Raw genomic sequence first — 43525 nt, 5'->3', positions numbered from 1 at the left:
GCTGTTAGAAGCAACTGTTGTTGGCACTGTAAATAGTGGTGCTTCAGAAACCATTACAGTCAATGATGGAAGCTCTGTTAGCTTTGACGGTAATTTTATAAAAGAAGATGGTTCTTCATACTCTGGTGCTGTTGATGTTATTATGCATCACTTAGACCCAGCAGATGAAGATATGCCAATGCAAATGCCAGGTATGTTGTATGCCGAAAATGAAGATGGTGCTGAGCGTATGCTGCAAACATTAGGAATGCTTGCCGTAGAGCTTAGAGGCTCTGGAGGTGAAGAATTAAACTTAGCTGTAGGTTCTACTTCCGAAATTAAAATGCCTGTAGATCCTAGCCTAATGAGTATTGCACCTGCCACTATTCCACTTTGGCATTTCGATGAAGCTAGAGGTTATTGGAAAGAAGAAGGCTTCGCTACTTTACAAGGTAATATGTATGTTGGTACGGTTTCGCATTTTAGCTTTTGGAACTGTGATATACCAGCAGAAGCTATTACGCTTTGTGTTACTGCAACAGATGAAGAAGGAAATGAACTTAATAATTTATTAGTAACAATTACAAGTTCAACTTATGGAACAAGTGAAGGTCAGACCAATGAAAAAGGTGAAGTATGTGGATTAGTTCCAAGTAATGAAGCACTAAGTCTTAATATATACCTTCATAATAATTGCAACAATTCACCTATATATACTAGCACTATAGGATCATTTTCTTCAGACTCAAATATTACAATCATTATACCTGATATCCCAAGTTTCATTGGAGAAACTGTAATTGGCACATTTAACACTTGTGATGGTGATGCCGTTACAAATGGTTATGTTAAACTAGTTTATGGTGACTTATCATATATAGATAGTGTAATTAATGGTGAATTTGAAATTAGTTTACTTCGATGCCCTGAAAATAATACGTTCAGCATCAAAGGAGTTGATTTCAATAACCTTCAACTTACCACTGAAATAAATTACACCTTTACATCTCCAACTACTAATATTGGTGTAATTAATGCTTGTAATTCATCAGTTGAATTTATTCAATATTCAATTAATGGGGTTGATAGCTACTTGGCAATAGATGATATCTCTTGTATCTTTTATGTTAATTGGGATGGGAGCCATACATTATCCATTAATGATAGTACTAATGGAAATTCATGCTTAAATATACTTGGAACCTTGAATCAAGAATCTTACATAGGATCTTACAGCTTAAATTTGCCAGTATCAGATATTTCTGAACCACATTTTTCAATGTGGGGAGAATGTATAGGTCTTTATTGGACATCTACTCCCAACAACGAATCAACCCTCACATTTAATCTAACTTCATTTGGTGAGATTGGTGAATATGTTGACATTAACTTTTCTGGAACTATAATAAGAGATGGAGATAACATTGATACAATTTCAGGTATAGTTCATGTGTTAAGGGATTATTAGATTTTGAATATTTAGTATAAAAAAGCCTTCTCAATTGAGAAGGCTTTTTTATTACAATGTATATGTCAACCTAAAGGTGACAAATCGTGGTTGTATAAATGTTTCTGAGCTAAATACAGAAATATTTCCTGCACCATTACTAACATTAGAATCTATATTTAATAAGTTGGAAGCTCTTAGAGAATACTCCCATTTAGCATCACTATTTTTTCTGTAGCTTAAAGAAGCATTCCATGTTTTAAAAATATCTTTTTGCCCTTCACCATTATCTTGTTCATTATAAGTAAAGTCTGTTAAGAATGTTACAGAATCCCAGATGTATGCATCAAACTCAATAGAAGGTGCATTAGTTGTAAACTTTGTAGTATTTGTACCTTGATCGTTTTGAGAAATACTATATCTATAGCTAAAACTTACGTTTGGTGCTTCTCTAAAGTTTGTTCTAATCGATGGTGTATAGGTTTGCGAAAAGCTTTCATTAACAGATTGTGTGCCTTGAACAAACTGATTAATCTTACTGTAATTAAAGTTTGCTCTTAAACTCGCTCTTACTTTACCAAATGTACGTTGCACTCTACCAAATAATGATGCACTCTCATCTGCAAAACCTGAGTTAAAATAACTGCTTGTTCTAATAACGTTTTCAAAATTAGTAAGGGAACGGATTTGGTCTATATTTTTACTATAATTTGCTCCTGCAAATACATTAGTATAATTAAACAGGTTGAAACTAGAATAAAATAAACTCAAATTATGTGATAGCGAATTCTGCAATTCTGGGTTACCATAGTTAAAACTATTGTAGTTATTCATCACTAGGCCTTCAGCAATATTTGTAACATCTGTGAAAGATGTGTTCATTCTATAGTTAAATGTTAAACTCTCACTCTTTTTAAACTGAATTCTTGTTTCAAAATCTGGTAATACCATAAAGAAATTATCATCAAACAAGGTTTCACCATATTGTGTGTTTTTGTTGCTATAGGCATGTAAAGATAAACCTGGTGTAATAGTAAATTTACCTGTTTTAAACCTATAATGAACACCAAGATAGATGTCACTAAAATTATACTCCACATCATTTTCTGTAGTCAACAAATTACCATCAGCATCCATTATACTTGGTGTTGGCTCTATTGTTGTACCATCATCTAAAAACTGAAAAATACTAGAATTAAAGGATTGACGACTTAAAATCGTACCAAGAGTGAAGTTAATATTACTCTTTGCGTTTAAAATATTATAGTAATCTAATTTTGCATCTAATTGATTAGACTTTACACGACGATCTTGATTTAAATCATAAGAAAATTGATCTCTATCTAGCCCTAATCCTTCAGCTGTATTATCAAAAGCATCATTGTCTGGATCATCGTTATTTGTTGGATCGTTTACCAATAACGCATTATAAAATGGGTCTTCATCTTTTATTAAATGTTGTGCTTCAAAAGCAAAGATGTTGTTTTCATTTAATGTGTAGTAATAATTCAAATTCTGATTAATACTAAACGGAGATGCTGTATCTACTTGATTGGTATTACCTACAATAGTAGAAAATAAATTTTGCTTCTCTTCGTCCTTTGAAAAACGACCAAGTAAATCATAATTTAATTGATTATTTACATTGGGTTTGTAAGATGCACTTAGCTTTGCTAAAAACTGATTTGTAGCTTCTCTACCTGTCTGTTCTGTTTTTTCGTCTGGTGGAATATTTGCAGACTCATCTATTGGTGTGTTTGGGTCGTCCTCAAATTCAATATAATCTATATAGCTATCTTCTCTAGTACGCATTCTAGAACTATTGTAAATCAAAAATCCACTTAAGTCTAAAGCTTCGTTAGGTGAATAGCTAAAGTTTGTTGCAGCCAACTTGGTAATTACCTCTTGCGAATTAGCAATGTTTGTTAATCCACCAAGACCATTATCACCTAAGTTAATACTAGTACCACTTGTTCTACTTGGCATTCTAAAGCCACCACCAAAGTTTCTTAGGTCTCTATTGGTTAATGCCACTTCACCAATGTTATTCATATCTCCAATAAGGTTAATGCTATATTTTGGGCTATAATAAAATAGTTTTGGTTGTACTAAATAGAGTTCATCGTTTGGTGAAGGTGCCGTTCCACCACCAGCAGTGATATCACCAAACCAAAAGTTTTCTTTTCCTTCTTTTAGCTTAATGTTTATAGCAACATTATCTTGATTGTTTTGCACACCACTTAACTGACCTACCTCAGCATAATTACGTAAGACCTGTACCTTATCTACAGCATTAGAAGGAATATTTTTAGTAGCTAATTTGGTATCTCCATCAAAGAAATCTTTTCCGTTAACCATTAACTTAGAGACTTCTTTTCCTTCAACTTCTATTTTACCTTCTGCTGTAATTTCAACACCAGGTAATTTTTTTAGGACATCTTCTAATTTTCTTTCAGAACCGTTTTTAAAAGAATCTGCATTGTAGATTAAAGTATCTCCCTTAACCGTTACAGGCATTTCATAGGTAAGTTCAACCGCATCTAATGAGTTATCTGGAGACATAATAAAATCTCTATTGATATCTGCTTCTTGAGTAGTTAAAGCTTCATCAATTGTTTTAAAACCAATATAACTTACTTGTATTTTGTATTTACCATTTTTTCCTAAAGAAAGAACGTATTTACCTTGATCATTAGTAATGGCATAAGATTCTAATGTGTTAGTTTCTTGGTTAATAGCAATAATATTGGCAAGTTCCAAAGTTTCGCCTATACTATCTTTTACAACACCTTGCATTTTAACTTGAGCAAAGGAACTTCCTGCTACTATTAAGCATAGTAGTGCTAATAATTTTTTCATTCGTTAAAGTTTGTTTGATTGGCAAATGAAATGACTTTATTTATGTAATAGCCATTTTAGTTATTTAGTTTTTTTATGTGAATTAGTTTCTACGACCTCCGCCTCGGCCACCACGACCTCCGCGACCACCATACATTTCTCGCATTTCTTCCATCTTCTTAGTGATGATTTCATTGTACTCGGCTTGAGTAACTTCGTCCCCTTTTGTTGGCTTATCGATATCTTCTTTTTCTTCAGGATTCAAAACAATTTTAGTACATAAAATTGTAGTTCTGTCCGCATTAATTTCTAATATTAATCCTGGTAAACCCCAATAATCACCTGGACCTTGGTTAATTGGTATTTGTGGAGTGTACCATGCTACAACTTCAATGGTTTTAGGCACTTCAATTTCGTCCATAGGATTGTCACTCTTGCTTGTTTCATCACCAGACTTTGTAGAATCTTTAGCTTTTTCTTCATCTTTCTTTTCATCATTACCTCTACCTCTTGGTCTAAAACTTCTAAAATCGAATTCATCTACGGTTTTTGTAGCAGTGGCTTTAAAGCACGTATAATTACCAATCTGCTTGGTTTCTGTACCCATTTTCCATTCAAGATTTTTTAATTCATCTTTAATTAAAAACTGCTTCCCAAAAAACTCTTGGTCTTGTATTAGTTCTTTTGTTTTTACGTTCTTGTATTTTGGACCTCCCGTTAAGCTAGAACCAAATCCACCAAAACCTCTACCACCTCCACCTGGAGCTTCAAGCTTTTCATCTTCTTTGTATATTGACTCTTCTTTGTTAAACGTAAGTATGTAAACTTTTTCCAAAAAGCTTTTCATTCGCTCTTGAATTTGTTTCTTACGCTCAGGACTCATATCTCTACCTCCAAATTCATCTAAATCCATTGTAGTTTTAGACATGTAATAGGCTTTGCCCTGAAAATCTTGCGCAAAAGCGTTAGAGCCAACTAGCAATACTGTAAATACTAAAGCAATTTTTAATAATGATTTCTTCATCTTTAATGGTTATTGTTGGATAACAAATGTAAAGCATTACAGCCAATGTTTTAATATTAAAAAACTTACAAATGTTAAAACGCAACATGTGTTAATATTCCATTAGACTCTATAGGATGAAGAAAGTAAAACCCGTATAAGTTAAACTTATGTTAAGAATTTAGCCACCAATTGTAATTGAGATGCTCTCACCATCTTTTCGTCCTCTTTTGGGACTAAAACGTTCCTGCATTTCTTTGGCTTTTTTCTCCATTATTTTTTCATACTCGGCTTGAGTTACCTCTTTCCCTTTTTCTGGCTCACTTATTTCCACTTTATCCTCAGGATTTAGTACTATTCTACTACAAATAATGGTTAATTTACCGTCGTGCACTTCTAATATTAAGCCTGGTAAACCTTGATAATCATCAGGTCCATTACTTATAGGAATCTGTGGTGTATACCATGCCGTTACTATACGTTCTTCCATTTCTGGTTCTTTGTCTAAATCCTCTTCCGTTTCTTCATCATCTGTATTAATAACAATTCTAGGTTTTTCTACCATTTTAGTATAGGTAGCCTTAAAACATTGATACTCTCCTATATACTTGGTTTCGGACTCTAGTTTCCACTCTATATCTTCAATATTATCTTTTACTAAAAATAATTTCCCAAAAGTATCCATCTGATTGGTATAACGCTTATCCTTAGTGTTTTTATAGTACACATCAGATCCTCCGCCACCTACCATAACAAAATCCATGTTTCCTCCCATGGCTACTTGTGGCTTATCTAAACTTTCGTCTTCCTTGTATAAAGATTCTTCCTTATTAAAGGTGAGTATAAATGTCTTCTGAAATTGCTTTTTCATCATCTCCATCATACGCTTGTGCATATCAGAGTTCATTTGTGTGCTATCCATTTTAATGTCAAAAGCACGATGCGTCTTATAGGTTGCTACACCTTGAAAATCTTGGGCTTGTAAACCTGTTACAGTTAGCACTAATGCCACGACTGCTATTTTAATTACTGTTGTCATTTGATTGTGTTTTTAATTTATTTGATTTCTTATTATGTTAGTACCCATATTTTTCTTTGATTAAATTATCTCTTTTTTCTTGTAACCACAAAGGTGGTAAACCTATAGATATTCTATTTTCATCTACTTTATCCAAATCATCAATCATATTAGAATAACTGCCATCTGGTTTGGTATATGTTCCATTAATTTGTGGCTGATTATTGTACAGATAGTATTGATCAATTATAGGTCCTAAAACACTTGGTGAACATTCACCATTTTCAATATACTCCTTTAATTTAGGTATAAAATAGTTGATTCTTATAGAGTCTGATGTATGTAATAAAATACCATTTATAGACACTGGTGTTTTATCAATATTAAAACCACCAATAACATTTTCGTTAGGATACCCATACTCATCAAATATTTCAATGAGTCGTTTAGTATTATAGTTATCAATTTCTTCTTGTTTTTGTTTCATTTCAGTACTTTCCATAAAGCCTGGTTGTGCTCTATATTTTTGATCGTTCCGTTGCATTTCTGCAATTTCTTGTCTTAAATCTTGATTAATGCTGGATAAATATTGCTGCCTTAAGCTATCATAATTCTTTATTAACTCTTTGCCTATGCTAGATGCAAAAAGATTATCAAAATTGCTGTTTTTTAATTTATGTTCTAATTGGGATCCTGTTGTAAAATCCTTTTTTAGAAAATCAACAGCCAATTCCGTTTTACCCAAAATGGCACAAGTTTCGGCAAATTTTGAAATCTCATAATATATAGGTGTATTTACAGGTTCGCAAGACTCAAAGGCAGCTTGGTATAACTCAAAGGCTTTTTGATAATCCTCCGTACTATAAGCCATATCTGCTTGGTAAATTGTTTGATAATAATCTTCAATATAATTTTGTCCAGTTACTTTATCATTATTTAAACATGATATTAAAAGCGCTACAATGGTAATGGTAATGTGTTTCATGATTTCTTATTTAACTGATTAGTTTCACAAATATCAAACATCATTTTCATTTCTAAAGTTAACTAACGTTAACGTGTGTTAACCGATTAGTTTTACTAAATATTTACTTCTACTTTTGAGGTATGAACGATAGGCTATATAAGTATATATTATACATTATTATTTCAGTTATTCTAATTACCATTGGGATTCAAGTGTATTGGAATTACAAAAACTATACTTCTAATAAACAGCAATTAATCAGAGATGTACAAATTAGTCTAGATAAAGCAGTAGATGATTATTATGCAAGTTTAGCCAAAGAAACATCCTATGCTTTTTCTTCAAAAAACTCATTAACACACCGTTTCTATGAGAATGATTCTACTATTAAGTCTTATCTTACAGCGTTTGACTTTAGATATGACTCTTTAAATCTTATAAAACCAGAGGATATTAAAGAAATCCAAGTGATTAAGAGCTTAGAATCAGATTCCTTAAACCTACAGAATATCGAATTTTTGACGACAAAGGTTTATTTATCTATGAGAAACGATTCTCTAGATGTTAGAGAAGTAAACAAACTACTCTATGAGGATTTAAAGAGAAAAAAACTTGATTTAGACCACCAGTTGTCCTATTATCATAATGTACCTGACAAATCAATCATAGAGAAAAATAAGAAACGTAAAGTCAAAATATTGGGTGTTGATTCCCACGAGCATAATATTTATGTTGAATCAAAATCGACTTTTCTGCCAGAGCATAGTGTTTTAAAATTAGGGTTTTCTAATGAAACAAGGTCGATTTTAAAACGTAGTCTTGGTGGTATTTTAATATCATTATTATTAGTACTTGCCATAATAAGTTCCCTATTCTATTTATTGAAAATTATAAAACACCAAAAGCAATTGGCTGAAGTAAAAAACGACCTCATAAGCAACATTACCCACGAATTTAAAACACCTATTGCAACTATTGGAGTAGCCTTAGAAAGCATCAGTAATTTTAATGCTATTGAAGACAAGGAGAAGACAAAAAAATATATCAATATGTCTTCCGAACAATTAGGAAAACTAAACTTAATGGTAGAAAAACTACTTGAAACTGCTACTTTAGACAGTGATAATCTTGAGTTAAATAAAGAGCCTGTAGATTGTGTCACGCTACTTAATTCGCTAGTGAATCGTTACAAAATTCAATATCCAGAAAAAACGTTTCATTCAAATTTCAATGCAGAAAGCTTATTAGCTGAAGTGGATGCTTTTCATTTTGAAAATGCTTTAAATAATATTTTAGATAATGCTGTAAAGTACGGAGGAGATACTATTTCAATAGATTTAATTCCTAAAGGTAATATGTTTGATATCTTAATTTCCGATAATGGCACTTCTCTAATTAAGGCAAATAAAGAGCGCATATTTGAAAAGTTTTACCGCGTTCCTAAAGGTAACACGCACGATGTAAAAGGTTTTGGAATTGGCTTGTACTACACCAAAACAATAATAGACAAGCATAATGGATCCATTTCTTTAGATTTAAATAATAAAACAACATTTAAAATAACGCTTCCAAATGGTTAGTAACATAAAATTATTATTAGCCGAAGATGAATCTGCGTTAGGCCAGATTATCAAAGAGAGTTTAGAGACAAGAGACTTTGAAGTCATCTTATGTGATAATGGCGAAAAAGCTTTTGAAAAATACAAATCTGAAACTCCTGAAATTTTAGTATTAGATGTTATGATGCCAAAAAAAGATGGCTTTACTCTAGCAAAAGAAATAAGGGCAATAGATGATACAATTCCTATCATTTTTTTAACTGCAAAATCGCAAACTGCAGATGTGGTAGAAGGTTTTTCTATTGGCGGCAATGACTACTTGAAGAAACCATTTAGTATGGAAGAGTTAATTGTTAGAATTCATAATTTGGTTAACCGCACCAAAGTTCAGAAAACATCAAAAATTTTAGAAATTGGTGATTATATGTTCGATTTTCCCAAACAACAGCTTCAGTATAAATCAGAAGATTCTATGCAATTAACACACAGAGAAGCACATCTTTTATTTCATCTTGTTAAAAACAAAAACCAGGTTTTGGATCGGTCTCTCATTCTTAACAAACTTTGGGGAACAGATGATTTTTTCTCTGCCAGAAGCATGGACGTTTTTATTACCAAATTGCGTAAAAAACTAAATAAGGACGAAAATATTCAGATCATAAACGTTCGTGGATTTGGGTATAAATTAACTGTATAATCTTTTAATACTAAATACTAGTTTTATAAAGTTATAGATATGGTTCAATTTTTGTACTTTTCTAAACCTTATGCAAAAGCTGTTTATTTTTATTTTTATGTTTAGTTTTTCTCTTGCTGCTCAGGAGCAAATAAAGACTAGCATTATAGATTCGTCCAAGATTAAAGCCAAAAACATATTTGGTGCAGATAATTTTGGCACGCTATATTATGCTGCTGAAGACAATAGTTTTCGCAAAAAATCTAACGACACAACGATTGTTTATAGCAACTTTCAATTAGGTGAAATTTCTTCTGCCAATACTTTTAATCCTTTAAAAATCAATTTATTTTATCGCGATTTTAATACCGTAGTTATTCTTGACAATCGATTAGCCGAGATTTATAAAATCGATTTTAACACCTTACCAATCTACAAAAATGTAAGTTTTGTTTCTACAGGTTACGACAGTACGCTCTGGTTGTTTAATCAAGATTTGCAACAACTAGAATTGTACGATTACAAAACAAAAAAGGTGAAGCAAAAAACAGTACCTATTCAATCAGAAATATTAGATTTAAAAAGTGACTATAATCAATGCTATATGCTTACCGAAAACTATTTATATATCTATAATTATTTCGGTAGCCTAATAGCCAAATATAAGAATGAAGGTTACGACAGCTTGGCTTTTAGTGAAGCCCAACTAATCTTAAAAAGGGAAAACAGTCTTTATATTTTAAGAAAAAACAGTACTGAAATAAAACCAATTAAGCTTCCAAATTTGTTAATAAATCAGTTTTTGGTAACCAATGAAACCTTGTATATTTACGACAGCAAAATTCTCAGGGAATACCAATTAAAAAAAGAATAAACTATGCACATTGCTGTTGCAGGAAATATAGGAGCTGGAAAAACTACGCTCACAAAATTACTAGCCAAACATTATAAGTGGGAAGCACAATTAGAAGACGTGGTTGACAATCCGTATTTAGATGATTTTTACAATCAGATGGAACGTTGGAGCTTTAACTTACAAGTGTATTTCTTAAACAGTAGATTTCGTCAAGTAAATCAAATTCACAATAGCGGAAAAGATATTATACAAGACAGAACCATATATGAAGATGCTCATATTTTTGCTCCAAACTTACACGCTATGGGCTTAATGACCAATCGCGATTTTGAGAATTATTCGTCTTTGTTTGAGCTTATGGAATCTTTTGTAAAAGGTCCTGATTTATTAATTTATCTGCGTAGTTCTATTCCAAATCTCGTAGCGCAAATCCATAAGCGTGGTCGTGATTATGAAAACACTATCAGTATCGATTATTTAAGCCGATTGAATGAGCGTTACGAAGCTTGGATTACGAAATACGATAAAGGTAACTTACTAATAATTGATGTAGACAACTTAGATTTTGTTGCTAATCCTGAAGATTTAGGAGGTATCATTAATAAAATTGATGCACAGATTAATGGTTTATTTTAGGCAATAAACCCACATCTTTTGGCGTGTTCAATAGCCTGTTCGCTACTTTCTACCAACAACACCTCAGTGGTTTTATAATTATCTACAAGGCCTCTTACACGAAGCATACGCTTTTTGTGCTTGACGCTACGTAGATATATCGCCAAAATTCTATCAGGAAACTCTTCGGCTATTTCCATATAAATATCAGGATCGTGCTCGCCACTATCACCAATTAATATAAAAGGTAAATTAGGATAGGTTTTTAGAAGGTTTAGAATTTCTTTTTGTTTTTGAGGTTTTTCATCTTGCTTTTTTCGTTTAAGCAAATTACTCATAGAACGCAATAAAATTGGACCTTTAGGAAAGTTATTTTGTTTTAAAAACAACTCGAGATAACGATAGAGATTCCAAGGACTATGGCTTACATAAAATATTGGATTTGCATTTTTGTTAGATACACCTCTGTGTAATTTATGATAAAAATCAGCAGCACCTTCAAGTGGAATTCTATTTTTAGCGTGTTTAAATACCGAATTATAAATCACTTTCCATTTTAAAGTACTTACTACACCTGTATGTAAAATAGTGTCGTCTATATCACTAGCAACACCAAATTGAGCTTTGGTTGAGGGTATTAATATTTCACCAGGAAATCTATTTTCATTCTGAATAGTTCTTTTGATATTTACATCGTTGTAAGATAATTCAAAAGGCAACCAACCTTCATCATTAGCAAGCTTAGATAACTCAGATAAATTAGCTTCCACCTTATAATAACCATCTTTATCTGTTTTTCCTTTTAAAATTTTACCGTTTGGCAGTTTAATGTTAATACCAACATTTTTTATTTCATCTGTTTCAAAACGTTTCCAAGTATTGATGATAAGATGCCAAATATTCTGATTTTCAAGCTCAATAGACTCGTCTTCTAATGCTCTACCACGAGCATAGAAATGGGTATTTGTGCCATAACCCTGAAATGCAATGATTTGAAGTGGATCTTTTTTAAACATCTATATTCTTGTTATGTAAAAATAAAAAAGCCTCATCAATTGATGAGGCTTATGGTTATAAATTTCTAGATTTATTTTACCATTAACTTTTTAGATAATCCTTTTGAGTTATTAATCATATACATTCCTGGCGCTAAACCTTCAACATTTATAGATGAAGAATTTTTGACCTGCTTAACCAAACGACCAGAAAAGTCGTAAAGTTTATAATCATCTGCTTTACTAAAATTCACTATTGTATTAGCAGGATTAGGGAACATACTAAAGTTATTATTATAGTTATATTCTTCTAAACCTAAGGTTACATTATCCAAAGAATAGATAGACAAAGTAGCGCTTACTTCATTAGACACTATAATTAGCGCAGTACCTGTTGGACTATCGTTTTCATCAACAAATACTATACCTTCAGGTCCCAAATCTCCACCTTCTGAACCACCAGCAATAGCGTCTCTATTGTTAAGATACTGAAGAAAAACTGGTGCAGATGGCACACTAACATCGTAAATCATAACACCACCTACACGCTCCAATAACACAAAAGCAAAATAAGAACCATCTATTTCTTTTACCAAAACACCTTCTGGCTCTGGACCTTTGTTATCACTTCTATTTTTAAAACTATTATTCTCGTTACTAGCATTGAAAATTGCACCATAAGTAGGATGTGCTGCTGTAATAACTTCGAAATCATTACCACTATCAAAAACTATATCTCCTGTGCTCGCATTAAAAATACTGAAAGAACGACCACCAAATACATGGATTTCTTCATAATAAGAATCGCCATCCGTATTACCAGATGCATTTGTAATTCCTATATCTCCAAGATTGGTATCAATGGCAAGTAAATCTGCATTGCTAAAAATTGTTGGGTCTAAAACATAATCGCTATCACCTAATTTTCGTTCTTCTTCAAATCCGTTGTACTCTCTTGCATCACCTTCGTTTGCCGTGATGATATAACCTGTTCCCTCTACATTAAAATAATCTATTGCATCTGGCATATACACACCATAAATTGGCCAAGAAGCATTGAATACAAAATCAGTCTCATCACTTGTATCTAGAGAATTGTTTACCAAACTATGATCTTTTACTCCAAATGAAGACACACTTACAATTGTATTTGTAGTTAAATCTACAGTAGCTAATGCATTATTTTCTTGAAGCGCAACATAAGCCATTAAATTATCATCTGAAACAGCTATATATTCTGGCTCTAAATCCTGTGAAACTGTTGCGCCAGGCCCAAAAATTCTAACTCCATCTGCCAATAATGATGCCAATTGAGCATCAAATGCATTAAAGTTTAAAGTTGTTACGTCGCTTTGGTCTATACCTGCTAAACCACCTGTAACATCAATAATTGATATACTTCCTTCTGGGTCGATAGAATAATCTCCATTTGGTTCACCTTCGTTAGCGGATAATAATTTTGTTCCATCTGGTGTAAATGTTATCATATCTGGCAAAGCACCAACTGTAACAACAACTTGATTATTACCGTCAGTGTCAGCAAACAATATAAAACCAGAATCTGTTGTAGGATTTGCTGAAATCGCTGCAGCTAACATATCATTGCTAACTGCAACACTTTGTACACCACTTGTATTTGGTGGCAAGCTAATTGAGGAAATTGAAGAAATACTACTTGGATCTGAAAAATCCAAAATTTCTATACTAGAGCTATTGGTTACAAATAAACGTTGAGATGTTGGATCGTAAGCTGTAATTTCTGCTGTACCATTTGCATCAATTGTATAACTAGTTAAATAATTAGCATCTAAGACTGAAGTATTTTCTGTTGGCACAATAGTATCATCATCTAGAATATAAACTGAAAATTTTGATTCACTTCCTATTAAAGCACCTACAGCATTTTGAAGATTTACCATAAAGTATAAATCGCTTCCATCTTCAGTATTATCTAAAATAGGAATTGTTATGGTTTGACTATCTGTGCTTCCTGAAAGGAATGTAAGTGTTTGAGCAAAGGGTAAAGTAAAGTCGCTTCCCTCGACTGCAGTACCTCCATCCAATACATCTACATCTACAGTAACATCAGTTGTTGGTGCTTCTGAAATTGAAACTGCAAAAGTAATACTACCTTCATTCTCCATAACAGAATCGTAAACCTCTGTAAATTCAACCTCAACTATAGTTCCTATTGCTGTTGCATTTCCTGGCGAACCAATGTTAGGAACATCCATTAAATCTCCACCTAGAGCGTTGGTTGCTACAGCATTGTTTATGTTACCAATTGTACTGAATTCACCTAGTTCTATATCATAAGATTGTCCGTCGTTTAAAACTGTGTCTGGATAAGAATCTGAAGCTATTGGCGAAGTAGTCAAAGGATCTCCTAGCCATAAAGTTACAGCATCTCCACCACCACCTAGACCAGAACCATCAGTGTAGCCAATTTCAATATCAGATAAATCTACAACTTCACCCCAAACAGTTATAAAGTTAGCAACTTCACCTGCTAAATTATCCGTTATTAAAACAATAACACGTTCTCCTGATTGAATATCTGTAAGACCTTGAATAAGATCTGCTGCAGTTCCATCTGCTGAATCATCATCATAGTATAAATCATCATTAACCCCAGAAATCCAAGGAATAGTACCTGTGTTATGAATCTCGAACCAATCTTCGGTTAAGTCATCACCTTCTTGACCCGAAAATATTTCAGTAATTATCAAAGTTGGTGGTATTGGCTGTGCATTGGCTGGCGAAGCAACATTCGGTACATCATTAGCACTTCCTCCAAGCGCGAGCGTAGTAGTAGCATTATTAATATTACCAGGAATACTGAAAGCTGCTAATTCTACATCATAAGAAAGTCCATCATCTGAAGCCGTATCAGGATAAGATTCGGTATCAATTATAGTTCCTGTAGTTAGAGGATCTCCTAGCCATACCACTACAGTATCACCTCCACCACCTAAACCAGCACCATCTGTATAACCTACTTCAACATTTGTAAGATCAACAACTTCACTCCAAACAGATATAAAAGTATTAACCTCACCTGCTGTATTATCAGTAACTAAAACAATAGCACGTTCACCGGATTGTAAATCTGTTATACCTTGAATAAGATCTGCTGTTGTTGCATCTGCAGATTCATCATCATAATACAAATCTGCATCTACACCAGATACCCAAGCTGTATTACCTGTGTTATGAATTTCGAACCAATCTGCAGTTAAATCTGTTCCTGATTGTCCAGAAAATATTTCTGTAATTTGAATGTTAGCTTGCGAAAAAGCTGAGACCGAAATTAAAACGGCCATAAGAATAGTAATTTTTTTCATTTGATTGGATTAATTTAATTTCCATAAAACTACTATTCAAAACACCTAAACTTGTTAGTTATAAGTTATCATATTGTAAAACAAAAAGCACCTCTAGAGGTGCTTTTATTATTGAATTTTAACTAAAGTTTATTCTTTAGTTATATCTACGTTTTTAATTACTTTTTCAATATCACCAGTCTCATTTTTTACAGTTGATTCAAAAGCTTCCAATTCTTCTTTTACTTCTGTTTCTGTACCTTCAAAAACGACAACTTCAGAAACCTTTTTTCCATCCTTAATAGATGTATAGTTTACCGTAGCTTTTGCCATATCTTTAGACTTTACAGTCATTTCAATAGAAACTTCGTCATCTATATTTGCTAAACCTTCATCTGAAGTATGACCACCTAAAATTGGCGCAATTACTAAACCAATTAAACAGGTTAATTTAATTAATATGTTCATTGAAGGACCAGATGTATCTTTAAATGGATCACCAACAGTATCTCCGGTTACGGCAGCTTTGTGTGCATCAGAACCTTTATAAGTCATTTCGCCATTAATCTCAACACCAGCTTCAAAAGACTTCTTAGCGTTATCCCAAGCTCCACCAGCATTGTTTTGGAAGATTGCCCATAATACACCAGAAACTGTAACACCAGCCATATAACCACCTAACATTTCGGCAATAGCAACATGACTCATTCCAAATAACATAGGTACAAATGCAATTACTAATGGGAAACCAATAGTTAATAGACCTGGTAACATCATCTCTTTTAAAGAAGCTTGTGTAGAAATCGCCACACATTTATCATATTCTGGCTTACCAGTACCTTCCATAATTCCTGGAATATCTCTAAACTGACGACGTACTTCTTCCACCATTTCCATAGCTGCTTTACCTACAGCATTCATTGCTAAAGCAGAAAACACTACAGGTACCATACCACCAACAAATAACATTGCTAATACTGGCGCTTTAAAGATGTTAATTCCGTCAATACCTGTAAACGTTACATACGCAGCAAATAATGCTAATGACGTTAATGCTGCAGAAGCAATAGCAAATCCTTTACCAGTTGCAGCAGTTGTGTTACCAACCGAATCTAAAATATCTGTACGTTCTCTTACGATTGGCTCTTGTTCACTCATTTCAGCAATACCACCTGCATTATCAGAAATCGGTCCGAAAGCATCAATAGCTAATTGCATAGCTGTAGTTGCCATCATTGCAGAAGCTGCTAAGGCAACACCATAGAATCCTGCAAATGCATACGAAGCCCAGATTGCTCCAGCAAATAATAATACTGAAGGGAATGTAGAAATCATACCTGTTGCTAAACCAGCAATAATGTTTGTACCTGCTCCTGTAGATGATTGTTGTACAATATTTAAAATTGGCTTTTTACCTAATCCTGTGTAGTATTCAGTAACTGAAGAAATCACAGCTCCTACGAATAAACCTACTAGAGTTGCATAAAATACTCGCATTGATGAAATCTCTTGTAAACCTTCTCCGAAGAAATTCATTTGCATTGTTTCAGGAAGCATATATATACATAATCCGAAACAAGACAATGCAACTAATGCAATTGACGTCCAGTTTCCAACATTTAAAGCTCCCATAACTTGAGCTTCTTTAGCATCATTGTTTTTAATTTTCACCAACATGGTTCCGATTACAGAAATGATAATTCCTGCACCAGCAATAGCCATTGGCAATAAGATAGGACCAATACCCCCAAAACCATCAGAGATTGCACCTCCCATATCTTTAATCACATAGTTACCTAAAACCATCGCAGCCAATACAGTTGCAACATAAGACCCAAATAAATCGGCACCCATACCAGCAACATCACCTACATTATCACCTACGTTATCTGCAATTGTAGCAGGATTACGAGGATCATCTTCAGGAATTCCAGCTTCAACCTTACCTACTAAATCAGCTCCAACATCGGCAGCTTTGGTGTAAATTCCACCACCTACACGTGCAAACAATGCAATAGATTCAGCTCCTAATGAAAAACCTGCTAGCGTTTCTAACACGATAGTCATGTCCATTGTAGTCGTCCAAACACCATCCATAAATACATGGAAGAAAATGATAAAAAATACCGTTAAACCTAACACAGCTAAACCAGCTACACCAAGTCCCATTACTGTACCACCTCCAAAAGAGATTTTAAGTGCATTTGGTAAACTTGTACGTGCCGCTTGCGTTGTTCTAACGTTTGTTTTGGTTGCGATTTTCATTCCGATGTTTCCTGCAAATGCAGAGAACACTGCTCCAAAAACAAAAGCAATCACAATCAGCCAGTGTGTTGTTGGTACTATAAAAGATACTGCTGTTAAAGCTACTGCTACAATAACTACAAATATTGCGAGCAATCTATATTCTGCATTTAAGAACGCCAATGCGCCTTCATATATGTGGTCTGAAATTTCTTTCATTTTACCATCTCCAGCATCTTGTTTCATAACCCAAGATTTCTTTACTAGCATGTAAATTAATCCTAAAGCCGCCAAAGCTATTGGCATGTAAATCATCATTGATTCCATATTATATAATTTAAGTTTGGTTTATTATTTAGCTGGGCAAAAGTAGTAAAATGAATGTTAATAGAAAAACCCTTTTACAAGCAATGCAAAAGGGTTGATTTATCGTTGGTTTTTTAATTACCTATTATATAGTAAAATCTCCATTGGCTTTATGTTCACTTGTTTCATAACGCTCAATGCATTTGTTAAGAATATCGTAAGCCTCTTTTGCATTTCCCCAACCACCTACATCAACTTTCTTTTTTTCTAAATCTTTATAGACCTGGAAGAAGTGTGTAATCTCTTTTATTCTATGCTGATTTAACTCATTTATATCTTCATAAGTATTCCAAATAGGGTCACTAACAGGCACACATACTAACTTTTCATCTGGTCCCTTTTCATCAGCCATATGGAATACTCCAATAGGTTTAACTTCCATAACACACATTGGAAATGTAGGCTCGGTACCCATTACTAAAACATCTAAAGGATCACCATCTAAAGCTAAAGTTTCTGGAATAAAACCATAATCACCAGGATACATCATTGAAGAAAATAACATACGATCGAAACGGATTTTCTTTAACTCAAAATCGTATTCATATTTATTACGGCTTCCTTTTGGAATTTCTATTAACACATCGAAGGTTAATTTGTTAGGCTTTGTCATATCATCATTTTTAAGGGCTGCAAAGATATTCTAATACTTTTGTTTAGCAAAACATAAGCATCCTTAAAAATAAAACCCAAAACTACCTGTTACACCAAATCGTCTAGCATCTGGATTGTCAAGGTAATTTCCTCTAAAATTAAAATCTATGCGCAGTACTTTAAAAATATTGGCAACTCCAACACTGTACTCGTAATAAATCCTAGAGTCTGGTGCAACGAGTGGAAATTCAACAGGATTACCTGTAGTGCTCAATGCAATATTATCGTTTGACAATTCTCCCCAAACACCTCTAAGACTTGCAATAGCTCTTAAATTATATTTCTTTAAAAAAGGAATTCTCGAAAATAAGCGTCCATTAAAATTATGCTCAATATGCATTGAGGTGTAAGTATCTGTTACGAACTCATAAAAGTCGAGCTGCGAAAATGTATTATATATTGAAAAATATGTTTGATTACCAGGAACAATACTTAATAAAGACAATGGCACATCACCAAAGGTTTTACCAGCCTCAATCGACGTGGTTAAGCGGCCAAAACCACCAACTTGCCAAGGTTGTATGTACGAGAATTGAAGTTTTGTATAATTAAAATCGCTATTGAACCAATCTTTGTCTCCACGACTAATTTGCGCAAATAATCTTGCAAAATCATCATTTTTGTTTTTGCGTTCTACTCCAAAACCTGTCATTTGTCGTTTTGGGTAGAAGGCTAGTGACAATCGACTTTCAAATTGTTTAACTTCTGATGAAATTCCAGTTGGAGAGTCTGGATCATTATAATCTAAACTAAATGTTGGTGAAGCCGAACTTATAGTTCTAAAGCTACCATCTAAGCGTATTTCAAAATTACGTGATGGCTCTATGGACATACCAAGGTTAGTCAGTTTAATGTTACTCAATTTATCATTGGAACCTGTTCCAATAACCGATGATGAAGCCAAACTTCTCCCTAAAACATCAGTAGAACTGGTAAGACTTGCACCAATTTGTTCCACATCTCGCCTTGAACCGCCAAAAATGGTAAGCCTACTTTTTTTGTCTAATAGCCATTTTCCAGAAATGCCATATTTAAATTTATCGTCTCTAAATCCGTAGGCTAAAAACCCTTCCAATCTCCAAAGGTCATTTGGTCCAAAATAAGTTCGTCCACCTGTTCGGATACGCACACCTTCAACTTCATTATAACCGAATGTTGAAAATATAGGACCGTAATCAAAATTTATACTAGGAAACTCAATATATCCTGAAGCGAGTATGCTCCCTAAATTATATAACCTTTTGAATTTTTTTACCGTTCTAAGCGTGTCCAACATTTTATAAACACCCTTTTCGTCTTTATTTAAGGCTTCTAACCTATTATTTTCCCAAAATTCATCCTCTCTGTTGTAAACATCGGCATCATAATTATAAACTTCCTTTTCATAGAATTTTTCTTCTTTTGGCTGGTTGAATTTATAATTATCATACAGCGTTGTACGTTTTCCATAGATTCCTCTGGATTTCTCCTTTTTATTGAATGCAAAATCAGACAGAAAATAATCACGCTTTATCAAAAAAACGGAATCATTCAACACTTCAAACTCTTGCTCTATATATATCTCTTTTACCCAGTTGATATTTGCACTTTTTGAGGCTTGAAGGTTAATTTCCTTTATAGCATAAGTAGAATCGTTTACCCAAAAATCACCTTTAAAAGTGAGTTCATTTTTTCGTCTTGGATAGTAAATAATATTGTAGCACCATTTATTATCTATAAACGCACTATCAGATAAAACATAATTATAGGTTTGTATACCTGTTCTGCTCAAAGGACTTACAAAGCTTTTGTCAAAAAACTTGAGATAATTATCATAGACATTATAGTCTGAATACAAATCGTCAACAAAGTCAATTATAACCTGATTGTTACTAAATCCTGAGTTTTTGTTTCCTATTAAATCCTCGCGCTTCTTATTAATAACATTGTCTCCATAAACCTTTTTTACGGATTCATTTAAAAAAATAGGTAGGTACGTTTTACCAGTTACATTAGAAGTATCAACCTCTTCGAAGACAAACTCCATACCTTTAAAAAGCTTACTTTTAATAAGTGCACTATCTATGGTATTTAAGTCAAATTCTACTTTTTCGTATTGGTCGTATTCGTATTGCTTAAACTGGTTTAAACCATTGAGGCGTTTACGTTCCCATATTTTCTTTAGAATTCTAATCGCTGGGTTTTCAGAAGCTTTTTTAGATTGTTTTCCTGTAACAATCAATACTTCCCCTAGTGTTGAAGCCTCTTCTTTTAATATAAATTTTAGATCGTAGTTTACCTTTTGAGTTAATGGTACTTCTAAAACCTCGAAGCCTAAAAAAGAAACTATGAGTGCATCCCAAGTTTCGTCAGATTCTAGATAAAACCTACCATCTTCATTTGTTATAGTACCTTCTGTAGAACCTTTAAAAAGCACATTGGCGAAGGCTATTGGCTCGTTGGTTTCATCAAAGACATAACCACTTACTTTCGTTTGGGCTATAACAGAGACACATCCTAAAACCAAAAATGCTATTAATAATTTTATCTTCATATTTAAAAAACAAACTTCATCAATAACCATGCTAAACTTAAGTTTTTAGGCTACTAATGAAGTTTACCAAACGCAGAAAACTGCGATTTATTTATTTGTACATTACTTTTTTTACTGCTTTTACTACATCTTCACTGTTTGGCAACCATTCTTCCAATAAAACTGGAGAATATGGCGCAGGTGTATCTGCAGTATTAATTTTTACAACTGGTGCATCCAAATAATCAAATGCTTCAGATTGAACTAAATAAGTGATTTCTGTAGCTACATTTCCAAATGGCCATGCTTCTTCTAAAACAACTAACCTATTGGTTTTCTTTACAGATTCTATAATAGCGTTTCTATCCATAGGACGAACGGTTCTTAAGTCTATAATCTCGCAAGAAATGCCTTCTTTTTCTAATTCATCAGCTGCTTTATAAGCTTCTTTTATAATCTTACCAAAAGATACAATAGTGACGTCGGTTCCTTCGCGCTTAATTTCTGCTACACCTATAGGCAAAACATATTCTCCTTCTGGCACTTCACCTTTATCTCCATACATTTGCTCACTTTCCATAAAGATAACCGGATCATCATCTCTAATTGCAGCTTTTAATAATCCTTTTGCATCATAAGGGTTAGAAGGTACAATAACTTTTAGACCTGGTGTGTTAGCAAACCAACTTTCAAAAGCCTGAGAGTGTGTTGCTGCTAACTGACCTGCTGAAGCCGTTGGCCCACGAAATACAATTGGGCACTTAAACTGTCCACCAGACATTTGTCTAATCTTAGCCGCGTTGTTTATAATTTGGTCAATTCCAACTAAAGAGAAATTAAAAGTCATATACTCTACAATAGGACGATTACCTGTCATTGTAGAACCTATAGCAATACCAGCAAAACCAAGTTCGGCAATTGGAGTATCAATAACTCGCTTAGGACCAAACTCATCTAACATACCTTTTGAAGCTTTATAAGCACCATTATATTCTGCTACTTCTTCACCCATTAAATAAATGCTCTCATCTCTGCGCATTTCTTCGCTCATGGCTTCGCAAATAGCTTCTCTAAATTGAATTGTCTTCATTATCTTGTTTTTAATCGAATAGCAAAAATAATAATTATAGATTATAAAATCATATTAAATCTAAAGCTAAAAAAAGAAAAAAATTGTAACTTGAAGTTCTCACTAATCATTAGTATGAATACGAAAGTAAAAAGCTACCTTATATTTTGCTTAATAATCATAATTTCAGGTGTAGTTGAAGCTCAAGAAGCTGTACTTTGTCCTTTACAAAAAGACAACATAAAAATTGAAACTACAGTAGATATCCCAACCGTAACAAACAATCCTGATGGTACAGTTACATTAACACATTCAGACCAAAATATTACTGATATTTTTGCTCAATATACCATTCATGATTTTTACCAATCCTTTCCCAGTTCAAATCCTGATGGTGAATTATTTAAGTATTACACTTTAGTGCATGAAAACAGAACACTTATTAATGAGTTATATAATTATGTATATCCTAGCATTTACTTGTTAGATCCCTATCCTAATACCACTATTAGTTCTGCATTGATTAATTTGTTAGACAACAAAACTTACAAGCTAATAAAGTATTGTACTGAATCTTCCGAACTAGGTTGGACTTGTCCAGAAAGTGACCAACAAGTACCAGACGGTTTTGAATTAAAAATAGCCTTTGAATATGATGCCGTGAACGATTTAATACATGCAGAAACTGTGGGTGTTTCTAGTTGTGGAAATTCTTTTTCGATAAACATGAAAGGTGGATTTGACGATGGATTTGGAACTACCAATAATACACTTCAGTTATGGGAATCGGAAACAGGAACCTCTGCATTATTAGATTATAATCAGCCATGTCATAATATTGAAAGTATGCTTTACTCAGTTTTGGATATTGGATGTTATGAAAATCATAATTATGGAAATATTAGGGTGTATGCAAATAGTGGTGAGACAGGACAAATAGTTATAGAGAGGGCAAATGTGATATTTGCAACTGATTTTTTAACATTTCAAGACAATGCATTATCAGTTAATGACGAAAGCTTTCAAAACATAAAACTTTTTGAAATTGTAGGAAATCCCTATTTACAAATAGCCAACCTAAATAATCAATCGGTTAGTGTAGAAATTTACAATACCTCTGTACAGCTAATAGAACGAACAAAAAGGTTTAAAGAAAACACTTTAAATATCTCAAATTTATCAAGTGGCCTTTATTTTGTAAAGCTGTCAAACTTAAACAATCAGCAAAAAGTCTTTAAATTTCTGAAAAATTAATAGTTAAATCTAAAATTATTGAATTTTTACAAATTTTACTATGCATGCATAGTAAAATTTCAATTATTATATTTATCTTCGTGCTCAATAAAAAAGACGTTTAAAAATAAATCATTTTTATATGAAAATATTAGTATGTATTAGTCATGTTCCTGATACAACATCAAAAATCAACTTTACAGATGGCGACACTAAATTTGACACTAATGGCGTGCAGTTTGTAATTAATCCTAATGACGAATTTGGTCTTACGCGTGCCATGTGGTTTAAGGAAAAACAAGGCGCTAGTGTAGATGTTATTAATGTTGGTGGTGCTGAGACTGAGCCAACTTTAAGAAAAGCTTTAGCTATTGGTGCAGACACTGCAATTAGAGTTAACACAGAAGCAACAGATAGCTTTGCTGTAGCAAAACAACTAGCCAATGTTGTAAAAGATGGTGGCTACGATTTGGTTATTGCTGGTAGGGAATCTATAGACTATAATGGTGGAATGGTACCAGGTATGTTAGCCGCTATGGTTGACGCTAATTTCGTTGCCAATTGTATTGGTCTTGAAGTTGATGGTACAAATGCTAAAGCCGTAAGAGAAATTGATGGCGGAAAAGAAACCGTAAATACATCACTACCTCTAGTAATTGGTGGACAAAAAGGATTGGTTGAAGAAAGTGATTTGCGTATTCCTAACATGAGAGGTATTATGATGGCGCGAAAAAAACCTCTAAATGTTGTAGAGCCAACTGATGCAACTGCAGAAACAAAAGCTGTTAGTTTTGAAAAACCAGCTCCAAAAGGTGCGGTAAAATTAGTTGATGCTGATAATATCGATGAATTAGTAAACTTACTTCATAATGAAGCTAAAGTAATTTAATCTGTTAGTCCTGCTTCGGCAGAAATTCGCAATAAATTATAACAAAATAGATTCCTGCCTTCGCAGGAATGACAAAAAAAAGAAATTATGTCCATTTTAGTATATACAGAATCAGAAAAAGGAAAATTTAAGAAAGCTGCTTTAGAAGTGGTTTCTTATGCAAAAGCAGTTGCTGACCAAATGGGAACTTCGGTTACTGCTGTAGCTGTTAATGCAGAAAATGCTGAGAGCTTAGGAAATTATGGTGCTTCAAAAGTACTTTCTATAAAAAATGATGCATTAAATACGTTTAATGCCAAAACCTATGCTGCAGCAATAGAACAAGCAGCAAAACAAGAAGACGCAAAAGTTGTTATAGTAAGCTCTAGCGCTAACAGTAAGTATTTAGCACCTTTATTAGCAGTAGGCTTAGACGCTGGTTATGCTTCAAATGTTATGGAAGCACCATCTAGTGTGTCTCCATTCACTGTAAAACGTACAGTTTTCACAAATAAAGCATTTGCCAATACGCAAATTACAACAGATGTAAAAATTGTTGGCCTATCTAACAATTCCTTTGGTGTTGTTGAGTCAGGCGGAAGTGCTAGTGTAGAAGATTTTTCACCTTCATTACCAGACTCTGGTGTTAGTGTAGAATCTGTTGACAAGGCTACCGATAAAGTAAGTATTGCCGATGCAGAGATTGTAGTATCTGGTGGAAGAGGTTTAAAAGGTCCTGAGAATTGGGGAATGATAGAAGAACTTGCTGAAGTTTTAGGTGCTGCAACTGCATGCTCTAAACCAGTGTCTGATTTAGGATGGAGACCTCATAGCGAGCACGTAGGACAAACAGGAAAACCTGTTGCTTCTAATTTATATATCGCTATTGGTATATCTGGAGCTATTCAGCATTTAGCAGGAATCAACGCTTCTAAAGTAAAAGTCGTTATCAATACAGATCCTGAAGCACCTTTCTTTAAGGCTGCAGACTATGGAGTTGTAGGTGATGCTTTTGAAGTTGTGCCAAAGTTAATAGAAAAATTAAAAGCTTTTAAAGCTCAAAACGCATAATTTTATTACCTTGTATTTTTAAAAGGGCTGTTTAAATTAGCACCAAATCGAAATCTTAGGATGCAGTTTGGTAAAGTCCTAATTTAAACAGTTCTTTGTGTTTTATAATTTATGAGTTTAGTTCGTTTAAATATCAAAGGCATTTCATACAGCCAAACCCAAAATGGTGCCTATGCCTTAATTCTTAATGAAGTTGATGGTGACAGAAAACTGCCTATTGTTATAGGAGCTTTTGAAGCACAATCTATAGCTATTGCGTTAGAAAAAGAAATTCGTCCTCCGCGTCCATTAACCCACGACTTATTCAAAAACTTTGCAGATAGATTTGATATCGTTGTAAAGCAAGTGATTATTCATAAGTTGGTTGATGGTGTTTTTTATTCGAGTTTAATTTGCGAGCGCGATAAAATTGAAGAAATCATCGATGCCAGAACTAGTGATGCTATTGCTTTAGCACTACGTTTTCAAGCACCGATTTTTACATATAAAAACATTTTAGATAAAGCCGGAATCTATCTTAAAGTCAATCCTAAAAAGGAAGACGAAGAGCAAGATAGCATACTGGTTGATGACCTTATTGCTGAAGAAATTGAAGCTACAGCACTAGAACAAGAAGGTTATAAAGACAAAACCTTAGAAGAACTACACAGTCTCCTAGATGAAGCCGTAAATAATGAAGATTATGAAAAAGCCGCTAAAATAAGAGACGAAATTTCTAAACGCTAACTCATTCTCAGATGAAACATTTTTTCTTAGCTATACTAGCTATTTTTTTTGGACTTAATTCCTTAACTGCCCAAGAGGTTGAAATTACGAAAACTCAAGATAGCTTAGATATTAATATAGTAGAAGAAAGTAATGTTGACACAAAAGACGAAAAACTAAATTTTTGGCAATTATCAGAACATAAAGTTTATGAAACCTATCCTGACAGTTTAAAAAATGAAGTTGATTTTATTAAAGGAAAAGAATTTTTAGAGCTAAAAGAAAATGGTGAGTATTTTTCAATACTAAACAACCAATTTAATAAAGGGCTTTGGTTACAGAATAACAACCTGATTGTTTTTAAACAAAAAGTTCCCTCAACAGTTGATATTTATTATGAAGTTATAAAGCATGAGGATAATGTCTTAATATAGAAGAATGGCTCTGATACTTTCAAGTACATCAACAGTTCTCACCCAGATTTTTTACCTCAAAAAGAAATAACTGAAACAATAGTCCCTAGTAAAGGTATCTCATTTACCAGTATTTGGAGAGGTGCCTTAGGTATGATTTCCCTAATATTTATTGCATTTTTATTTAGCAGTAATCGTAAAGCCATCAACTGGAAAACCGTTGGAATTGGGTTAGCCTTTCAACTTTTAATAGCTATTGGTGTACTCAAAGTAGGATTTATTAAGACTGTATTTGAAAGTGTAGGTCAAATATTCATTAATATTCTAGATTTTACAAGAGCAGGTAGCGAGTTTTTATTTAGCGGAGTAATGGATGTAAATTCCTATGGTTTTATATTTGCATTTCAAGTATTGCCAACTATATTATTCTTTTCGGCTTTAACATCAGTTTTATTTTATTTAGGAATCATTCAAAAAGTAGTCAAAGCGTTTGGATGGCTATTGACGAAGCTTTTAAAAATATCAGGTGCTGAAAGTTTAAGTGTAGCAGGAAACATATTTTTAGGTCAAACAGAAGCTCCTTTATTGATTAAGGCTTATCTAGAAAAAATGAATAAGTCTGAAATTCTGCTCGTTATGATTGGCGGAATGGCAACAGTTGCTGGTGCAGTACTTGCAGCTTATATCGGCTTTTTGGGCGGTGATGATCCAGCATTACGCTTAGTTTATGCTAAGCATTTGTTAGCTGCTTCCGTTATGGCTGCACCTGGAGCTATTGTAATTTCAAAAATACTTTTTCCTCAAACCGAAAAAATTAATACTGATGTAACCGTTTCTCAAGAAAAAATAGGAGCAAACCTATTAGATGCTATTGCTAACGGCACAACCGAAGGCTTAAAATTAGCTGTAAATGTAGGCGCAATGCTATTAGTTTTTGTGGCTTTTATTGCCATGATTAATGGTATTCTCGGTTGGGTTGGAGATGTAACATCTCTTAATAATTGGATGGCAGCTAATACACCATATCCATCATTTTCACTTGAAGCTCTATTGGGCACTGTATTTGCACCATTGATGTGGCTTATTGGTGTTGCCAAAGAGGATATGATGTTGATGGGACAGCTGTTAGGAATAAAATTAGCAGCAAGTGAATTTGTGGGCTATATTCAATTGGCAGATTTAAAAAATGTTGCTAATGCTACACATCTTACTTACGAAAAATCAATTATAATGGCAACATATATGCTATGTGGTTTTGCTAACTTTGCTTCTATTGGTATTCAAATAGGTGGTATAGGTTCTTTAGCACCAGGACAACGTAAGCAATTATCAAAGTTTGGCATGAAAGCCTTAATTGGCGGAACAATAGCATCGTTGATTTCTGCAACTATTGCAGGAATGATAATTGGGTAAATCCCCTTTGTCTTGCAGACATTTCCCCAAAGGGGAAAACTCATAATGTGTAGTTAATAACTTTTCATATTTAGGACTTCAATATTTAAGTTTCGAACTTACATTTTAATTAAATTCGTTTATTCAATTTATTTTAATTAAAAGAAAATTTCTTCCCTCTGGGAAGACGGAAGATGGGAATGAAACAATATCACGACTTAGTAAAACACGTTTTAGCAGAAGGCAACGAAAAAGGCGATAGAACAGGTACAGGAACAAAAAGTGTTTTTGGTTACCAAATGCGTTTCGATTTAAGTGAAGGTTTCCCAATGGTGACCACTAAAAAATTACACCTTAAATCTATTATATACGAACTGCTTTGGTTCTTAAAAGGCGATACCAACACCAAATATTTAACTGAAAACGGAGTTAGAATCTGGAACGAATGGGCAGATGAAAACGGAGACCTTGGTCCTGTTTATGGTCATCAATGGCGTAATTGGGCAAGTGAAGAGATTGACCAAATAAAAGAGGTAAGTTCTACTCTAAAAAACAATCCTAATAGTCGTAGAATGTTAGTTTCTGCATGGAATCCTTCGGTTTTACCTGACACATCTAAATCATTTTCTGAAAATGTGGCTAATGGAAAAGCTGCTTTGCCTCCATGCCATGCCTTTTTTCAATTTTATGTAGCCGATGGTAAACTATCGTGCCAACTCTACCAACGTAGTGCAGATATATTTTTAGGAGTCCCTTTTAATATTGCGTCTTATGCTTTGTTTACTATGATGATGGCTCAAGTATGTGGTTATCAACCTGGAGATTTTATACACACCTTCGGTGATGCACATATCTACAACAACCATATGGAGCAATTAGAATTACAACTCTCTAGAGAACCTAGACCATTACCAAAAATGATTTTAAATCCTGAAATCAAGGATATTTTTGATTTTGATTTTGAAGATTTTACTTTAGTGGATTATAATCCGCATCCTCATATTAAAGGTACTGTAGCGGTATAATTATCTTCAATTAATAAAATCATTTTATGAAATTTCTGTTTGCTGGTATTTTATTTTTAAGTTTTCTTAATTCAAGTTGGTCACAAGAAAGTGGTTTAAAATATAACAGACCGTTTGTGATTTTTGAAGGTTGTGATGATAATGACGACAAAGTTAAATGTTACGACATTAAGCTTCATGAGTTAATCGGAAAAAACCTCAACAACAAAGTATTTAAAGACTCTTTATTCTTGCTAGCAAAGAAAGATTCTATAACAGTTCCTACAAGCATTTTGTATGATGAAAACGGAGTTATTGTAAAATCATTTTCCTCCATAACAAATCCTGTTAAAGGCCCTAGCGATAAATTAAAAGGGTTATTAGATAGTATCCCTCAAGTAAAACCTGTTTTGGACGAATATAACAATGGAGTTGCATATACTACAACTAACCTATTTGCATACTTTTTAGATAGAACTAAGGATTCTATAATCCCTATTCTTGGGTTCAAACCTACTGAGGTACCGTTTTCTATAATTGAAAAAGTTCCTGTATATAAAGGTTGTAATGAAGATTTAAGTAATAAGGAATTGGTAAAATGTATGAACGGTAAGGTTGCAGAATTAATATCTAAACACTTCAGTACTAAATTAGCAAAAAAATTAGGCCTTCCTCCCGGTATTAAAAGAATATATGTAGAATTTAAAATAGACAAAAAAGGTAAAGTAACAGATATTAGAGCTAGAGGACCACATCCTGATCTAGAGGAAGAAGCTATTCGAGTGATTGAAAAGATGCCAAAGCTAAAAAGCCCTGGTTATTTTAGAAATAAAAAAGTAATAGTCCCTTATGCTATACCTATAGTATTTAGAGTAACTGATTAAACAAAAAAAGCGTCTCAATTTCTCGAGACGCTTTTTTTTTAAGTCTTTTTTATAAGAAATTCTTATAAATTGATTACACCGTTCTCTGCTGCTGCAAAGTCATTCCAAGCGTAAGCATCTGCTTGGTCATCGTTGATGTAAGATACACCATCAACTAAGTATCTAAATTCATAAGAATTATCACTTGCTAAATCAACAGTACCTTTAAAGGTTCCGTTTTTTAATTTTTTCAATTTTGTAGCTTTCTTAGTATTCCACTCATTAAAGCTTCCAACAACCGCTACACTTTTTGCCTCCTCTGCAGGAACAGAAAATGTTACCTTACAAACAGGCTTACTTTTTAAATACTGCTTTTTAATTGCCATAATAATAAATTTAATTACGACACAAAAGTATAAAAGTTAAATGCATAAAATATCGATTAAATACCTAAAAATTAAAGAATTATCAATTTCATAAAATTGTGATTACTTTTTGTTTAAGAATGTAATATTTAAACCATAATTTTAAAGGATTAACAACACAATCTAACAAACGTTAACCGCTGATATTCAGCTATATCGTTTTCGATTTTAAAAAAAATATAAACTACAGTATTCACTCAAACGATTTAGTGAAAAAAAAGTATCTTTATCTTATTAAATAGCAATCATGTTCGGTAAAAAAAAACAAACTTCAACTATAGATAAAGACCAGTTAGAGCTCATTGAAAATGCTCAAAAACGCATTAGACAAAAAAAGCGTTTATACATTCATTTTGTCATTTTTTTAATTGGTGCAGTATTTTTAATTCTTGCTAATACGGTTTTAGGTATTGGTGAAAATTTTAAAATTGCTGGTATAAATTGGTTTGTATATGCCATTTTAGCTTGGTTGTTTCTTTTTGCATACCATTTTTTCAATGTGTTTATCACAAACAAGTTTATGGGTAAAGATTGGGAGAAACAACAATTGGAGAAATTAGTTAATCAACAACAAGCTAGAATTGAAAAATTAAAACAAAACTTTTTAAAAGAAGAAACTAAAATAGCGCAAACACAAGCTTATAACGAAGCTAAAGATTTGCCTAACACTTCAGAAAAAAAAAACTTCAATGAATTAACCATCATAGTAGCCGCTGGTGAAGATAATGCCATTGGCAAGGATAATGACCTCATTTGGCACTTAAGTGACGACCTCAAACGATTTAAGAACTTAACCTCTGGCCATCATATAATTATGGGTAGAAAAACTTTTGAGAGTTTTCCAAAACCACTTCCCAACAGAACACATATCGTCATTACCAGACAAAGTGATTACAATGCGCCAAGTGGTGTAATTGTAGTCAACAACCTTGAAGATGCTCTCGACGCAGCACGTACTGACAATCAACCTTTTATTATTGGCGGAGGCGAAATCTATAAACAATCATTAGCATTAGCTAATAAATTAGAAATTACAAGAGTCCATGCTACTTTTAAAAATGCTGACACCTTCTTCCCTGAAATAGATGAAAGTAAATGGCAGGAAGTTAGTAGAACAGCTCATGAAGCGGATGAAAAACATGCTTATGCTTTTTCTTTTATTACTTATAGAAGAAAGTAATTTTTATAAACCTTTGTTATTTCTTTAACTAGCTTTGTTGCATGATAAAAGCCTTACAACTACGTATTAATTTACATCAAGAAAGACAACCAGACGGTTTGCTTATTAAAGCGGCTTATGATTTGGGTGTAGAACCTTCTGAAATTTCTGGAATTAAAATTCTAAGAAAATCAATAGATGCTCGTAAGCGCAACATTATGTTTAATTATAAAGTTGAAGTTTACATCAACGAACCCGTTCCTGAAACTTCAGACTATCATTTTGATTATAAAGATGTATCAAATGCAAAACCCATTCATATCATAGGTTTTGGACCTGCAGGTATGTATGCTGCTTTACGTTGTATTGAGCTTGGTTTTAAACCAATTGTTCTAGAACGTGGCAAAAATGTACAATATCGTCGTCGCGATTTAAAAGCCATCAATCAAGATCATTTTGTAAATGAAGATTCTAACTATTGTTTTGGTGAAGGAGGCGCTGGAACCTACAGTGATGGTAAACTCTATACTAGAAGTTTAAAACGTGGTGATGTTCGCCGCATTTTCGAAAACTTAGTTTTTCATGGAGCTACAGACCAAATTTTAGTAGATGCACATCCACACATTGGCACTAATAAATTGCCGAAAGTGGTACAGAATATTAGAGAAACCATTCTAAAATATGGTGGCGAAGTGCATTTTGAAACGAGAGTCACAGACTTTACTATCAAGAACAATAAAATAGTCGCTATTCAACTTCAAAATGGTAAAGAACTCGACGTTGAAAAAGTAATTTTAGCAACAGGTCATTCCGCTAGAGATATTTTCTATTTATTGAATGACAAAGACATTGCTCTAAAAGCAAAATCATTTGCAATGGGTGTTCGTGTAGAGCATCCTCAAGAAATTATTGATGGTATTCAATATCATTGTTTTGGTGAGCCACGAGATGAGTTATTGCCACCTGCCGCTTATAGTTTGGTAGAGCAAGTTAATAACAGAGGAGTTTATTCGTTTTGTATGTGTCCAGGTGGATTTATTGTGCCTGCTGCCACAGCAAATGGTGAAGTAGTTGTCAATGGTATGTCACCTTCAAAACGGAACAATAAATTCGCTAATTCTGGTATTGTCACCGAAATTAATGCCGATAAGGATTTATATAAATACGAGCAATTTGGAGCCTTAAAGGCTTTAGAATATCAGAAAGATCTAGAACGCTTAGCATTCACAGCTGGAGGACGCACACAATCTGCTCCTGCGCAGCGACTGACGGATTTTGTGGAGGGGAAATTATCACAAAATTTAAATGAAACCTCATACCAACCAGGACTTAAATCTTCGCCATTACACTCATTACTACCAAAAATAATTGGTGGTTCATTACGAAAAGGATTTAAAGCCTTTGGCGAAAAAATGAAAGGTTATTACACAGAGGAAGCCAATATTATTGGTGTTGAATCTCGCACCTCATCACCTGTAAATATTCCACGAACTGATACTTTAGAACATCCTGAAATCACCAACTTATATCCTTGTGGTGAAGGTGGTGGTTATGCTGGTGGTATTGTTTCTGCGGCTATGGATGGCGAACGATGTGCTGAGGCTGCAACTTCATCTATATAAGTTTAATATTATTCCTATTTTTGCAACTTAAATTGAAACACAAATGAACGCATATATATTTCCAGGTCAAGGAGCACAATTCTCAGGTATGGGATTAGACCTTTACGAAAACTCAGCTTTAGCACAAGAACTATTTGAAAAAGCCAATGACATTTTGGGCTTTCCTATTACAGATATTATGTTTGAAGGTTCTGCTGAAGATCTAAAAGAAACTAAAGTTACACAACCAGCTATTTTTTTACATTCTGTAATATTAGCTAAAACTTTAGGAGATAGCTTTAAACCAGATATGGTTGCAGGTCATTCACTTGGCGAATTTTCTGCTTTAGTAGCTGCTGGTGCTTTAACGTTTGAAGATGGTCTAAAATTAGTTTCGCAACGTGCTCAAGCTATGCAAAAAGCATGCGAATTGCAACCGAGTACTATGGCTGCAGTTTTGGGATTAGATGATGAAATTGTAGAAAAAGTATGTGCCTCAACCGAAGGTGTGGTTGTTGCTGCAAATTATAATTGCCCAGGACAACTTGTAATTTCTGGAGAAGTTGAAGCTATAAATAAAGCATGTGAAGCATTGAAAGATGCAGGAGCAAGACGTGCATTAGTTTTACCTGTTGGTGGTGCATTCCACTCACCATTAATGGAGCCAGCTCGTGAAGAACTAGCTGCTGCTATTGAAAATACAACATTTAGCAAACCAAATTGCCCAATATATCAAAATGTAACGGCATCTGCCATTACTGATGAAAACGAAATAAAAGCCAATTTAATTTCGCAATTAACAGCTCCTGTGCGTTGGACACAATCTGTACAACAAATGGTTGCCGATGGAGCATCTCATTTTACAGAAGTTGGCCCTGGAAAAGTATTACAAGGCTTAGTAAAGAAAATACATAGAGAAGCGGAAACGGCTTCAGCAACTTTTGAAACTAACGCCTAAATAATTCTGCTTTGAATAGAAATCTTTTTATTATACTTCTTATAGTTTTTAATATTGCTATTGATCAAATTTCTAAGGTTTGGGTGCGTGCCAATTTTGAATATGGCGAAACCAAAAGCCTTATTGGTGAAAAATTCATCATGCAATATGTAGAAAATAAAGGAGCTTTTTTAGGCATGGGAAGCGATATGAATGATACCTTAAAACTCATTCTTTTGTTGATTCTTCCAACATTAGTGCTTGGTTATGTTATTTATTATATCATCAAAAACAAACAATTAGACAGAATGAGCCTTATTGCATTTTGTTGTATTGTTGGTGGAGGAATAGCTAATGTTTTTGACCGTATTGTTTTTGGACAAGTCACCGATTTTTTCTTTATTAACTTAGGTGGTGTTTTTAAAACCGGAATTTTTAACGTAGCGGATCTATCCGTAACTACAGGAATGATAATGTTATTAATCAGTGGTTTTGTTCATAGAAATAAGGGTAAAGTTTTACACGAAACCGAATAATAGCTTTTAAAGATGATCTGTTTATAGAAATAAAAAGACCCTTTTTTTATAAGGGTCTTTTTTAGTTAATAGCTAACATATAAAATCAATGTTTGCACATTAATTTAAGGTAATGTAAACGTTGTAACATCATTGGCTCCAAATGATCCGCCTTCTTTAATAACTTCTCCATTTACAGTTAATGTATAACTTCCCTGACCAAAACTACAGCATATACCATCCGCATAAGCATCATAAATAACAAAACCAAAATCACCATCCTCTATACAGATACGTTCTTGTATGGATTGATCATCTAAATCGCCATAACCAGAACCAGAAGCAATTAGGACTTGTCCACTAGTTAAATCGTAAAGTTCCCAACTTGTTTCTTCCGCGTAATTATCGAATGTGATATCTAAGATAAATTCATTTACTGGGCATACTACAACTATATCCAAACTTAAAGGATGCGGATTCAATGCGGCAGTATTGTCAGCAAAACCAAGGACTAATCTTTCGCCACCTCCATAGTTATTGTCCGTAATTGTAACATCAAACTCAGCAGAAGAAGCGTTTGCAGGAATGGTAACAGAACTCGGAACATTATAAAAATCCGAGCTTATAGTTGTTCCTGCTCCTCCATTAAACTCTAAAGGCAGAACTTCTAGATTATAAATTACATCGCTTGATGATGTTTTAGAATTATAGACTGTAATAGTTTGTGTCGAAGCACTGTTTTGATTTAATTCAAATTCCACATTGTCATCTTGAAAACTTACAAAATCATAATCGGAAACACTGGGAGCATCTGACTCAATGTCATTGTCACAAGCAATAAATACTACAGAGAATAGTGTTAAGGCTCCAAATAAAAATTTTTTCATATTATTTTTTATTAAATATTATTAAATCCTGAATAATTACTATTTAAATCAATCTCATCTTCCGGTATTTTTAGGAAAAATAGATTGCTATCAGCAGGTACATCTATAGATATTCTATGAATGTCATTTCTCAATATTGGAAGATTGTAGCGTTTTGCATCAAACCATTGCGGACCAAACTCACCATAAAATTCTTTTTTTCTTTCTAGCAAAATTTCATTTAATAATGCTTGCCCTGAGTTTGTAGTAATTGTAGCATTAGGGTCTCTAGCCGATTGTAGTGCAAACAAAAGGTTTCTTGCTTCTTGCACATTTCCAAGATGGTATTGTGCTTCTGCGTCAAATAAAACCATTTCAGACTTTCTAATAAGAGGTATATCTGAGCTAAAAGTAAACGCATACTTTGTTGAAACAAATTCTCTCCAAGGTGTTGTAGCCGATACACCATATATATCTATAAAAGTATTTCTAACATCTGTCGATGAAAATTGTGCTGCAAATTCTGGGTCTATATAAGACGCATTATAACTTAAAGTTAAATGATCCATCATAGGAGCAGCATGTCCCCAATAAAAGTTGGTTTCATCAGATCCATTTTGAAATAAAGCCCATAACCATTCCTGGTCTTGCATATTATTAAAACCTGCTCCCCAATTAGATGATTGTACTGCTTGTGTAGCATTGCCACCATAAGCACTTCTTGCCAAATCAGAAACTCTTTGCCAATTATCTTGTGTAACAGAATACACTCGAGCTAACACTGCTTGAGCTACTGCCTTGTTAATAAAGCTCTTTCCTATCCTAGCATCTGGCAAATCTTCAACTGCATCTTCCAAATCATCAATAATTTGCCCATAAACCTCACTCATAGGTGCAGGTGGATTACCTCCCACAGTTTCTAAAGATGTTGGAGTGGTATAAATGGGGATTCTCTCTATATTTCTATCATTATTATAATTTGGCGCAAACTCTAAAGCGAGCTCAAACAAATGAAAACCTCTAAAGAATTTACCCTTAGCAACAAACTCCCTTTTCTCATTACTACTTAAACTACTGCTATTATTAACTCCAAATATTAAAGTATTAGCAAAATTGATATTCTCGTAGTTAAAGTCCCAAGTAAAATTAGTTCTCCTAAAGTTGGGCTCACGGTTTTCATGTCCATAATCAAATCTATACCAATTGACATCTTGTATGATGTCATTTCCTTTTACTGCTCTAGCAAAATACATAGCATACAAACCACCAGCATCTACTGTTCCGTATTGACCTTTATAATTTGACAATATTCCATTGACGAATGTTTGTGCGTTTTCGCTTGAAGAGAAAATTAATTCGTCTGTTACACCTGTAGTATCTATTGGTTCTTCAATAAAATCTTTTTCACAAGACAAACATACGCTCATTAGGACCATAACAACCAAAGGCGTTATAAATCTGAGTCTGTTATTTTTATTTTTCATCGTTATTATTTTTTTTAAAATTCTATTAATGTTCCAAATGTGAATGTTCTTTGTAAAGGAGACCTGTTTGCTGTAAGCCCATTAAAAGCTTGCTCTGGGTCAATACCTCCATGGCTTTGCCAAGTCAGTAAATTATCTCCTTGGAAATAAATTCTGGCCGAAGCTAGACCAATGTCCTCTAAAACATCTTTAGGCAAATTATAGCCAACGGTAATGCTCTTAAGACGTAAATAGTCATTTTTAAACAACCATCTTGTTGACTGAGAATTAAAATTATTATTAGAAGTGGTTAACCTTGGGAAATCAGTAATATCACCTGGCTGTGACCAAGCATTGAAATTATCTGGATGAGCAGATGCGCCTATGGCATCAAAATTATTAACTAATCCTGAATAATCGGTATCTAACAAATATGCGCCAAGACTGAAATTAAACAAAGCACTTAAATCAAATTGCTTGTATCTTAAATTTGTATTGAAACCACCTTGTATATCTGGCAAGGACTCTTTACCTGTTTCATAGCGTGTAGCTTGGTCGTAATCGTTTGTAACGGTTCTTCCTGTTACGTTTCCATTAGTATCTAATACATCCTGATACCAAAGCGCATCACCATTAGCAGGGTTAACACCAGCCCATTCTCTAATATAGAATTCAAAAAGTGAATTTCCTGGTGCCCACAACTTTGTACCTTGCACTTGTCTATCAGTAAATGGAGAAATTTGAATAATTTCATTCTTTAATACTGAGAAATTACCACCTACACTCCAACTAAAATCATTCTTATTAAAAATATCGCTGTTTAGAGTTACTTCCCAACCTGAATTTTCAATAATACCTGCATTAGCTCTCACTGTAGGAACACCAGGCGATGGTGTAGCTGTAATATCCTGAATTAAATCTTCACTGCGTCTTTTAAAGTATTCTACCGTACCTGTAAGTGCACCATTGAATATTGTAAAATCCATACCAATATTCAAATTTGTAGATGTTTCCCATTGTAAACCTGGATCTGGTAAGGTACCTGCTGGTAAATTAGCAGGTTGACCTTCAACTGGTGATATAACTACACCACCAAAATTAGCTCCTCCAAACAAAAAGCTTGTTGGAAAAAAGCCACCTGGAATACTAATATTCCCTAATTCACCGTATGAAGCTCTAAGCTTAAGGCTGTTTAACCAGCTAATGTCTTCCATAAAGCTCTCATTTGTAACACTCCAAGAAGCACCAATAGAGAAAAATTCGCCAGTATTAAACTCTTCATTAAATTGAGAAGATTTATCCTGTCTAAAAGATCCTTCAATAAAATATTTGCTGTCGTAATTATAGGCCAATCTACCTAACCAGCTTACAATTCTTCGCTCAGTTCTAAAACCTCCAAAACTTTCTGCTACAGTTCCATTACCCAATTCCTCTTGACCTGGTAAAAATCCTGTTGCAGATGCGCTAAATGTGTCTGCAGTAGTCGTATTAGCTTCAAAAATTCCATCAATTGAAACTGAGTGAATATCTGCAATAGTGGTTTTATAATTAAGCGCTTGAACGGCATTTAGTCCTGTTGTTATACTTCTAGCTTTACTAACCCTACCTCCAACGCTTGAAGCTGCACCAATCTCATCATCATCAAAACTATGGCTATCAAAAACAAAGTTCTCGTAATTTAATGTTGATCTGAATGTAAAATCTTTAAGGAATTTTACTTCGGCATAAGCTGAACCTAAAAAGTTGGTTCTTATTCGTTGTTCAGATCCTAATTTAATAGAAGCTAAAATATTCTCACCTTGGTTAGTTGGTCTATTAAAGTTTACAGGTTGACCAATTGGTCTTCCATTACCGTTACCAAGGTCATAGATAGTATTACCACTATCATCTAAAATTAATCCACCATTAGCATCTCTTACAAATACTGGATAAATACCATTAACATTATATATCCATGATATAGCTTGTGTAGTACTTCCTGAAGTTTGATCTGGATTATTAGAGTAAGATCTAGAATAACCACTTGTGATACCTAATTTAAGCCAATCATTAACTTGGCTATCCAATCCAACCCTTGATGCTATCCTTTCAAAATCTGATTTAATAACAGGTCCATCTTCACTCAAATAATCTACAGAGAAAAAATAGTTAGTATTACTTGTTCCTCCAGAAATATTAATGTTATGATTAACTCTTGGAACATTTTCTCTCAATACAACATCTTCCCAATCTGTTGTCCATAATAAATCTGCACCTTGAACCAAATTACCATCTGCACCAATTGGATTATTAACACTATAAGGATTATAACCTAATGTTGGAATTAAATTATTTGTAGCATTGGTTGATGCTTCGCCAGATGTTTGCCCAGAGTTATATAAATTGTCGTTTCTCAATGCTGTCCACATTAGTTTTAAGTAGTCCTCAGAACCAACGATATCGTGAATACCAACAGCAGGATTAGAGACACCATACTGTGTTCTAAGCTTCACGCTTGTTTTAGTGTTCTTTTTTCCTCTTTTAGTGGTAATTAAAACCACACCATTTGATGCCCTTGAACCATAAAGCGAAGCAGATGAAGCATCTTTTAAAACAGAGATAGATTCAATCTGATCTTGGCTAATGGTATTCAAATTACCCGTAAAAGGTGCGCCATCGATTACAATTAGGGGACTGTTAGCTCCATTAAAACTACCAAATCCTCTAATTACAAAACTTGGGTTACTACCAGGTTGACCGCCAGGTGTAATTAAGTTTATTCCGGCAACAGTACCCTGTAAAGCACGTAAAGGAGAAGTAACTTGTTGATTTTCGATAACTTCAGAACTCACCACGGCTACAGAACCTACAATAGCCTCCTTTTTCTGAGTACCATAAGCCACAATTATAACCTCATCTAAAGCATTGTCCTCCTCTAATGTAATGTCATATACATTAGCAGATCCAATTTGAACTTCGACAGCTTGCATCCCTACATAAGAAATTACTATAACTTCACCAGAAGTGACACTTATAGAAAACTTACCGTCAAAATCTGTTTGAACACCTCTTGAAGTGTTTTTAACAATTACATTAGCGCCTGGTAGAGGCATACCATCTGACATGGTGGTGACAGTTCCTGTTACTGTTTTTTCTTGGGCTTGGGCTATTTGCAACCCAAAAACTAAATACACCAGAACCAAAACATAGTTTTTTACTTTCATAAAATTTTAGATTTACTTGTTAGTTTGATGCAAAAAGAAAGGTCGGCAGTGAAGTATATTCTAAAGACTAACTTAAAATAATTACTTCGATGAAATTAAAGTTAACATGGTTATTTCATACAGTTAAGTAAGGCTTACACTGCCTTCCTTTGCAATTGCTGTATAAAGAAAGTAAGACAGCTGTATATACAGGGTAATGACTATAAGAGTTTACTTATGCCGATAAGTATTTCCTTATCATTTACCCTTTTAACAAATAGTAATTAAATCCTAAGAGATTGGTGTAAATAATTTTCTTCTATTAAAGCTTAGTTGCTACTAAGTAGTATTGGAAATCAAGAAATGGTTACTTACTTTTAAGAGACGTAAATAATAAAAGTTAGTTCTGTATAACAAAACAAAGCATAATAATGAAAAAGTTAGCTTAGAGCTGTAATTTTGGAAAGAAAAGAATGAATAAAATTTAGTTAGTTATTGAAAATTCCTTCTAACTCTACTACACTAAATAAAGTGATCTAATATAGGTACTTGGTGTTTGATTCATATATTTTTTGAAAGCCTTGTTGAACGTGACCTTATTGTTATAACCAACTTCGTAGGCGACTTCAATAATATTAAGATTACGCTTTTGGTCACTATCAAAAATATCCACAGCTTCCATAATTCTGTAGTAATTTATTAAATCATAAAAGCTCATATCAAAGTGCTCGTTAATGACTTGTGAGGTATTGTGCCTGGTAGTTCCCAACATTTCAGCAAGCATTTCTAAACTTAAGCTATTATTTTTATAGACTTTATCTTCTAATAACAATTCAAAAAGTTGCTCCTTAAGTTCACTTGAAAAACTTAAGGTAAGGTTAGATTTTTCATACTTAATAGGTAATTTATTATTGCTGTTATTATTACCATTGGCATTCATAATGATTTCAGGTCTTAAACCAGACATTAACGCTATGTAAAAAATCATTCCTATCATTAAAATAGCTTTTAAATACTCAAATGGTTCATACTCTATTACTCTCATAACAACAAATCCATGTAGAATATACGCAAATGTGTAGCACACAAAAATGATCATAATATTTCGTTCCCAAATAGCTCTACTTTTTATTTCGATATTCTCTTTATTATTTTGTTTTTTGTTTTTATATACATTATAAATAGCTACAGCGTATAAACTCAAAGACAAAGCCTTTAGCAACACCAGTCTTTTGGTACTTAAAAGAACATCTTGCGTATCATCCAGAAGTAAATAAAACTTCTCAGTACTATCTAGCATATAATAAGGAGTAAGCCATAATATGAGTAGTACTGTTGGAGCTAAGTGTAGTAAGTCCTTAACCGCTAAATTATAATTCTGTACAACTCTTTTAAAATAAAAATAAAGTAGCGGTCCATATAGAAATGAAAAAGGTGTAGAAACATAAAAGGTATGAGGAATTTTTAAATGGTAATTAGACACATACAAACTTATATGTATCATAAACAATGAATGAAATAGTACAAATGCTCCTATTAATAGGACTGATGTTCTATCTAAATTTTTCTTAGCAACAAGAACTAGTACTATAAAAATGCCTATAATACCTGTTAACGCGTGTATTAGAGCGAGAAAATTAAAATGCGGTTTATACTTTTTAACTAAATCATTATAAGGTTTTTGGTCCTTTATATCTGAAAATACATGGTCGCTTAAAATGGATAAATCCTTGGTAGATCTAATGTATTTTTTTATATGTTTTGCTGCTTTTGAGGCGTTGTTATCTTCTGAGTACAAAATCGCCAAAGTCTTATTAACAAAGGCTGAATCATTAGTTCCATTAGACAACAATGACTCATTAACCTTTATTAAATCCTTTCGTGTAAGAGAGTCATGTACTTTTTGAATTTGTAAAATACTATCTAGCCCAGCATTTGATAATACCTCAAAATTAATTTTAGGGTCGGTTTTTTCATTTACTGTTGCGTTGCTCTTGTAGAAAAAAAAGAGCAAAATAAAAAACATTGAAACGTGCTTAGAAGAAGCCATTTTGGATGAGTTGGATTTAAATTTTGATTGATGATTCTCTAAGTTAAATCCATTAACTCAATAAAATTCTTAAAGACTTCTTAAAAAAAAGGTAAAAATGTAAAATCCGATAAAAGTTTACCTTTTTAACACCATTTTAAGAGGAAAAAGAAAGTGTATATAGTGGCGCTTATCTAGCCAATTGGCAATCCTTGCAGTCCTTTACTTCTCCATAATATGTCTCGCGATATTTATGAAGTGTCTTAAAAGGGATACTTAAAAATTGTTTCTTAATGTAAGTAACTTTGGTGTGGAGTTTACCCATCTTAGGAGAGAAGCGTTTTTCAGTTCTCGTGTGTCTTTTAATGCTTATCAATTTCATGTTATTCAATTATCATTCAACACAAAACAACAAAGACTAAAAGGGAATCCCAAGAAATAAATGTTAAATCCTAGTTAAGCCTTTTTTATATTATCACATTGAAAATCAGACTGTAAAATAATTATCATATCCTTAGCTAATGGTACTTATCATTAATAGACTGATAATAGTAAAATAAAGAGAATCCTATTATTTTTTATAAATAATACCGTTTTTCATAACGAAAGTGACATTTTCCATTGTAGAAATGTCTTGTGTTGGGTCTGCATCTACAGCAACAATATCTGCTAAAAAACCTGTTTTAATTTGACCAAGCTGGTCTTCCATTTTTAAGATCATAGCGTTGGTTATTGTAGCACTTTGTATGGTTTCCATTGCTGGCATACCAGCTTCTACCATATAACCAAATTCCTTACCATTATCTCCGTGATAAAACACAGCTGCATCTGTACCAAAAGCAATACCTACACCTGCTTTATAGGCTCTACCAAACATATCCTGAATTTTAGGCCCAATATCCAAAGCCTTAGGTACAATAACATCAGGATAGTAATTTGGAATTTTGGCTTTTTCGGAAACAAACTTACCTGCACTAATAGTTGGTACTAAATACACATCGTGCTTTTTCATAAGCTCCATAGTTTCTGCGCTCATTAGTGTACCATGTTCAATAGTTTTCACACCACCTAATATGGCGCGTTGCATACCTTCATCACCATGAGCATGTGCCGCAACATGAAATCCATAGTCTTTTGCTGTTTCACAAATAGCTTTTATTTCCTCTACCGTAAATTGTGGGTTTTGCCCGCTTTTTGCAACACTCAACACACCACCTGTTGCAGTAATCTTAATTAAGTCAGCACCATTTTTATAACGTTGTCTTACAGCTTTTTTGGCATCAACTACTCCATTAACAACTCCTTCTTTAGGACCAGGATCTCCTATTAAAGCTTTGCTAGACCCATTAGTAGGATCTGCATGCCCACCAGTTGTAGCTAGTGCTTTCTCAGCTGTAAAAATTCTAGGGCCTTTTACTTTATCTGCATTTATTGCATTTCTTAAAGATACATTTACACCAGAACCACCTAAATCTCTAACTGTTGTAAAACCACTCATCAAAGTAATTTCGGCATACTTTACCGAATTAAAGGCAACATCTGCATCATTTAGCGTATATTCTTCTAGGTAAGATTTTGGATTGGTTTCGCCTTCTATATGCACATGAAGGTCTATTAAACCTGGCATTACAGTTTTTGATTTTAAATCAATTACTATATCTTCTGAATTTTCAGGTTC

Annotated in this window: 34 protein-coding genes (1 of these 34 running past the window's edge); 17 read left to right on the top strand and 17 right to left on the bottom strand. The window is 33.5% G+C overall.

Annotation, left to right across the window (positions count from 1 at the left end):
• Positions 1-1447 (top strand): hypothetical protein (locus ACFFGA_RS05130; protein ID WP_386060586.1); only part of this gene is annotated, 1447 nt, incomplete at its 5' end.
• A 51-nt stretch (positions 1448-1498) separates the two neighbouring features.
• On the opposite strand, the gene ACFFGA_RS05125 is transcribed toward ACFFGA_RS05130, so the two are convergent.
• The 4 genes from ACFFGA_RS05125 to ACFFGA_RS05110 all read right to left on the bottom strand — a co-directional run bounded on the left by ACFFGA_RS05125 (position 1499) and on the right by ACFFGA_RS05110 (position 7270).
• Positions 1499-4285, bottom strand: a complete 2787-nt coding sequence (locus ACFFGA_RS05125) for a TonB-dependent receptor (protein ID WP_386060583.1) — start codon at positions 4283-4285, stop codon at positions 1499-1501.
• Positions 4286-4367: 82 nt separating this feature from the next.
• On the bottom strand, positions 4368-5288 hold the full coding sequence (locus tag ACFFGA_RS05120; RefSeq protein WP_386060581.1) for a GLPGLI family protein: 921 nt from the start codon (positions 5286-5288) through the stop codon (positions 4368-4370).
• 160 nt (positions 5289-5448) lie between these two features.
• Positions 5449-6306: a GLPGLI family protein gene (locus ACFFGA_RS05115; RefSeq protein WP_386060578.1), complete on the bottom strand. Its 858-nt coding sequence runs from the start codon at positions 6304-6306 to the stop codon at positions 5449-5451.
• A 37-nt stretch (positions 6307-6343) separates the two neighbouring features.
• Positions 6344-7270 (bottom strand): DUF6624 domain-containing protein, encoded by a 927-nt coding sequence (locus tag ACFFGA_RS05110; RefSeq protein WP_386060575.1) that lies wholly within the window; start codon positions 7268-7270, stop codon positions 6344-6346.
• A gap of 122 nt (positions 7271-7392) precedes the next feature.
• Here ACFFGA_RS05110 and ACFFGA_RS05105 point away from each other — a divergent pair, with 122 nt between their 5' ends.
• The 4 genes from ACFFGA_RS05105 to ACFFGA_RS05090 all read left to right on the top strand — a co-directional run bounded on the left by ACFFGA_RS05105 (position 7393) and on the right by ACFFGA_RS05090 (position 10979).
• Positions 7393-8832: a sensor histidine kinase gene (locus ACFFGA_RS05105; RefSeq protein ID WP_386060573.1), complete on the top strand. Its 1440-nt coding sequence runs from the start codon at positions 7393-7395 to the stop codon at positions 8830-8832.
• Positions 8825-9508: a response regulator transcription factor gene (locus ACFFGA_RS05100; RefSeq protein ID WP_386060571.1), complete on the top strand. Its 684-nt coding sequence runs from the start codon at positions 8825-8827 to the stop codon at positions 9506-9508. Before ACFFGA_RS05105 ends, ACFFGA_RS05100 begins: the two co-directional genes overlap by 8 nt.
• Before the next feature lie 70 nt (positions 9509-9578).
• Positions 9579-10361: a hypothetical protein gene (locus ACFFGA_RS05095; protein ID WP_386060569.1), complete on the top strand. Its 783-nt coding sequence runs from the start codon at positions 9579-9581 to the stop codon at positions 10359-10361.
• Between the two features lie 3 nt (positions 10362-10364).
• Positions 10365-10979: a deoxynucleoside kinase gene (locus ACFFGA_RS05090; protein WP_299114415.1), complete on the top strand. Its 615-nt coding sequence runs from the start codon at positions 10365-10367 to the stop codon at positions 10977-10979.
• On the opposite strand, the gene ACFFGA_RS05085 is transcribed toward ACFFGA_RS05090, so the two are convergent.
• The 6 genes from ACFFGA_RS05085 to ACFFGA_RS05060 all read right to left on the bottom strand — a co-directional run bounded on the left by ACFFGA_RS05085 (position 10976) and on the right by ACFFGA_RS05060 (position 22142).
• Entirely contained in the window at positions 10976-11974 is a 999-nt protein-coding gene (locus tag ACFFGA_RS05085) for an App1 family protein phosphatidate phosphatase (protein ID WP_386060567.1), read from the bottom strand. The genes ACFFGA_RS05090 and ACFFGA_RS05085 overlap by 4 nt on opposite strands.
• Before the next feature lie 71 nt (positions 11975-12045).
• A complete protein-coding gene (locus tag ACFFGA_RS05080) occupies positions 12046-15297 on the bottom strand; it encodes a choice-of-anchor I family protein (RefSeq protein ID WP_386060565.1) in 3252 nt (1083 codons plus the stop codon).
• A gap of 129 nt (positions 15298-15426) precedes the next feature.
• Entirely contained in the window at positions 15427-17847 is a 2421-nt protein-coding gene (locus tag ACFFGA_RS05075) for a sodium-translocating pyrophosphatase (protein ID WP_386060562.1), read from the bottom strand.
• 124 nt (positions 17848-17971) lie between these two features.
• The gene (locus ACFFGA_RS05070; RefSeq protein WP_386060559.1) at positions 17972-18499 is read right to left on the bottom strand and encodes an inorganic diphosphatase; all 528 of its coding nucleotides are present in this window, start codon (positions 18497-18499) and stop codon (positions 17972-17974) included.
• A gap of 63 nt (positions 18500-18562) precedes the next feature.
• Positions 18563-21073, bottom strand: a complete 2511-nt coding sequence (locus ACFFGA_RS05065; RefSeq protein WP_386060556.1) for a DUF5686 and carboxypeptidase-like regulatory domain-containing protein — start codon at positions 21071-21073, stop codon at positions 18563-18565.
• A 91-nt stretch (positions 21074-21164) separates the two neighbouring features.
• Complete coding sequence (locus ACFFGA_RS05060) at positions 21165-22142, bottom strand: pyruvate dehydrogenase complex E1 component subunit beta (RefSeq protein ID WP_386060553.1); 978 nt, start codon at positions 22140-22142, stop codon at positions 21165-21167.
• Positions 22143-22256: 114 nt separating this feature from the next.
• Here ACFFGA_RS05060 and ACFFGA_RS05055 point away from each other — a divergent pair, with 114 nt between their 5' ends.
• The 8 genes from ACFFGA_RS05055 to ACFFGA_RS05020 all read left to right on the top strand — a co-directional run bounded on the left by ACFFGA_RS05055 (position 22257) and on the right by ACFFGA_RS05020 (position 29691).
• Entirely contained in the window at positions 22257-23375 is a 1119-nt protein-coding gene (locus ACFFGA_RS05055; protein WP_386060550.1) for a T9SS type A sorting domain-containing protein, read from the top strand.
• Positions 23376-23496: 121 nt separating this feature from the next.
• Positions 23497-24243, top strand: coding sequence for an electron transfer flavoprotein subunit beta/FixA family protein (locus tag ACFFGA_RS05050; protein WP_386060547.1), 747 nt, complete (start codon positions 23497-23499; stop codon positions 24241-24243).
• Positions 24244-24330: 87 nt separating this feature from the next.
• On the top strand, positions 24331-25293 hold the full coding sequence (locus ACFFGA_RS05045; RefSeq protein WP_386060544.1) for an electron transfer flavoprotein subunit alpha/FixB family protein: 963 nt from the start codon (positions 24331-24333) through the stop codon (positions 25291-25293).
• A gap of 111 nt (positions 25294-25404) precedes the next feature.
• The gene (locus ACFFGA_RS05040) at positions 25405-26019 is read left to right on the top strand and encodes a bifunctional nuclease family protein (protein WP_386060541.1); all 615 of its coding nucleotides are present in this window, start codon (positions 25405-25407) and stop codon (positions 26017-26019) included.
• 11 nt (positions 26020-26030) lie between these two features.
• Entirely contained in the window at positions 26031-26432 is a 402-nt protein-coding gene (locus ACFFGA_RS05035; RefSeq protein ID WP_386060538.1) for a hypothetical protein, read from the top strand.
• Between the two features lie 66 nt (positions 26433-26498).
• On the top strand, positions 26499-27824 hold the full coding sequence (locus ACFFGA_RS05030; RefSeq protein WP_386060647.1) for a NupC/NupG family nucleoside CNT transporter: 1326 nt from the start codon (positions 26499-26501) through the stop codon (positions 27822-27824).
• 179 nt (positions 27825-28003) lie between these two features.
• A complete protein-coding gene (locus ACFFGA_RS05025; protein ID WP_386060535.1) occupies positions 28004-28828 on the top strand; it encodes a thymidylate synthase in 825 nt (274 codons plus the stop codon).
• Between the two features lie 26 nt (positions 28829-28854).
• Positions 28855-29691 carry an energy transducer TonB gene (locus tag ACFFGA_RS05020; RefSeq protein WP_386060532.1) on the top strand — a complete coding sequence of 279 codons (837 nt, stop codon included), beginning with the start codon at positions 28855-28857 and terminating at the stop codon, positions 29689-29691.
• A 62-nt stretch (positions 29692-29753) separates the two neighbouring features.
• Here the strand turns inward: ACFFGA_RS05020 and ACFFGA_RS05015 are convergent, their stop codons facing one another.
• Positions 29754-30056 carry an isoamylase early set domain-containing protein gene (locus ACFFGA_RS05015; protein WP_386060529.1) on the bottom strand — a complete coding sequence of 101 codons (303 nt, stop codon included), beginning with the start codon at positions 30054-30056 and terminating at the stop codon, positions 29754-29756.
• 286 nt (positions 30057-30342) lie between these two features.
• Here ACFFGA_RS05015 and ACFFGA_RS05010 point away from each other — a divergent pair, with 286 nt between their 5' ends.
• Genes ACFFGA_RS05010 through lspA form a run of 4 tightly spaced genes read left to right on the top strand, consistent with a single transcriptional unit; the run spans position 30343 to position 34328 of the window.
• Positions 30343-31275: a dihydrofolate reductase gene (locus tag ACFFGA_RS05010; RefSeq protein ID WP_386060526.1), complete on the top strand. Its 933-nt coding sequence runs from the start codon at positions 30343-30345 to the stop codon at positions 31273-31275.
• 41 nt (positions 31276-31316) lie between these two features.
• A complete protein-coding gene (locus ACFFGA_RS05005; RefSeq protein ID WP_386060523.1) occupies positions 31317-32876 on the top strand; it encodes an NAD(P)/FAD-dependent oxidoreductase in 1560 nt (519 codons plus the stop codon).
• 43 nt (positions 32877-32919) lie between these two features.
• Positions 32920-33813: an ACP S-malonyltransferase gene (gene fabD, locus ACFFGA_RS05000; RefSeq protein WP_386060520.1), complete on the top strand. Its 894-nt coding sequence runs from the start codon at positions 32920-32922 to the stop codon at positions 33811-33813.
• 11 nt (positions 33814-33824) lie between these two features.
• Positions 33825-34328 (top strand): signal peptidase II, encoded by a 504-nt coding sequence (gene lspA, locus ACFFGA_RS04995; protein WP_386060517.1) that lies wholly within the window; start codon positions 33825-33827, stop codon positions 34326-34328.
• A gap of 104 nt (positions 34329-34432) precedes the next feature.
• On the opposite strand, the gene ACFFGA_RS04990 is transcribed toward lspA, so the two are convergent.
• The 6 genes from ACFFGA_RS04990 to ACFFGA_RS04965 form a co-directional block, all read right to left on the bottom strand.
• Positions 34433-35194 carry a hypothetical protein gene (locus tag ACFFGA_RS04990; RefSeq protein ID WP_386060515.1) on the bottom strand — a complete coding sequence of 254 codons (762 nt, stop codon included), beginning with the start codon at positions 35192-35194 and terminating at the stop codon, positions 34433-34435.
• An 11-nt stretch (positions 35195-35205) separates the two neighbouring features.
• A complete protein-coding gene (locus ACFFGA_RS04985) occupies positions 35206-36657 on the bottom strand; it encodes a RagB/SusD family nutrient uptake outer membrane protein (protein WP_386060512.1) in 1452 nt (483 codons plus the stop codon).
• 14 nt (positions 36658-36671) lie between these two features.
• The gene (locus ACFFGA_RS04980; RefSeq protein ID WP_386060509.1) at positions 36672-39839 is read right to left on the bottom strand and encodes a SusC/RagA family TonB-linked outer membrane protein; all 3168 of its coding nucleotides are present in this window, start codon (positions 39837-39839) and stop codon (positions 36672-36674) included.
• 496 nt (positions 39840-40335) lie between these two features.
• Positions 40336-41868, bottom strand: a complete 1533-nt coding sequence (locus ACFFGA_RS04975; protein ID WP_386060506.1) for a helix-turn-helix domain-containing protein — start codon at positions 41866-41868, stop codon at positions 40336-40338.
• A gap of 169 nt (positions 41869-42037) precedes the next feature.
• The gene (locus tag ACFFGA_RS04970) at positions 42038-42229 is read right to left on the bottom strand and encodes a hypothetical protein (RefSeq protein WP_386060503.1); all 192 of its coding nucleotides are present in this window, start codon (positions 42227-42229) and stop codon (positions 42038-42040) included.
• Positions 42230-42418: 189 nt separating this feature from the next.
• Positions 42419-43525, bottom strand: the 3' portion of a protein-coding gene (locus tag ACFFGA_RS04965; protein ID WP_386060500.1) for a metal-dependent hydrolase family protein. 171 nt of this gene lie beyond the right edge of the window; the window shows 1107 of its 1278 coding nt (coding positions 172-1278); the start codon falls outside the window, past its right edge; the stop codon is at positions 42419-42421.

It is taken from the genome of Winogradskyella pulchriflava (assembly GCF_042434315.1).
In the GTDB taxonomy this organism is placed as follows: domain Bacteria; phylum Bacteroidota; class Bacteroidia; order Flavobacteriales; family Flavobacteriaceae; genus Winogradskyella; species Winogradskyella pulchriflava.
The sequence above is the reverse complement of the archived record's forward strand: the minus strand, read 5'-3'. Positions and strand labels throughout refer to the sequence as shown.

Excerpts from the sequence above, each read along its gene's own strand:
- ACFFGA_RS05125 (WP_386060583.1), bottom strand. The coding sequence starts at position 4,285 with ATGAAAAAATTATTAGCACTACTATGCTTAATAGTAGCAGGAAGTTCC.
- ACFFGA_RS05120 (WP_386060581.1), bottom strand. The coding sequence starts at position 5,288 with ATGAAGAAATCATTATTAAAAATTGCTTTAGTATTTACAGTATTGCTA.
- ACFFGA_RS05115 (WP_386060578.1), bottom strand. The coding sequence starts at position 6,306 with ATGACAACAGTAATTAAAATAGCAGTCGTGGCATTAGTGCTAACTGTA.
- ACFFGA_RS05110 (WP_386060575.1), bottom strand. The coding sequence starts at position 7,270 with ATGAAACACATTACCATTACCATTGTAGCGCTTTTAATATCATGTTTA.
- ACFFGA_RS05105 (WP_386060573.1), top strand. The coding sequence starts at position 7,393 with ATGAACGATAGGCTATATAAGTATATATTATACATTATTATTTCAGTT.
- ACFFGA_RS05100 (WP_386060571.1), top strand. The coding sequence starts at position 8,825 with ATGGTTAGTAACATAAAATTATTATTAGCCGAAGATGAATCTGCGTTA.
- ACFFGA_RS05095 (WP_386060569.1), top strand. The coding sequence starts at position 9,579 with ATGCAAAAGCTGTTTATTTTTATTTTTATGTTTAGTTTTTCTCTTGCT.
- ACFFGA_RS05090 (WP_299114415.1), top strand. The coding sequence starts at position 10,365 with ATGCACATTGCTGTTGCAGGAAATATAGGAGCTGGAAAAACTACGCTC.
- ACFFGA_RS05085 (WP_386060567.1), bottom strand. The coding sequence starts at position 11,974 with ATGTTTAAAAAAGATCCACTTCAAATCATTGCATTTCAGGGTTATGGC.
- ACFFGA_RS05080 (WP_386060565.1), bottom strand. The coding sequence starts at position 15,297 with ATGAAAAAAATTACTATTCTTATGGCCGTTTTAATTTCGGTCTCAGCT.
- ACFFGA_RS05075 (WP_386060562.1), bottom strand. The coding sequence starts at position 17,847 with ATGGAATCAATGATGATTTACATGCCAATAGCTTTGGCGGCTTTAGGA.
- ACFFGA_RS05070 (WP_386060559.1), bottom strand. The coding sequence starts at position 18,499 with ATGACAAAGCCTAACAAATTAACCTTCGATGTGTTAATAGAAATTCCA.
- ACFFGA_RS05065 (WP_386060556.1), bottom strand. The coding sequence starts at position 21,073 with ATGAAGATAAAATTATTAATAGCATTTTTGGTTTTAGGATGTGTCTCT.
- ACFFGA_RS05060 (WP_386060553.1), bottom strand. The coding sequence starts at position 22,142 with ATGAAGACAATTCAATTTAGAGAAGCTATTTGCGAAGCCATGAGCGAA.
- ACFFGA_RS05055 (WP_386060550.1), top strand. The coding sequence starts at position 22,257 with ATGAATACGAAAGTAAAAAGCTACCTTATATTTTGCTTAATAATCATA.
- ACFFGA_RS05050 (WP_386060547.1), top strand. The coding sequence starts at position 23,497 with ATGAAAATATTAGTATGTATTAGTCATGTTCCTGATACAACATCAAAA.
- ACFFGA_RS05045 (WP_386060544.1), top strand. The coding sequence starts at position 24,331 with ATGTCCATTTTAGTATATACAGAATCAGAAAAAGGAAAATTTAAGAAA.
- ACFFGA_RS05040 (WP_386060541.1), top strand. The coding sequence starts at position 25,405 with ATGAGTTTAGTTCGTTTAAATATCAAAGGCATTTCATACAGCCAAACC.
- ACFFGA_RS05035 (WP_386060538.1), top strand. The coding sequence starts at position 26,031 with ATGAAACATTTTTTCTTAGCTATACTAGCTATTTTTTTTGGACTTAAT.
- ACFFGA_RS05025 (WP_386060535.1), top strand. The coding sequence starts at position 28,004 with ATGAAACAATATCACGACTTAGTAAAACACGTTTTAGCAGAAGGCAAC.
- ACFFGA_RS05020 (WP_386060532.1), top strand. The coding sequence starts at position 28,855 with ATGAAATTTCTGTTTGCTGGTATTTTATTTTTAAGTTTTCTTAATTCA.
- ACFFGA_RS05015 (WP_386060529.1), bottom strand. The coding sequence starts at position 30,056 with ATGGCAATTAAAAAGCAGTATTTAAAAAGTAAGCCTGTTTGTAAGGTA.
- ACFFGA_RS05010 (WP_386060526.1), top strand. The coding sequence starts at position 30,343 with ATGTTCGGTAAAAAAAAACAAACTTCAACTATAGATAAAGACCAGTTA.
- ACFFGA_RS05005 (WP_386060523.1), top strand. The coding sequence starts at position 31,317 with ATGATAAAAGCCTTACAACTACGTATTAATTTACATCAAGAAAGACAA.
- fabD (WP_386060520.1), top strand. The coding sequence starts at position 32,920 with ATGAACGCATATATATTTCCAGGTCAAGGAGCACAATTCTCAGGTATG.
- ACFFGA_RS04990 (WP_386060515.1), bottom strand. The coding sequence starts at position 35,194 with ATGAAAAAATTTTTATTTGGAGCCTTAACACTATTCTCTGTAGTATTT.
- ACFFGA_RS04985 (WP_386060512.1), bottom strand. The coding sequence starts at position 36,657 with ATGAAAAATAAAAATAACAGACTCAGATTTATAACGCCTTTGGTTGTT.
- ACFFGA_RS04980 (WP_386060509.1), bottom strand. The coding sequence starts at position 39,839 with ATGAAAGTAAAAAACTATGTTTTGGTTCTGGTGTATTTAGTTTTTGGG.
- ACFFGA_RS04975 (WP_386060506.1), bottom strand. The coding sequence starts at position 41,868 with ATGGCTTCTTCTAAGCACGTTTCAATGTTTTTTATTTTGCTCTTTTTT.
- ACFFGA_RS04970 (WP_386060503.1), bottom strand. The coding sequence starts at position 42,229 with ATGAAATTGATAAGCATTAAAAGACACACGAGAACTGAAAAACGCTTC.